We start from the raw sequence: 41,012 nt of genomic DNA, 5'->3' as shown, positions 1-41,012 counted from the left end.
CATGCTGGTGGCCGAGGCGCGTGAGGTCGCACTGCGCGGCCGGTCGGGCGTATACGACGTGACCGTCCGTCGCGACGACACGGTGATCGCTGAGTTCCGCGGCCGCAGCCGGTCGCTGGGCCTACCCGTCCTCAAGGAGGAGCAATGACAGAGCAGCCCGTGGTTGTCGAGCGTGACGGCGCGGTCGTCACCATCACGATGAACCGCCCTGAGCGGCGCAACGCCCTCACCGCCGACCTGAAGGCGGAACTGCTGAGGGCACTGATGGAGGCTGGGGACGACACCGGAGTCCGGGCCGTGGTCCTCGCCGCGGCAGGACCCGCCTTCTGTGTCGGCCAGGATCTCGGGGAGCACGCCCGCAGCCTCGCGGACGACGCGAAGAGCGCCTTCGACACCGTGCGGGAGCATTACTCGCCGATAATCCAAGCATTGATGACCATGTCGAAGCCGGTAGTCGCAGCAGTCTCTGGCACCTGTGTCGGCGCGGGGCTTGGCATCGCGCTCGCCTGCGACCTGCGCGTGTTCGCTTCCGGAGTCAAGCTGGCCACGGCGTTCACGGGCATCGGACTGACCTTCGACTCCGGCCTGTCCTACACGCTGCCGAGGGCGGTGGGGGAGTCAAGGGCGCGCGACCTGATGCTGCGCGGTCGGACGTTTGAGGTCGAGCAGGCAGTGGCTTGGGGGGTGAGCGGCGAGGTTGTCGATTCGGCCGACGTGCTGACCACCGCGCAGGCGATAGCGGCTGACTTGGCGCAAGGACCGACCGTCGCGTTCGCGGAGACCAAGCAGCTGCTGATCTCGAGCGCGTCGGGCACGCTCCGAGATGCGCTCGACGCGGAGGCGCAAGCGCAAACGCGGTGCGGCGTGACTCAAGACCACCAGTCGGCAGTATCAGCGTTCCTGGCGCGAGAGAAGCCGCACTTCGTCGGGGCATGACCCGCTCCCGACGGTGCACGACTGAACGTAGGGCATCGACGGGTCCGGGTTGGGGTGACCCGGCAAAACGGGCCCATCTGTGCTGATGTCACGTGCTCGCAGTGTGCCGAGTTCGCAATGGACAAGTAACCGTGCGCGCCACTACAAGTTTGCCGAGGCACTGCACGCCAGTATGGATGACGCGTGTCAGTTTCCGGAAAGCTCCGGCGACCAATACCCGCGATAGTTCTGCCGATGTGGTGCGTGGCGGCGAAGGTTGGCGCTGGCGCTCAACAAATGTGTCCCGATGGAAAGGATCGATTGATGCCCACCTCAACTCCTCGGGCTCTTCAGGAAACGTTCTTGGAGAAGTTCCGCGCTCAGGACATCGAAGGACTGATGGCTCTGTACGAGCCGAATGCGGTGTTTGTGACTCTGACCGGACAGAGTGCCGTCGGACTTGATGCGATTCGCGAGCAGCTCACCGGCTTGCTGGCCGCTGCGAGCAAGTCGTTCGTACTGACCCCGACGGCCGCCTTCGAAGTAGACGGTGTGGCGCTCATGCACTCGGACTGGGCGCTGGAAGGGACAGCACCGGACGGGTCTGATTTGTCGCTGTCGGGCACCACTGTCGAGGTGGCCCGCCGCGGGGTCGATGGCGAATGGCGATACGCGGTGGACAGCCCCATCGGAATTGTGGACGTGGGCCTATGACCGATGAGATCTGGAAATGGTCGGCATCGCACACAGCTCGCGCCATCCGGGACAAGGAGGTGTCCGCGGTCGAAGTAGTCACCGCGTCGCTCGACCGTCTACACACCACACAACCAGTCAGTAATGCGTTCGGGTTCGTAGCAGAAAACGCTCTTGAGCGTGCGCACGAGGCAGACGCGGTGATGGCAAAGGGAGAGCCCACCGGACTTCTCCATGGGGTACCTGTCGCCTTCAAACTCAACACTCACATGGAAGGCCAGCCGACCACCGACGGCGTAGCTGACTATGTCGACAGGATCGCCGACGAAACGTCGCCGGCCGTCCAGAATCTTCTTTCTGCCGGCGCGATCTCACTCGGCCGCACGAATGTCCCCCCATTCTCTCTGCGCTATTGCACCGAGAGCCGGGGTTGGGGCCGGACCTACAACCCTTGGGACCACACGGTGACACCGGGCGGGTCAAGCGGCGGTGCGGCTGTGGCTGTTGCGACAGGTGCCGTGGCGATTGCCCAGGGCAACGACATCGCGGGGTCGATCCGCTACCCCGCCAGTGTGTGCGGCGTCGTCGGGTTGCGCCCCACGTTCGGCCGCATTCCCACGTGGTACTCGAGCTCGACCGTCGGTGTCCCCATGTCCATCCAGCAGATGTGCGTGGACGGACCACTTGCGCGCACCGTAGATGATCTACGACTCGCACTTCGAGCCATGCAAGTGCCCGATCCACGCGATCCGAACGCCGTGCCGCTGGAGTCCTTCGGGCGCTACGACACTGAGTCGGCCAAGCGCGCGGCCGTCGTCGTCGACCCCGGTCCCGGACCGTTCGCGGGCCCGGGCCGTCCCGAGACGACCGAGGCTGCTCGAACGGCAGGCCGATGGCTTTCGGACGCCGGATACGAAGTCGAAGAAGTCACCCTGCCCGCTCTCGCCGACGCGGCAAGACTGTGGCACAAAATTGTCCTCACCGAGCTCGGCGTAGCCGGGTTCGTCGATGAGATGCATCGCGTCGGTGACGCAGAAATCCTCCAGTTCTTGGGTTTGTGGTCTGCGGTCGCAATAGATGAACTCGGAGAGACGGGGTTCGCTGAATTTGTCGCGGCACTGGCTGAGCGGCACCTGGTACGAAGGCGAATCTCAGAGTTCATGGCGGACTTCCCACTACTGGTACTGCCCAACTCTGGTGAACCTGCAATCCCTTACGGCACGGACCTCGAATCGCAGGAACGGGTGCGAGAATTTCTCGGCAACCAATGGCCCGGCCTCGCCGTACCTGTGCTGGGCCTCCCAGCTATCGGCATCGCCACGTCCCCGACAGAAGGCGCTCCCCTCGGGGTCCACGTCGTTGGACGGGCATTTGACGAGGAATCGGTCTTCAAAGCCGCCGAAGTCATCGAGGCGCGCTCGGGCATCGTCACGCCAATCGATCCGGACCCGCATAGCGCACCGTAGGGCCAGTGACGCCACCGGTGGCGAACTTGCTCAGCAACTATGGGCAGACTGAATATTCGTCCGGTATTGCAGACCCGCAGAGCCGGGTACTTGTGAAGAGGGCGGTCAGTCGGCGTTCGCTTGGGTGCGATGTAACCCTGTGAAGACAATCGCCGCGACGGCGTCGGCCAGCTCGTCGGCCGAGTTGCCACCGCGTGGGCGGTACCACTCCACGATGGAGTTGATCATGCCCCAGATCAGGCGGCTGACCAGCGCCGGATCAATATCCGGCCGGATGTCGCCCTCATCGACGGCGGCTTGCACCATGCCGCTGACGAAGGCGTCGAACTCGCGCCGGCGAGCAAGGGCCCGTTTCTCCACAGGTGTATTGCCGCGGAGTCGGAGTAGCAGCGTCACGTAAGGCAGTTCGGTGACCAGTACGCCGACGCTGCGGCGCACGAGGTATTCCAGCCGATCGATGGACCGTCCGCTGACCGCTGGTTTCTCGGTCGTGGCCGCGAACAAAGCGTTCAGGGCTCGGGACAACGCGAGCTCCAGCAACTCGGACTTGCCTGAGACATGGTGGTAGATACCGGATTTAGCGATGCCGAGGCGCTTGGCGAGAACGTCCATGCTGGTGGCGTCGTAGCCCTTTTCGTTGAACACCTTGACCGCTACCGACAGTAGGGAATCGAGGTCGTATCCGGGCCGGCCGGGGCGCCCCGTGCGGTTCACTACGCGCGCCGTTGTAATGGGTTCACCTTGAATGATTGCGCGCTGGACATTTCGAGCACTTTCCGACTGGGTTTTGATACTGGCCGAATGGTCGATAATAGTCTCGATATAGATCCGGCGACGAGCGAAGTCCTCCTCGTTGACCGGGCGCGAACGCCGCCCGGCCTTGAAGGTGTCGCGCTGGCGGGGCTTCGGCCCGAAGATATGGGCCGGTTTCGTCGTAGCCAAATGAGTGCTTGAGAAGTGACCTCTGCCAAGCATCGGATGCGTTTCAGCCAAGTTTCTGTGCGCGCCGAGACAACAAATCCGCACGACTCATCGACAAGATTTTGACCAGTCACTACAAGAGAAGCAGGCAATCTGCATCACGGTCAGCACCTGCTCGCGCAACGAACATCATAAGGGAGCATCATGACCGCGTCGCCCGAGTCGATGACCACCTCCGCACTGCCAGACGGAACAGTTACCTCGCTGTTTGTGGCGGGTCGGTGGCGCGACGCCGCCGATGGTGGAACGTTCACGGACATCAATCCGGCAACGGAGACCAGCCTCGCCGAAATCGCCTCGGCCTCCGCCCCAGACGTTGACGAAGCGGTCCGCGCTGCACGCGCTCAGCTCGATGGCGAGTGGGGCGCTATGCCCGGAGCCGCCCGCGGCCGGATCCTCGCCAGAGTCGCCGATCTGATCGAGCGGGACAGCGAGATCTTGGCCCGGCTCGAGGCCCTCGACGTCGGCAAGCCGATCGGTCAGCCGGCCATGCTCGACATCCCCAACGCCGCAGCGACTTTCCGCCACTTCGCTGGCTGGGCGGACAAGATCACGGGCAACGTGATCCATACCGCCGGCTACTTCGGACGGCCGACGCACTCCCACACCGTGCGCGAACCGATCGGCGTCATCGGCGCGATCATCCCGTGGAACACACCCCTGATGATCGCAGGCTGGAAGATTGCTCCCGCCCTCGCCGCTGGCAACACCATGGTCGTCAAGCCGCCTGAAGAGGCTCCGCTGTCGATCCTGCACTTGGCCAAGCTTCTCCACGAAGCCGGGCTCCCCGACGGCGTGCTGAGCGTGCTCCCCGGGCTGGGCGCGGTCGCTGGCGACGCCTTGGTCAGGCACGCGGATGTCGACAAGATCAGCTTCACCGGCAGTCCCCGCGTCGGCCGGCTGATCGGGCAACACGCCGCCGAGACCTTCAAACGAGTGACCCTCGAGCTGGGCGGCAAGACGCCGCAGATCATCATGGCCGATGCCGATGTCGACGCCGCCATCAATGGCACCGCGCTCGGCTTGTTCTTCAACCAGGGCGAGGTATGCGCCGCCGGCACCCGAGTGCTGGTCCACCGCTCGCTGTATTCACGGGTCGTCGATGAACTCGCCGCGGCGGCAACGGCACAGGTGCTCGGCGACCCGTTTGATCCGGCCACAACTATGGGTCCCCTGGTCAATGCGCGACAGCGTGACACCGTACTCGACTACATCGAGAAAGGCCGGCAAGATGGTGCGCGCCTCGTCGCTGGCGGCGGAAAACCCGACGGCGCAGGGTATTTCGTGCAGCCGACAATCTTCGCCGACGCTACCAATGACATGACGATCGCCCGTGAAGAGATCTTCGGGCCTGTCGGCACAGTGATCCCGTTCGACGATCCGGACGAGGCGATCCGCTTGGCCAATGATTCCGCTTATGGTCTCGCCGCGAGCATCTGGACCCGCGATGTCTCCCACGCCCACACTCTGGCCCGCAAGGTCCGCGCCGGCGCAGTGTGGGTCAACGGCTGGGCCGCCATCGATCCCGCTCTCCCTTGGGGCGGCATGAAAACCAGTGGCATCGGCCGGGAACTCGGCTGGGCTGGGATCGAAGCCAATACCGAAGAAAAGGTGATCACCATCGTCCTGTGACCGCCGACGAGCAGCACCGGCGAACCGACCGCGTTGTTCAGGCGTCCTTCCTCACCGCATGTCGAGTGACGAACAGCCTTTTCACGCCTAGGTTCGGTAGTTGGAAGCGCCGGGTTTCTGGAAGTTCGCCACGACGGTGTCGCGCGTTGCTTCTTTACGAAGCCGCAGGCCGTTTCGCCAGCAGGTCCAGCGCAATGTCGACGATCATGTCCTCCTGCCCGCCGACGAGCCCGCGTCGGCCGACCTCCAGCAGCAACGTCCGCGCGTCGACACCGTAACGGCGGGAGGCGCTTTCGGCGTGCCGCAGGAACGACGAGTAGACGCCCGCGTAGCCAAGGGTGAGTGTTTCGCGATCCACCTGAACCGGGCGGTCACGCAGCGGCCGCACCAGGTCATCGGCCGCGTCCTGAAGCGCCAGCAGGTCGCAGCCGTGCTGCCACTGCTGCAGGTCGGCGACTGCGATGAATGCCTCGATCGGAGTGTTCCCCGCACCGGCGCCTTGACCGGCCAGCGAAGCGTCGACTCGGGTCACGCCCTCCTCGACCGCCACGACGCTGTTGGCCACCGACAGCGACAGGTTCTCGTGCGCGTGCACCCCGATTTGCGTGTCGGGTTTCAGGACGTCACGGTAGGCGCGCACTCTGTCGCGCATGCCGTCCATGGTCAACCGGCCACCGGAGTCGGTGACGTAAACGCACTGGGCCCCAAAGCCTTCCATCAGCTTGGCCTGCGCGGCGAGCTGGGTGGCGGAGGCCAAGTGGCTCATCATCAAGAATCCGGACACGTCCATTCCGAGTTCTCTCGCGGTCGCGATGTGCTGGGCGGAGATGTCGGCCTCGGTGCAGTGGGTGGCGATGCGCACCGAACGCACGCCGTGGTCGTGGGCGCGCTGCAGCTCGGCGATGGTGCCGATGCCCGGCAGCAGCAGGGTAGTGAGCACAGCGTTGCTGATGTTGTCTGCGGCCGCTTCGATCCATTCCCAGTCGGTGTGGCTGCCGGGGCCGTAGTTCAGCGACCCGCCGGCCAGGCCGTCACCGTGTGCGACCTCGATCGCGTCGACACCGGCCGCATCGAGGGCCGCGGCAATGCGGCCGACATCGTCGGGACTGATGCGATGGCGGATTGCGTGCATCCCGTCGCGCAGTGTGACGTCCTGAATGTAGAGCCTGCGGTTCATCGGATCGCCTCCGTCCTCGCGATATCGGCGTGGCGGGCGATCGATTCGGCCACCCGGATCGCCGCCGAGGTCATGATGTCGAGATTGCCGGCGTAGGCGGGCAGGTAATGCGCGGCGCCCTCCACCTCCAGGAAGACCGACACCTTGGTGGTTACGGGGTCCGCGCCGTCGGGTACCAGCGTATGCACCGGTTCGTCCGGCTCGATCGGGGTGAACTGGACGTCCTGTTTGAGGCGGTATCCGGGCACGTAGCGCGCGACGCGCTCGGCCATGGCGGCGACCGATTCCCTGATGGCGTCGTGGTCCGCATCTCCGATCAGGCAGAACACGGTGTCGCGCATGATCAAGGGCGGGTCGGCGGGATTGAGGATGATGATCGCCTTGCCCTTGCTCGCCCCGCCAACGGATTCGATTGCGTGCGACGTGGTTTCGGTGAACTCGTCGATGTTGGCACGTGTGCCCGGTCCCGCCGACTTGGACGCGATGGAGGCGACGATCTCTGCGTAGGGGACCGGCGTCACTGCCGACACCGCCGCGACCATCGGGATGGTGGCCTGGCCACCGCAGGTCACCATGTTGACGTTGTCGGCGCCGGCGTCGAGGCACTCGTCGAGGTTGACCGTCGGGACGACGAGGGGACCGATCGCCGCCGGCGTCAGGTCGATGAGTTTCTTGCCGTGCGGTGCCAGCGCGGCGGCGTTGGCGACATGTGCCCGGGCCGAGGTGGCGTCGAGCACGATTTCGATATCGTCGAAGTGACGCATTGAGATGAGGCCGTCGACGCCGTCGTGGGTGACGGGGATGCCCAATCGCTTCGCCCGCGCGAGCCCGTCAGAGTCGGGGTCGATGCCCACCATGGCGGCGACCTCTAGGTCGTCAGACGTGCGCAAGATCTTGATCATCAGGTCGGTGCCGATATTGCCCGAGCCGATGATCGCGACTTTGGTCTTGGTCACAAGGTCTCCTTGGGGGAGAAGGTCGCCAACACCTCGCCCAGCGGCGCGATCTCGGCGCGGATGCGTGTTCCCGGCGGTGTGGCGGTCATCGGTCCCAGAGCTCCGGACAAGATGATTTGTCCTGCGCGCAACGGGTTTCCGAACGACGCCGCGGTGCGGGCCAGCCAGGCCAGGGCGTTCAACGGGTCGCCGAGGCAGGCGGTTCCTTCGCCTCCGGACACCAGCGCGTCGTCGGCGTACATCCGCATCGTGACGTCACGGGGCTCGAACTCTTCGAGGGTGAGCCTCCGGCTGCCGAGGAGAAACAGACCGCTAGAGGCGTTGTCGGCGACCGTATCTGCGATGGTGAGGTCCCAGTCGGCGATGCGGCTGTCAACGATTTCCAGCGCGGCAACGGCGTAGTCGACTGCGCCGCGCACGCGTTCACCGCCGAAGTCATCGCCGTCGAGATCATCGCCAAGCACGAACGCGATCTCCGCCTCGGCCTTGGGCTGGAGCAGGCGTTGGGAGGGCACCACCGGTTCCGAGGACACGTCCATGTCAGCGAACAGCACGCCGAAGTCGGGCTGGTCAACACCCAACTGCTGTTGCACGGCTGGCGATGTCAGACCGATCTTGCGGCCGACGACGACCGCCCCGCCGGCGATGCGGCGGCTGATCAGCTCCTGCTGAACCGCGTACGCGGTGTCAAGGTCGGTGTCGCCAATGAGCGTTCGGATCGGTGGCGTGGGGCGTCCGGTGCTGGCGGCACGCGCGATTCGATCGGCGGCTTCAGCGATGACGGGCGTCACTGGGCTGCCTGCTGTGCGGTGGCGACGGCGAACCCGGCAATCCATGCGGGAATCGGTTCGTAGAAGCGATAATTCATGTCATATGGGCCGTCGGCGGCAAGCGAGGCGAACGCGGCAATCCAGCTGCGTACTTCATGTGCCGACCCGCCACCCTCAGTGGCCATGCCCTCGACCGTCCAGGTGTCGAACTCGTCCAGCTCACCCTGCGCGAGCAGGTCCAGCAGCCGGTTGTCCCACGCCGGGTTGATCGGCATCATCGTCGTGGAGCCGGCCACGTAGTCGCGTCCGGCCGCAACCACCCGGCTCTCACCCTTGCTGCGCTGTTCCGGTGTTGGCGGATGCCCCTCGATCAGCGCGTCGGCGACGCGTGGCGGCGCGCCGTCGAGCACCGGCACCGGCGGGTCGTGTGAAAGACCGCCGGAAGCGAGGAACAGGACGCGCCGGTCCAGCTCGGCCGCGGCCTGGCCCGCCGCCGTGCCAAGCGCTCGGATGCGGCTGACCGGGCCCAGCGGCGTGGCCACCCCGTTGATGAAGATCGGAACCACCGGAACCCGGTCGATACCACCGAACAGGGTTTCCAGCGGCTGCGCGAAACCGTGATCGACGGTCATCCGGGCTGAGATCGTCAGATCTATGCCGCGCTCGAGGACGCCTTTTGCGAGGGCATTGGCGGCCTCGGTGTCGACCGACAGCGGCCCCGAGGCCGAGCCGAAATCGCCGACCGAATGCGCCTCGGTGCCAAGGCAAAACGGCGGCATCTCCTTGTAGAAGAAGCCGTTGTAGTGGTCGGGTGCATAGAGCACGACCAATTCAGGCTCGAAGTCGGCGATGAACGTCCTGGCGGTCTCGACGGCGGCCTCGACGCGGTCGAGCACCTCCGGCTCGGGGTCGTTCTTGCCGATGAGCGGTGAGTGCGACAGGCCGACAACTGCTGCGGTCATGGCTTACCTCAATTTTCCGCGGTGGGGTGGATCACGACCTTGCCGGTAACGGCGCCGTCGATCATGAGCTGAAAAGCCTTGTGAATATCGGAAAGTGGTAGCGTCCGGTCGATCACCGGCCGCACGCCGGTGGCTTCTAACATGCGTAGCATCGCCACCAACTCGCTGCGCGTGCATCCCGTTGATCCCAGAATCCGCTGCTGCAGATAGAAGATTCGGCCGAGGTCAGCGGGCGGGTTCATGCCGGTGGTCGCCCCGGCCACAACGACCGCACCCCCAGGCCGTAGTGATTTCAGCGAGTGTGCCCACGTCGCTTCGCCGACGGTCTCGATGACCACGTCGACCCGCTCCGGCAGCCGTTCACCTGTCGAGAACGCCGCGCGCGCTCCCCAGCTCACGGCGTCGGCGCGCTTGGTCTCGCTGCGGCTGGTCGCGTAGACGACCGCGCCGGCGGCGGCGGCCAGCTTGATCGCGGCGGACGCTACGCCTCCTCCCGCGCCTTGCACCAGTACTCGGTCGCCGGCCCTGATGTTGGCCTTGGTGAACAACATTCGGTACGCGGTGGTCCATGCCACCGGCAGGCAAGCTGCCTCGTCGAAAGACAACCAGTCAGGCTTGGGAATGAGATTTCGCCGCGGCACGGTGAGGTACTCGGCGAAACCGCCGTCGTGGTTTTCGGTCAGCAGCGCGCGGCCAGGGTCCAGCGTTTCATCGCCGCCACCGGCATCGTAGTCGGCGATCACCGGGTAGACGATGACCGCGTTGCCGTCCTCGTCATATCCGGCGACATCGCATCCCAGCACGATCGGCAGATTCTCTGGAGAATGTCCGACGCCTCGCAGTGTCCACAAGTCGTGCATGTTCAGCGACGAGGCAACCACGCGCACCAACGCCCATCCCGGCTGTGGCTCGGGTCTATTGAGCTCACGCAGCTCCAGACCCGAGAGCGGGTCGTCGGCACTTTGAGAGATGGCGGTCGCGGCTAGCACGCCCCCACAGTCGCGTCGATGACGATCAAAACCCAGGAGGTGTGCCGTTGTGCGAAACGCAAGGTGGAAATGGGCAAGGCCACGGCGTTGCGTATACGACATGACATCGACGGTCGAGCCGGAGACCGGCCAACAAGGGGTTGCGGCCCCCACGTGCGGTGCCCTGCGGCGGCCCGCCGAGCTGACCCGCAACATCGACGTGTCCGGATTGGTCGACAGCGAGGGCGGGCTCCTCGACCGCGCAATCTTCACCGATGAGCAGCTGTATCGGCAGGAGATGCGTCGTATCTTCGGCGCCAACTGGCTGTTCCTCGCCCACACCGACCAGTTCCACAAACCCGGCGACTTCTTCACCACTTATATGGGTGAGGACCCGGTGATCGTCACGATGGACAAGGACCGGCGCATCCGGGCTTTCCTCAACTCGTGCCGCCACCGCGGGGCGCGGGTGTGCCGCGCCGACAACGGCGCCACGCGCAGCTTCACCTGCACCTACCACGGCTGGGCCTATGACCTGCAGGGCAAGCTGGTCAGCATCCCCAACAAGGACGGCTACCCGGACAGCTTCCGTGCCGATGACTGGGGGCTGGTCGAGGTCCCACACGTGGATTCCTACCACGGACTGATCTTCGGCACCTGGGACCCCGACCCCGTCACACTGCGAGATTCGTTGGGCGGCATGGCCTGGTACATGGACGCGATGCTCGACCACGACCCGGAAGGCACCGTGGTTGTCGGCGGGGTGCACAAGTGGGTGCTGGAGGGCAACTGGAAACTGGCCGCTGAGCAGTTCGCCAGCGACTGGTACCACGTGAACATGAGCCACGGCTCAGCACTGACCGTCCTTTCACCGGCGGGTAAGCCCAAGGATGAGGTGATCCACCGCACCGGCCGCCAGTACGTCGACCCGAACGGACACGGCCACGGCTTCCCTGTGCATCCCAAGAACCGCTTCGACGCGCAGACGGTGCACGAGTGGATGGACTACGCCGCGCTGCGTGAGCGTCTCGGCGACGAGCGGGTGGAGGGTCCCCTGACCACCGGCCACGCCAATGTGTTTCCGAACTTTTCCTATCTGCCGGTGAACGGGTCGATCCGGATTTGGCACCCGAAAGGCCCTGACCGGATGGAGGTTTGGGCATGGACGATCGTGGACAAGTCGATGCCAGAGCATGTGCGCGAGGCGCAGCGGCTATACAACCTGCGCACTTTCGGTCCCAGCGGCATCTTCGAGCAGGACGACGGCGAAAACTGGAGTGAAGTGCAGACGATCTCGCACGGCTTCATCACCAACTCGGTGCCGCTGAACTATCAGATGGGCATGGGATCCGAGCGCCACGATGACCGCTACCCGGGCACCACCAGCGAGCTGTACAGCGATTCGGCCGCACGATCCTTTTATGCCCGGTGGCGTGAGCTGATGAACACACCCTCCTGGCACGAACGGAAAAGCTAGATGAACCAAGGTATTCGCGTCGCCGCACTCGACGACATTCCGGAGGGCGAGGGCATCTCCGTCGACCGGGCGCTCACCGGCACCGATGACGACATCGCGCTGTTGCGCGACGCCGACGGCAGTGTATGGGCGTTGAACAACACCTGCACGCACGCCGAGGCGTCGCTGGCCGAGGGCTGGGTAGAGGGCGGGTATGTCGAGTGTCCGCTGCACGCCAGCAAGTTCTGCCTCAAAACAGGTGCGGTGCAGGGTCTTCCGGCCACCCAAGACGCTGTTGCGCACCGCGTCGAGATACGCGACGGCGACGTGTACCTCTTCGCGCATCAGGCGATGTGATGATCACCAGTGTCGTTGTCGTCGGAGGCGGCATCGCCGGCATCAGCACCCTGGCCGCGCTCCGCGCCAATGGGTTCGATGGCGACCTGACATTGGTGGATGCCGGCGAATTCCCTTACGACCGGCCGCCGCTGTCCAAGGACTATCTTGCAGGCGCCACCGAAATCAAAGACATTGCGCTGCAACGGCCACAGTGGTACGACGACCACAAGGTGCGCTTGATCGCCGGAAGCACCGTCGCCGCGCTGCGCACGGACATCGGGGCCGTGGAACTGGGCGACGGAACCACCGTGCGCGCCGATCGGGTGGTGCTCGCCACCGGAGGCAGGCCCGCCCGGCCACCGATCCCCGGCGCCGGCAGCCCCCGCGTGCACGGATTGCGCACCGCCGAAGACGCCGACAAGCTGCGAGCCGCGTTGGCGCCGGGCGCCAGGCTGCTGATCGTGGGCGCCGGTTTGATCGGGGCCGAAGTGGCATCGACCGCCAGTGCACTCGGCTGCGAGGTGACGATCGCCGATCCGATGTCGCCCCCGCTGTCGGCCGCGTTAGGGCCCGACGTCGCCGCGTGGCTGCACGGTATGCACGCCGAACACGGTGTGACAGCGCTACGTTCGGTCGTGGACGCGTTCGAGGACATCGTCGACGGCGTGGCTGTCACGTTCGCCGGCGACGAGCAGCCACGAGTCTTCGACGCGGCGCTACTCGCGGTGGGAATGACCGCGGAGACGACGCTCGCCGAAGCGGCGGGACTGCGTGTCAGCCGTGGCGTCCTCGTCGACCACGGTCATGTGACATCCAACCCGGCGGTACTCGCCGTCGGCGATGCCGCCACAACCTACTCCAACGGTGTGCCGCTGCACCGAAGCGAGCATTGGGAGGCCGCCCAACACGACGGGCAGCGCGCCGCCGCCACGATCCTGGGCGCGGCCAGGCCCGCTGAAACGGCCCCGTGGTTCTGGACCGACCGCTATGGAGTGAACGTTCAAGTCGTTGGCGCGCTTGATGACGCGGAGCGGTTGACGCGACGCGGAGCGCTCGACCGTCCACCATTCTCGATATTTGGGCTGCGCGCCGGGCGCGTCGTCGGTGCCGTCGCCGTCGACGATCCGATGGTCGTGCGGGTCGCGCGCCGGATGATCGACCGTGCCGTCGCCGTCGATCCGGCCGAGCTGAGTGATTCCTCTACCGACCTACGCAAGTTGTTGAGGCAATGACATGGAATGCAATGAAATGGTAAATACCGCAACCGCAGCTGTGATCGACGATCCGATGGCAGGCCGTCGGGCAGACCGAGACATTCACTTCGAAGTGGAGCAGTTCTACTACGAGGAGGCCGAACTTCTCGACGACGGCCGATTCGTGGATTGGCTGGATCTGCTCGCGGACGATCTGGACTACTGGATGCCCACGCGTACCAACCGGCTGCGTCGGCAGCAGGCGCTGTCGATCGCTGCCCGCGGCGAGGCGGCGTTCTACGACGAAACCAAAGAAAGTCTGGCCTGGCGCATCCGGCGGTTCGATTCGGGAATGGCGTGGTCGGAGGATCCGCCGTCGCGGACCCGCCATCTTGTGACCAATGTTGTTGTCCACCACGTGGATCCAAGCCAGCACGCCGGCTTCAGCGCCCACGACCTTGAAGTACGGTCGGCCTTCCTGGTCTATCGAAACCGCCTCGAACGCGAGGAGAACATCTTCGCGGGCAGGCGCACCGACATCCTGCGGCGGACCGATGACCGGCTGCAGGTAGCCCGGCGGGTCATCCTGTTGGACCAGAGCGTCCTGCAAGCCAAGAACATCTCGACCTTCTTCTGATTCGACAATCGAAGGGCCACACCATGTCCACGACCGCACTTGACCACGCCCAGCACGATTCGCCCACTCCGCAGAGGCGCATCGTGGCGACCTCATTCGGTGACATCGCGGTTGCGGAGGCAGGCGAAGGTCCTGTTCTGGTGATGCTTCACGGTGGCGGCCCGGGCGCATCAGGGGTGAGCAACTATCAGCAGAATCTTCACGCGTTGGCGCAGAGGTTTCGCGTGGTGCTGCCCGACCAACCCGGCTTCGGCGGCAGCTACCGCCCGACCGAGGTCGATCTCGAGGAGCGGTCGATCACTGATATCGCGGTGGGTGCGCTCTATGAGGCGCTCGATTCGCTCGGCATCGAGCGATTCCACCTGCTCGGCAACAGCTTGGGCGGCGCGGCCGCGATCGCCATGGCACAGTCTCAGCCGCAGCGGGTCGCCGGGCTGGTGCTCATGGCGCCGGGCGGCGGTTGGCTGCCGTTTGGACCCACGCCGACCGAGGGCCAAAAGGAGATGTTCCGCTACTACAACGGAAGTGGGCCGTCGGAAAAGAAGATGGCCAACTTCATCCGCACGATGGTGTTCAACCACAAGCAGTTTGGCGAAGACGTCGTCAAGGCGCGCTACGAGGCGTCGCTCGACCCCAGCCACATCGAGTTCTACCACCGCTACAACGCGGCGTTCGCCAAACGCCATGGCATGGATCCGTTGTGGCGCGACCTGCACAAGATCACCGCACCGACGCTGCTGTTATGGGGTCGCGACGACCGCACCATCACCCTCGATGGATCGCAGATCATGCTCAAGCAAATTCGCAATGTGCAATTGCATGTCTTCGGCAACTGCGGACACTGGGTCCAGCTCGAACGGCAGCGCGACTTCGAACGCCTCGTGGCGGACTTTCTGGGTGAGTTAACGTGAGCGGCTGGCTCAGGGACGACGTCGCCCTCATCACCGGCGGGGGCTCAGGGATCGGCCGTGCGGTCGCCGAGCGGTTCATCGCCGAGGGCGCCTGCGTCACTATCGTCGGGCGCGATCCCGATCAACTCGCCGAAGTGGTCGATGCCTGCACCGATCCATCGAGGATGTACGCGCTGAGCGCGGACGTGCGCAGCTCCGAACAATTGCACCGCGCCGTCGACGAGACGGTGAAGCGATTCGGCAAGCTCGACACCCTGGTCGCCAACGCCGGCATCTGGGATTACCACCGTCAACTCACCAAGTTGACAGGCGCACAACTAGACCGGACGTTCGACGAGATCTTCACCGTCAATGTGAAGGGCTACCTGTTGGCCGCCGAGGCCGCGTGGCGTGAGCTGGTCAAGACACGCGGCAGCATCGTCATGACACTGTCCAACGCCTCGTTCTATGTCAACGGCGGTGGTCCGGTTTACACCGCCAGCAAGCACGCTTGCCTCGGATTGATGCGGGAACTCGCCTACGAGCTGGCGCCGAAGGTGCGAGTCAACGGCGTTGCGTGCGGGGCCATGAACACCCAACTGCGTGGCCCCGAGGCGCTGGGTCTGCAGGACCGCACATTGGCCGCGTCGTTTGCGAAGAAGAAGCCCACCGACGCGCCACCACCTATTCCGTTACACGACTCCAGCACCGATCCCCGCGATTTCACCGGCTCCTACGTGCTTTTAGCCTCGCGCGAGCAGAGCGGCCCGATCACCGGCCAGGCCATTTCCGTGGACGGCGGCATCGGAGTCCGCGGCTTCGCGACTGTGGCCGGTGGCAACCAACTGTGACCGCGGCGCGACTCGACGCACTTGCCTCGGCCCTCGGATCGGGGTGGACGGTCACGCCGCGTGGCAGGGGTGAAGTGCTGCTGCGGTTCAACGACGGCGAAGACTTTGAAGCAGCTGCTCGGCGGTGCACCGACGGGCGGCTGCGCGATGCCTACCCGGTCAGCGCCCACGATGTCGAGATCTACACGATCGCTGCGTCGGGGCAGTCCAGCCACCGCCTCGCCGAGCTCACCCACGCGATTCTGGCAGCCGATCCGTACTGCAGGAGAATCGTTTTCGGCGCACCTGCCGGTGATTCGACCACGCTTGCGGCGGTGCGGGAAGCCGGCTTCCGACACGTCGTCGACGTTGACGTGCCCGGTGCCGAGCTGAGCCTCCTCGTGGCCGAGCCGAGCTGGGTAACAGGACTCGATGCCGGTCTGGACCGGGTTCCGGGCACGTGAGGATGGCTGCGGGCTCCTGTTCCGTGCCATCAAGCGGCACGCCGATCATGCGTGGACTGGATCGCTGTACTTGGAAATGGGGCTATGCAGTGTGGAACTGTTCCCGGCCCAAGCCGAAACGCTAGCGAAAGGAGATTGGGATGGACGAGATCTGGCGTTGGTCTGCCGCTCGAATGGCAGAGGCGATACGAGCACGGGAGATCACTGCTCGTGAGGCGGTTGAGGCGGCGCTGCTTCGGCTGGAGCAGGTGGAACCGGTCAGCAACGCCTTCGGCGACCGCGCCGACGACGCACTGACGTGCGCAAAGGAGGCTGATGCAGCCCTTGCGCGCGGCGATGATGTCGGACCGCTGCATGGTGTGCCGATTGCGTTCAAGGACAACCACGACATTGCGGGACGCGCGACGACCCACGGAGTGCAGGCGTTCGCGCAGATGCCCCCGGCCACCGAGACCTGCCCGCCTGCCAGCAGGATGCTCGAGGCGGGCGCCATCGAAGTGGGTCGAACACGGATGCCGCCGTTCGGACTTCGTTGGACCACGGAAACCGAGTGGTTCGGGCCGACACGGAATCCCTGGGATCCGAACGTAACCGCGGGTGCGTCCAGCGGAGGCGCAGGTGTCGCCGTCGCAACTGGAGTCGTGCCGCTTGCGGTGGGCAATGACATCGGAGGCTCGATCCGCTATCCCGCAGCGGTGAACGGCGTTCTCGGCCTTCGGCCGACGTTGCGCCGAGTACCTAATTGGTGCTCGCCAACGGGCGATGGTATGCCACTGGCAACGAGGGAATTCTTCGTCGAAGGCCCCATCGCGCGGACCGTGGATGACCTCCGAATCGCGCTGCGGATCTTGCAGCGTCCGGACCCGCGCGATCCAGAAGCGGCCGCGCCGCCGGCCGAGATCATCTCGTCGGGCACCCGGCCACGCATTGCGGTGGTGCGGGACCCCGGTGACCATGCGTTCGCGATCCCCAATCTCGCCGAGGTCGACTCCGCCCTATCTGAGGCGGCGGAACGCCTTGCGGCACTGGGGTATGACGTCGTCGAACTACGAATTCCCGAGCTTGGCGAGGCCGCAACGTTATGGTGGCAACTGACAATCACGGAGTTCGACACAACAGGCTATGGCGCCGGGCTCGAGCAATTCGGCGATACAGGTATGCGTACCAAGTGGAACAACATGGTGAGCCTGGTCCGCGAAGCGTTCGGTGAGGTGGGAATTCGCGACCTGTTGGGGGGATATTACCGACGCACCTTCGTGCGGCGCAGGCTCTCAGAACTGATGGTCGATCATCCCGTGTTGCTCTTGCCGTCATCGGGTGAACCGCCGTTCCGCCTCGGCGACGATGTCTCGTCGCGAGAGCGAACTCGCGAACTCATGTGCCATCAATGGCCCAATCTTGCCGTGCCGCTCCTCGGGCTGCCCGCCGTCGGGATGGGTACGCACGTCCGGCCCGGCGCCGCACCGCTTGGTGTTCAGTTGGTGGGCCGTGGCTTCGCCGACGAGACGGTGCTGTCGGTCGCTGAGGACTTGCAGCGCGTCAGCGGCGTCGTCACACCCATTGACCCGCGTCCGCCAGCGTCTGCCACGTAGAACGCGCCGAATCATCGCCGGTGAAGCACTTGTTTTCACCGGTGATGATCATGCGCTCCTGGCAAGACCGGAGCGCGCGATCGCCTGTCCGGCGGCGGCGCGCACCCGGCGCAGGCTCGCGGCGAATGGACGCATATCGGAACCCCGGGGTGCCGACACCGACAGCGCGGCCAGAGGTCGGCCGTTGCGCCCCATAACCGGCGCGGCAATGCAATTCAGCCCGAGCTGGCTCTCCTCGAGATCGGTGGCTACCCCATCGCGACGGATGCGTGCCAGCTCTGCGGCAAGTGTGCCGGGATCACCGATCGAACCTGGCGTCAACTGTATGAGCGGTGCCGCCAGGGCGGTCTCGGATGCGTCGGGGTCGTAGGCCAGCAGCACCTTGCCGACCGCTGTGCAGTGCGCGGGCAACCGACCGCCGATCCGCGACGGCGTCGGCACGGTCCGGTGACCGTGCAGTTTCGCCAGATAGACCACGTCAGTGCCATGCAGTGTCGCCAAATGCACGGTCTGCCTGGTCAGTTCGAAGAGTTCGGTCAAGTACGGAAGTAGTAGGTCGCGAATTCGGTCCTGGCCGGGTGCATAGACGGCTCGACCCAGCTCGTGCAGTCGCGCCCCCAGCCGATAGTTCGTCCCAATTCGCTCCACCATTGCATTGCGCTCCAGCAAGCCGAGCACCCGAAATGCGGTGGACTTGCTCAATTTCGCTCGCCGAGCGAGCTCACTGACACCGAGTCCCGTGCTCGCTTCATCACCGAAGGCAACGAGTAAGCTGAACGCCTTATCGATTGCGGCCCGATCATCACGTATCAGCTCAGCGACGGCTGCAGTCATGTCCACACCTCCCTGCCCGAGCGGGCGTCATTTAAAATTGCCCGGTTCGTCACTCTTACCTGACAATGATGCAGAACCGACTGTCGTTCGTCAATAATGACGATATGGCAATTAAAAGTGACACCCATTCGGATGAGAATCAGCTGGTCGCGCGCAACGTCCAGCGGTTCCGTCGCGAGCGGGCCATGTCACTGGGCGAGCTGGCGCGTAGATCGGGCCTCTCGAAACAGACGCTCTCGAAGATCGAGCAAGGGGTGGGCAACCCGACCGTTGAGACACTGGCGCTATTGGGCGGCGCCCTCGAACTTCCGGCCCGGCGGCTGTTCACGGAATGGGGAACGCCCGTCTATGTGCAGCGTCATGACGAGGGTCGATGGGTGCCCCGGCACGAGTGGTCGGAACGGCTCCTCGACGAGATCTACGGCTCGGGCTATGTGCGCACATTGCTGCTCCGCCTCGAGCGCAATAGCCAGGAGCCCGAGACAATCGGTCCGCACCAGCCCGGCACGCTGCATCACCTCTATTTGATCACTGGGAAACTACGCACCGGACCGGTCAACGAACCCGTCGATCTCGTAGCCGGCGACTTTGTGCGATTTCCCGGCGACGTCGCGCACCGCTATGTATGTATGAGTGACCGCGTGACGGCCCACATCGTCACTACCCTCCCGCAGGTCCGCCAGTTCGGTCCGGAGACAAGAAACGACGATGCGTGATCATTGCGGGAAGCGGCTAACTGACAATGCGGCGGATGGCAATCTTGTCGAGCTTGCCGGATGCGTTGCGCGGTATGGCCTCCACCAGTTTGAGTTGGCGCGGAAGCTTGTAGCGGGCCAGCTTTGTGGCGCAGTGCTCGCGAACACGGTCGAGGGTGGGTTCGGCGCCGTCAGTGAAACATGCTACGGCCACGACGATTTCGCCCCACTGTTCGTCGGCCGCTCCGACGACGGCGATGTCGATCAGGCCGGGTAGGTCGGCGAGCGCCCGCTCTACCTCGGCGGGGTAGATGTTTTCGCCTCCACTGATGATCATGTCCTTGAGCCGGTCGACGATGTACAGGTAGCCATCGGCGTCGAGGTAGCCGATGTCGCCGGAGCGAAACCAGCCACTCGCGTCGAACGCGGCCGCAGTTGCGTCGGGATTGTTCCAGTAACCGGGTGTGACGTTCGGGCCGCGTACCAAGATCTCACCGCTCACGCCCGGCCCAACAGGAACGCCGGAAGCAGGATCGACGATCTGAATCTCGGTGTGAGGCATGGGAATTCCAGCCGACCCGAGTTTGGTGAGAGTGTGCTCGGCAGGTAGGTGAGTGGCGAACGGTGCGGTTTCGGTTAGACCCCACGCCTGTTGAAGCACAATGCCGTGTTTGGCGTATTGCTCGATGAGCGACGGCGGCACCGGTGCGCCGGCGACCACAACGCTGTGCAGAGAAGGCAGATCCGCGGTGAAGACACCCGGCACTCGGGACAGCCCCGCCAGCATGGCGGGCACCGCGAAGAACGAGTTCACTCGGTGGTCGACGAGATCTCGGAGGAAACGCTTGGGATCGAAGCTGCGGCGGATGATCATGGTGCCACCGCGAACGATGGCGCGCAGAGCGAGCGCGTTGAGCCCACCGATGTGGAACAGCGGGGCGATGGCGACGCTGGTGTCACCGCGGCGCGTGTCCAGTCGGGAGTCGACATTTACACCGTTCCACCAGAGATTGCCGTGGGTGAGGTTCACGCCTTTGGGTTGTCCGGTAGTCCCGGAGGTGAACATCAGGATCGCCGGGTCGTCGAATCGCCGCGGCACCAACATCGTGGAAGGTTCCGCCGCGGCGAGCACAGGGCTCCACGGCTGCCAGTCTGTAACCGGTTCGGGTGTGGCCGGGATTTCCGGGTCATCGTCGATGAGCAGAAAAAGCGTCAGCTCGGTTTGGTCTCGCACCGCGTCGAGGATTTCGCGATGCCCCTCCTCACATACGATCGCCGTGGCGCCGCTGACCTGCAAGACGTCCTGTAGTTCCGGTCCGGCAAGCCGAAAGTTGACCGGCACGAAGATCGCCCCGAGTCGGAAGGCGGCGAACATGGTTACCAGAAAAGCGGGGCTGTTGAGCCCGAGGTAGGCCACCCGATCCCCGCCGGCAACGCCGCCGTCCATGAGGACCGCGGCTAGGCGAGCGGCTCGGTCGTTCAGTTGTCCGTGCGTCAGGTCGCCACCCGCGTATCGGATTGCGACACTTTCTGGCTGATAGCGTGCATTTGCGGAGATTGCCGATGCCGGGTTGATATCAACGGCGGCGCCAGAATTCGCCGGATATGCTGCGACCGTCATGTCAGGCGTCGTGATGGGGTCCGTGCAGCGAGACATGAGCCGACTCTTCATCCCGTTCACCGCTAAGCCCAGAGATGGTGCCACTGTGCGGCACATGGTGGACGCGTTGACCGTGTCACTCGGCCGATGCGGTACTCATCGGATCTTTCGGCCTGGCCCGATTGGTGGTGAGTGAATCGCATCCTGACCAGAGATTCCCTGCTGGTGGGCGGCAAGACGGAAGGCAGACGCTTCGGTGAGTAGGCGGGCTGGTGATTGGTCGCAGCCGTGGACGTCCACATGTTGGACCCCTTGCCGCTAATCCGGAAGACCGAGCATCCGGCGGGTGATCTCCTTCAATTGCGCCCTCAGCGTCTCGTCATCGACATCGGCGACCAGCGGATGCATGACGGCGACACTGATCGCGCTCGACAACATCGCCGCGTGCAGGCGGGCCTCGACGCCGGCCTCGGTGCCGAGTAACGCGGCGTAGAGACGTTCGATGAAGCGCTGAAACGGCTCGTGTTCGGCCTGCAACCGAATGATCACGGGATCGAACTGCAGCACGCTGACCACACCGCGTCGCTCGATGGCCTGGTCGATCATCCGGTCGAGCAGAACCTCCCGCGCCCGCAGACCGTGCCCCTCGGCCTCGGCAGCCTCCACCGCGTCCTCGATTCGACCGAGTTCACGCTCGGTGATCGCGATGGCGATCTCTTCCTTGGTCTTGAACTGGCGGTACACGGCTGCCTTCGTCACACCCATGGCATCGGCGATCATCTGCAGGGATGTTCCGCTGACGCCGCGCTCGGCGATCAACTTCAAGGCTGCGTCAAGCACACGGGTCTGAGCGGCGGTACGCGTGATCGCGCTGAACCTGCGGTCCTCCTGTGTGGACGTCACAGCGACGAGGGTAACCGACTGTTGACCGTCTAGTTGCCGATCGGCTACCGTCCAAGTTGCCGATCGGCAACCAGGTTGCTCGTCGACCGAAGGAGCAAAGTTGTCCATTGAGCGACGCGACGACAGCGCCGATGCAAGCGGTGATCAGCGAGGGGCCGCGGCCATGAGACGAGTCGATGGTGAGCTGATCCTGTTATGGACGTTGCCCGCGCTCGGAATCCTTTGGATCTCTGCGTTTTTCCTGTTTCCGGGCTTCGTCCATCCCATGTCGCCGACGATGTCCGCGGAAGAAGTCGCCACGTTCTATCGCGATGACACATCGCGTATTCGCTACAGCATGATCGTGTTCAACTGGTTCGGCGTCGGTCTGATCCCCATCGTGATGCTCTTGGCGACGCAGATACGCAGGATGGCTCACCGCACGCCAATTCTGTCGTACAGCCTGATCGCCTGCGCCGGAGGCCCGCCCTCGCTTTTCCTCATCGCCAACATGTTCTGGCTCCTCGCCGCCTTTCGCCCGGAACGGGCCCCGGAGCTGACCCAGTTGTTCAACGATCTAGCGTGGGTCACCTTCACCATTCTGGTGCCCTACTTGATCGCCCAAAGCGTGTTGCTGGCCTTGGCGGTCTACTGGGATCGCCAGGCGCAACCGGTTTTCAGGCCGTGGGTGGCTCATTTCAACCTTCTGATCGCGGTCGCGTTGACACCGGCCGCCTTCACCGCGCTGGCGTTCACCGGGCCAGTCGCATGGGACGGGCTGTTGTCGTTCTGGGTCAAGAACATCGCGATCGCCATATGGATCATCGTCATGGGAATCGTTCTCGGCCAGACGATTCGGCGACAGCGAGCCGAGGACCGGGTCATAGCATGAGCCCGCCGGCGATGAAGACAACGGAGCCGGTGACGATGCCGGAGCCACCCGCTGGTGCTGCGGTGAGCCGGTTTGTCTGGAGTTTCCGTCACCATCCCAAGCGGGAGTTGTGGTTCGCGTGGTGGGTGATGGTCATCTTCTATCAGCTGTACGGTGTGCTGTTCTTCATCGTCACGCGCGTCCAGCCCCCGCCGAGCCCCGCATGGGATACCCCGACTGTCGTGCGGTGGTTCAATGACCACCACTTCGGCATTCTGGCCGGATTCGGAGTCGTCTTCCTCATCACAGGTATGTGTGCGCCGATGAACGCCCTCATTGCATACTCGATGCGGCGCATGTCAGTGAGTCCGATCTTCGGATATTCGTACCTGGTCATGTATGCGCTCAGCGCCATCCCCGGAATGATGGTGATGGCCATCGCGATGACCGTTGCAGCCCTTCGGCCGGACCGTGATCCCGAGCTGATCCAGTGGCTCTACGATTTCGCGTTCCTGTCGTTCAGCGGAACCATGGGAGTGTTCCTGATCGGTTCCTTGGTATGGATGGTTGCGATTCTGATCGACAAGAACCGAGTCTTCCCGAAATGGTTCGGATACCTCAATCTCTGCAACGCGCTGACCGAAGTGGTCGTTGCGCCGGCGTGGATGTTTCGACGTGGCGTCTTCGCATGGAACGGTGCCATTGCATGGTGGATCAATATGGTTGTGTTCGTTACCTACACCGGCGTCTTCATCGTGTTGCTGAGGAAGATGATTGAACGCGAGGATTTCGGCACCGGTCCGCTGCCCGACCTTCCGCCCAAAGCGCAACGGAAAGAATCGGATTCGGTGGGGGCGGTGCAATGACCAACCTCGAGGCAAGCTCCCCACCAGAACAGGCAGAGCGCCGGCCTGCCCGGTTCGTGCCCGGACAGCCGGATATGTGGGCGTTCGTTCTCTTCGAGACGCTCGTCTTCACGAGTTATTTCGTGGTCTACCTGATCTTCCGTACCCAGAACCGGGAGCTGTATCTGCAGTCTCAGGCGGACCTGGACCTCCGCTTCGGAGTCTTCAACACCATTGTCTTGCTGTTGAGTTCATGGGCCGCGGCGCGATGTGTCCAGGCGTCGCGCGAAGGCGCGTACAGGTCCGCATTGACGAACGCGTTCCTCACGATCTTCTTCGGCTTCATGTTCCTTGTGTCCAAGGTGCTCGAGTGGGTCGAGCAGATCCGATTGGGCAACACGTTCACCAGCAACGAGTTCTTTCAGCACTACTTCTTCCTGACTTCGATCCACTGTGTGCACCTGTTGATCGGCTTCGTGGTCTTGGGTGTCGCTGTCTATCAGCTCGCCAGCCCGGCGCGCCGGTCTCAGCAGCTCGTCGAAACGTGCGCCACCTATTGGCATACCGTCGACTTCCTGTGGGTCCTGATCTTCGCATTGCTCTACGTCGTGAGGTGATCCGTGAGCACGGTTTTCCATAAGCGGTTGATGGTCGTCTGGTTGGTGCTGTCCGCGATGACGCTGGCCTACGTCTGGTTGGACCACTCGGCCGATGACGACGGGATGCCAAGCGCGAGCACCGTCGTCACCGTGACCGCGATCGTCATCGCGCTGGTCAAGGTGCGCATCATCTTCCGCGAGTTCATGGAAGTCAGGCACGCTCCCGCCTTGCTACGTCGCCTCACCGACGCCTGGGTGGTGCTCGTCGCAGCGTGCCTGCTCGGCACTTACTTCATCGGCTCGGCGGTCTGGTAGCACCGCAATCGGCGAGCAGACGCAAAGTGCCCGCGACACGCCGTATTTAGGGTGCTTTTGCGTCTGCTCGCGCCGAGACCGAGACGGCCAGCCCTGCGCGATAGCCGAATACCAGCGCCGGGCCCAGCGTGCCGCCGGCACCGCCGTAGGCCTTACCCGTTGCGCCGGCCATCGCGTTGCCCGCGGCGAACAGGCCCGGGATCGCCGACCCGTTGACGTGAAGCACCCGGCCGTCGCGGTCCGTGCGCGGGCCGCCCTTGGTGCCCATTGCGCCGATCCACACCGGCACCGCGTAGTACGGCGCCGTGTCGATCGGTCCCAGCGTCTGGCCGGCAACAGTTGCTGCGTTGGTGTCGCCCCAATATCCGTCGTAAGCGCTTGAGCCACGGGCGAAGTCGTGATCGACCTCATGCGCGACGCCCTCGTTCCACGCCGCAAGCGTGCGCTTCAAACCGTCCTCGTCGATGCCGGTCCTGGCTGAAAGTCGGACCTGACCGTGACCGAGGGACTGCTTCGCATCTCGCCCAACGGTCTAACGCCCAATGCCGGCCACATGATTCCGATGGGCCGGCCAGGCGATGTCGACGAGATGGCAGGCGCCGCGGTCTTTCTCGCGTCAGAGATGTCGAGCTACATCACCGGGCAGACCATTCACGTCGACGGTGGTACACAATCCGCGAGCGGTTGGTATCACAACCCGCAGACCGGCGAATACCAACTGGGACCTGGCTAGGTCAGTGTGTCCAGCCTTCGGCGGCCTGTTCGTCGAAGGTGCGGTCGATGCGCTCGAACCGTCGGCGGATGGAATCTCGTGCCGCGCGGTGCGGTAGGACATAGAGACGGTTGGCCAGGATCGCGTCCGCCGTCAGGCGCGCCACGTCCTCGACGTTGAGCACGGAGTCGTCGGTAGGGTCAGACGCCAGCTGTTGAACCGTCTCGGCTGCCGACGGTGTGGCCGGGCCGTAGTCCGCGCTTCTGACGCGTTCGGTGTTCGCCAACAGGTTGGTTTCGACGATCATCGGGCACAGCACCGATACCCCGATGCCGTTCGGCCTCACCTCCCGCGCGAGTGTCTCAGCAAGCGCCACGACGCCGTACTTCGCAACGCAATACGGCCCGAGTCCGACGTTGGGGATCAGCCCCGCGAATGACGACGTGAACACCATGTGGCTGCCGGAACCCAGCCGCGGCAAGAACGCCTCGACACCGTGGATCGGCCCCCAGAGATCGACATCGATGACAAACCGCCAATCTTCGTGGCTCGCCTCCACAATCGGGCCGGCGTACGCGATGCCCGCGTTGTTGAAGACGACGTCCACAGTGCCGAGCACGGCGAATGCTTCGTCGGCGAGTGCCATGACGTCGTCGAGCTTGCGTACGTCACACACGACGCCGTGGGCGTCGAATCCTTCGCCGCTCAACGCCGCCACTGCTTCATCCAGTGCCGACTGATCGATGTCTGCCAGCACGACCCGGGCGCCGCGGCGCGCGAACTCCCGCGCTGTGGCTAAGCCGATGCCGTTGGCACCACCGGTGATGACTGTCGCGCGCCCTTCGAAACTGTCCACGGCGCGAACACTAGGCGCTTGCGGGCATCTCCGGGGTCGGGTCTCCAAGCTTGGCGCGGATCGCGCCCCATGGATCGGCGTGCCGGCCCGGCGCTTTCCAATACGCCCCGCGGCGCTTCAGGAATTCTCGTGCGATTGGAGCGATCAGCCGGCCGGGATAACGCTTCCATCCGGCCTGCGCCTTCAGTTCGGCGAGCATATCGGGCCACGAATGATGCTGAAACTTCAGCGCTTCCTGCGCGCGGGTGGTGTCCATCCAGTCGGTGACGAACCAGTCGGTGTGGCTGTCGGGATTGCCGGGCATGCCTTCGGGTAGTGCGCCAGGGATGCCCAGCGCGGCGCAGAGCGTGGGCCCAACCTCGCCCTGGCGCATGTGGTGCGACTCGTCACCGGCGATCAACAAGATCTCGCCGACAACGTCGGCCGTGGTCGCCGCCGCGCAGGCGAAGGCGACGTCGCGCACATCCACGCTGTGCAGCCTGCCGTCGGTCGGCAGCACGCTCTCGAAGAACAACGCGTCGGTGCTGAATGGCATTGCCGACAAGTCGGTGCTGAGCACACCGCCGAACCGCAGCACCACCCAGTCCAAGCTCGAGGACCGCACGATCTGCTCGGCTTCGGCCTTGGTTCCGCTGTACAGATCGCATGGCCGCATCGGGTCGTCGGCGGTCAGTATCTCGGTGTGCCGGTGGGGATTGCGGGCGCCGAAGACCGCATTGCTCGATGCCTGGACCCACCGCGGGGGAGTGCGTTGTGCTTCGGCGATGCGCACCAGCGTCGCCGTGGCGTCGACGTTGACCCGTCGTGCGAGCTTGGCGTTGCGATAGATCAGCGGCGGAATGATCGCGGCGAGGTGGATGATCGCGGCCGGTTCGGCGTCCGAGATAAGCTGCTGCACCTGGTCTGGATCCGTCAGGTCCGCCCAGCGCGCCTCGACTCCATTTGGCAGCTTGGCCAGTGCCTTGCGATTGGCCGGAGTGTCGAGGTCCGTTGCGACCACACGGCGCCCGTCGGCCGCCAACTGCCGAACGGTCGCCGAGCCGACCAGGCCGAAGCCGCCCGTGACGAGCACAGCGTCCCCCATAGCGCCTCCTACCTGTGGATATGACATTCTCTTTTTTCGAAAGTACCATACTCTGATTCGGGGGAGCGCAGCAGGGAACAGGCTAGGCATGGGCAGCAACGGGGTGGACAAGCCAGAAACCGCCAAGTGGGATCCGGGCTTCACGCGGCAGATCGCGAAATGGGTGGGCCCGATCATCAAGCGGTACTTCCGCGCCGAAGTGCGAGGCTTGGAGTCGATGCCGAAGGCCGGCGGCGCGCTGGTGGTGTCCAACCACTCCGGCGGTATGTTCACGCCCGACGTACTGATCTTCGCGCCCGCGTTCTATGACAAGTTCGGCTTCGACCGACCGGTTTACACATTGGCGCACTACGGCGTGTTCATCGCCAATGTCGGTGATTGGCTGCGGCGCGTGGGTGTGATCGAGGCCAGCCGCGAAAACGCAGCGAAGGCACTGCGATCGGGTGCGGTTGTGCTGGTGTTTCCCGGTGGAGACTACGACTCGTACCGTCCGACGTTGTCGGAGAACGTCATCGACTTGGGTGGCCGCATGGGCTACGTCAGAACTGCAGTTGAGACCGGCGTGCCGATCGTGCCTGTGGTGTCGATCGGCGGCCAGGAAACCCAATTTTTCCTCGCCCGCGGGGATTCCATCGCAAGACGGCTTGGCCTCAAGCGGGCGCGCGTCGAGATCCTGCCCCTCAGCATCGGATTCCCCTTCGGCCTTAGCGCAATCCTCCCGCCGAATCTGCCGCTGCCCTCCAAGATCGTCACCAGGGTGCTCGAGCCCATCGATGTCACCGCGGAGTTCGGCGAGGATCCCAACGTAGAAGAGGTCGACCTCCACGTCCGCGTTGTGATGCAATCGGCGCTCGATGAGCTGGCGCGCGAGCGCCGATTCCCCGTACTGGGCTAGGGCACCGGCCGCAGAGGCCATCGCAGTGTCGACGGTCGTGGGTTCGGCCAGACCGCAGACACGCCTGATCTCACTGAACGCGTGGATCATTGCGTCTGTCGCCTCATGGGTGTCCTTGAACGTCGCATTGTCGCAGAGCACCGCAATGTCGGGCTGATCGACACAACTCCAGACGGTCATATTGAAGGCGCTTCCCGCGGAAAGCACTCCGACGGAATAGATTTCGGTCACCGGCGCGCCGCCGAGATGACCGCGCTGGCGTGGTCCCGCCACGTTGGACACCGCGACGTTCGTCTGTGTGTTGTGGTCGGAATGTCGACGAGCTGGTGGTGAAGCGGGTCTAGCAGATGCAACCGCCGTGCGATGGTCCGCCGGACGTCGAAGGTGAACTCGCCTTCGCAATCGGCGGCGTTGACGATCGCGACCTTGAGTGTGTGCGTATGCAGGTTCGGCGTCTCGCTGTACAGAAGCATGGCGTTCATGCCGTTGAGTCGCTTCACGCCCCACCCTATTCGCGGCCGACGGTTCCATCGAACCACCGAACTGTGATCGGGCGCTTTCAGCCTCGACGCCCAGTCAGCACGCAGCTTCTACTTCAGGCAGCTGCCGCCGTCGATGGGCAGCGTGACACCGGTGACGTAGCGGGCCTCGTCCGAGGCGAGGAACAGTACGGCGTTCGCGATGTCCTCCGGCTCGACCCACCCGATCGGCAGCGTGTGCATCAACTGACCGACAACCTTCATATCCTCGGGGCCCGGATTCTCCAGATCCGGGCGGAACAGCTTCATCGTGTCCTCGTTCATGAACAGCGGGGTGTTCACGTTCGTCGGATGCACCGAGTTGACGCGGATGTTCTGCGCACCGAGCTCGACGGCGAAGGTCCGCATCAGCCCCACCACACCGTGTTTGGCGGCTACGTAGTGACCCGTGTGTGGGTAGGCCTTCAGGCCGCCGACCGAGCTGGTCAAGATGATCGAGCCGCCGCGGCCGCCCGCCAGGATGTGGGGGACACCGGCTTTGACGGTCTTCCACACGCCGCCCAGGTTGACGTCGATCATGTCGGTCCAGTCGCCCTCGCTGGTCTTGTCGAGCGTCGCGCCACCGTTACCGATGCCCGCGTTGGCGACGATGATGTCCAGGCGGCCCATCTGCTCGACACCGGCGTCGACGGCTGCTTTGAGTGCGTCGAAGTCGCGGACGTCGACCTCGGTGGTGTAGATGCGGCGGTTGTGGCCCTTGACCAGATCCGCGGTCTCGGCCAGGTCTTCCGGAGTGGACAGTGGGATTTGCACACTGTCGATCTGCTTGCAGATGTCGACGGCGATGATGTCGGCGCCTTCCTGCGCCAGCCGCACCGCGTGCGCACGGCCCTGGCCGCGCGCCGCACCGGTGATGAAAGCGACCTTGCCTTCAACACGTCCAGTCATTGGCTACCTCAATTCGTCGTTGTCGGAACGGGTTTCACGGAAGAGTCGCGGGCATCGACTCCCAGCCGCGCACAGTCGATGTCGGTGAGAGTGACGCTTTGGATATGTCGACGTCCCATTCGGGGAACCGCTTGAGAACCTCTTCTATGGCGATGCGTCCCTCTAGCCGAGCCAACGCGGATCCGAGGCAATAGTGTGTGCCGACGCTGAACGCCAGGTGCTGGCGTGCCTCGCGGTGGATGTTGAAGATGTCTCCGTCCGGTGGGTACTGGCGGTGGTCGCGCACGGCCGCGCCGATGAGCATGAGCATCACGCTGCCCTCGGGCACTGTCTGGTCGTAGAGCGTGACGTCGTGGGTGACAAAGCGCGCGACGTGCGGAGCCGGCGGTTCGAAGCGCAGCAGCTCCTCGATCGCTTGGGGTATCAGCGCCGGGTTCTCGACGAGTTCGCGGCGCTGGTCGGGATGTTCGGCCAAAACCTTGCCGGCCCAACCGATCAACCGCGTAGTGGTCTCATTGCCGGCTCCCGCTACGACGTTGATGTAGATGAGCAGCTCATCTCGGGTGAGCTGGCGGGTGACGCCGTGTTCGTCTTCGAATTCGACATTGAGTAGTTCGGTCATGATGTCGTCGGACGGGTTGTCCTTCCGCCAGTCGATATAGGCCGCGAAGATCTCTCCCGTGGCGAGCCCGTCGTTGGCAACTGCCATGGGCTTGCCCGCCTCGGTGCGCATCTGCGCGTTGGCGTGGTCGCGGATCTTCTCCTGGTCGCCCCCGGGGATACCAAGCAGGGCGCTGATCACCTTCATCGGCATGATCGCACCGAGGTCGCTGACGAAGTCGAACTTGCCCGTCCCGACAAGCGGGTCGAGTGCCTGTGCGCAGTACTCGCGGATCTTCGGCTCGAGCGCGTTGATTTTGCGCGGCGTGAACATCCGGGCCAGCAGCTTGCGGTGGATGTCGTGAATCGGCGGGTCTTCGAAGATCACGGTACCCGAAGGAATTTCGATGTTGGCCTTGATCAGTTCGATGATGGCGCCGCGAGCCGAGCTGTAGGTTTCGTGGTCCACCAAGGCCTTGTTGACGTCGGCGAACCGGCTGATCGCGTAGAAGTCGTGCTGCGTGTTGTAGTACAGCGGCTGATCGTCACGGAGCCGACGAAACATCGGGTATGGATCGGCGTTGAGTTCGACGTCGTACGGATCGAAGTAGACAGCCTCAATGGACGAGCTCTGCGCACTGACAGTCACGGTGCCGCCTCCTGCAGGGGCTTACTCTCGTAAGACAAATCACTCACATTTGTCTCACAACTCTGGCATCGGCCAAGTGCGGGTGTCAATGGGGAACTCGCTTCTGACTATTTAAGCTCTCCGCTTACAAGAACGGGCTTCTCAACCAGTGCCGCGCGCCTTGATGGCCTTGTTCGGACAGTTTGTCGACGCGATCCGCATGAACTGAGCGAGCAGCTGGCCACCGAACACGGGATGGTATTCCAGACGCTGATTGCGCCCTTCGAACTCCGATAACGGGCGCCCGATGCGCTCCTCGCCGGTGCCCCCGACGGCACCGGGCTGAGCTCAAGACACTCCAGTGGACCGGACCAGAGATCGGTCACTCACTGGGCGTAAGCTACGTTCTACAGTCGTGAGAATGTAATTCTCGTGCTAGCTGGCGGCGAATCCGTTGGAGCAGAAGTCCCAAACTTCGTCCGCTGTGATCGGGTGTACGGCAACCTCGTCGTCCTCGCCGCTGGACTGCGCGACGAACATCACGGTCTGCATCGTCATCGCGGCCATCCGCTTCGGGTTGATGCCGTCACGCAGTTCACCTGCGGCGCTGGCCTCTTCCATCAGCTCGGTGAGCAGCGCGAGTAGCGGCGCATGCGCCACCTTGACCTCGGAGGGATGTGAGACGAGCAGACGCGGCGCGAAGTCTGTGAAGAGTGGCCGCTGGGCGGTGGGATCGGGGCGCGAGGACTCGAACAGCAGCTGAATGGCGACCTTCAGGCGCTCGAGCGGATCCTTCTGGCTCGAGGTTGCGGCGCGGATCTGCTCTGCGGAACAGCTCAGCGCATCTTCAAACAGGGCCAGCAAGAGTTCGTGTTTGCCGTCGAACTGCAGGTAGAAGCTTCGGAGAGACTGGCGCGAACGGTCGACGACCTCCTGGACCGTGAAGTCGGTGCTGCCCTTCTCGATGATGATCGCCTGAGCCGCGTCCAGGAACCGCTGGACGCGTTGCGCCGCCCGGAGCTTCGCAGTCTTGATCGATCGCTCGACCGCGCGCTGCTTCCAGGCGGGTTCTTCGCTGGGACTGGTCACCGGCGGCTCAGATGCGGGTCGATTGGGGAAAACATGAACTGACTGTACCGGAGAACGCCTTGGCATTGCGGTCCTCGACCCCCTCGCGGCTGCCGTGTCAGAGATTGTAACTTTCTCATGACGAGAATAGTATTCTCATTTTGTTCATAACAACAGTTCTAGGAAATTTGTTCACTCCGGGAGCGCCGTGCAGCTGACCTTCGACGCGGACGTCGAGGATTTCCGTGCGGAGTTCGTCGCCTTCCTGGACCAATGTCTGCCTTCCGAGGCCGATGCCCTCGAGCGCTCACAATCGAGCAGTCACATACCGGAATGGGCTCGGTGCTGGCAGCGACTGATGTTCGACAGCGGCTGGCTGGTGCCCGGATACCCGCCCGAGTTTGGTGGCCGTAATGCGACCCTGCTGCAGCAATACGTGCATCAAGAAGAACTTGCCCGCCGACGCGTCTACCTGACGTTCAACCCGCAGGGTGTCGGCATCATCTCCGCATCGCTGATCTCTTACGGAACGCCGGAGCAACAGCGTCAATGGGCGGTGCCGATCCTGCGGGCCGAGGTGACAGCCTCGCTGGGAATGAGCGAACCCGGGGCCGGCTCCGACCTGGCCTCGTTGCGTACGCGGGCTGAGTTTGTCTCGGGCGCGGACGGTGACCACTTCGTCGTCAACGGCCAGAAGGTGTGGACGTCTGGAGCACATGACGCAGACGTTTTGCTGGTTTTTGTTCGCACCGATCCAAATGCGCCGAAGCACAAGGGCATCAGTGCGCTGATGATTCCCACCGACCTTGAAGGCGTGGTGCGACGACCGTTCGCCTCCGCCTGCGATCAAGACGACCTCGACTTCAACGAGGTCTTCTTCAACGACGTCCGGGTGCCTACCGAGAACCTCGTCGGTCCGCTCAACGAAGGCTGGCGGGTGGCCAACGGCTCGCTCGGCCACGAACGAAACATGCTGTGGCTCAGCTACGCCGACCGCTTGCAAGAACTCGTCGAGGACTTTTGTCCGCGCACCGCTTTAGACTGCGACCGGTATGCCACCTTGGTCATGGACAACCAGGCGCTGCGGCTGCTCGGCTCGGAGGCGTTGGCTCGCGCCGCGCGCGGTGACGAGGACGTGGCCGCGATGTCGGTGCTCAAGCTGTTCGGGTCGGAGGCCTCGCAGATGGCGTCCGAATATGCGCTGAGCGCAGCGGGAGTCGACGCCGTCGAGCATCCGAGCGTGTCCGGCCCGTACCGCGCGCATCACCGTGACCTGTATAGAGCGGGCTGGTTCGAGCGCTATATGCGCTCCTTTGGCGGCACCATCGCAGGCGGCACGTCCGAAATCCAACGCAACATCATCGCCCAGCGAGTGTTGGGCCTGCCCCGAAATTGAGGAACAACCATGTACATCGAATATGACGTCGCCGATCGCATCGCGACCATCACGCTGAATCGGCCCGAGGCCGCCAATGCCCAGAATCCGGAGCTGCTCGACGAACTCGACGCCGCATGGACCCGCGCTGGCGAGGACGCTGACGTCTCGGTGATCGTATTGCGCGCCAACGGAAAACACTTCTCTGCCGGCCATGATTTGCGCGGTGGTGGTCCGGTCCCGGACAAGATCACACTCGACTTCATCATCCAGCACGAAGCCAAGCGCTATCTCGAGTACACCCTGCGCTGGCGCAACGTGCCGAAGCCGTCGATCGCCGCGGTCCAGGGTCGGTGCATCTCTGGCGGGCTCCTCCTGTGCTGGCCGTGCGATCTGATCATCGCCGCCGATGATGCGCGGTTCTCCGACCCGGTCGTGCTCATGGGCATCGGCGGCGTCGAATACCACGGCCACACGTGGGAATTGGGCCCCCGTAAGGCCAAGGAGATTCTGTTCACAGGCCGATCGATGACCGCCGACGAGGTGCTGAGCACCGGGATGGTCAACCGCGTCGTCCCTCGGGAGAAGCTGGATTCGGAGACGAGGGCACTGGCCGAACAGATCGCCAAGATGCCGCCGTTCGCTCTGCGTCAGGCCAAGCGCGCCGTGAATCAGACACTGGATGTGCAGGGTTTCTACGCGGCCATCCAATCCGTGTTCGACATTCATCAGACCGGTCACGGCAACGCGCTGAGTGTCAGCGGTTGGCCGGTGCTGGTGAACCTCGACGAGATGAAGGCCAACATCAAGTAGCTCTCCATGTTCGGCGAGCGTGCGTGTCTGCGGCCGACACGCCGCAATTTGCGTACTGTTGCGCACCGCCGATGCGCCACGAGCGGACATTTCCGCTCGCGGCAGTTGAGGTTAGCGGTGGGCCAGTCTCGCGGTGCAGTCAGTCGACATCGCCGCGGCGAACGCCGACGTGGAACTGCTTTGGCCCCCAACCTGTCTGCAGCGCGAAGTGAACCCGCTTGGGCCGACCCAGCACGGTCGTGGCGACGACCGTGCCGACCGAGCCTGCTGGTACTTCGGGTACGTTCATGTCGGCGATCACGCGGCGAGCCGTCACCTTGTCGCCCTGTTGATACCGTCGCACAACTTCCTCCTCATGAAGCCGACGGGACAGACCTTCTCAAAGGGTGTCGCATTATGCATTTTCGTGTCGAGTCATGCTCAGGCGCAAGTCATTTCCTGCGAGCTCGAGAATCATTCGGACCAATGTGGCGTGTGAGCGAAAAAGTAGTCGTTTGCCCGTAACTGCACGTATTCGATCGCGACGCATGTGTTCTTGTAGTCAGGTCAGTCCGACGACCTGAATGCGCGCGTCGTCAGCCGCGGACAGACATTGTGGCAAGCCAACTCCAAGGGTTTTAGCAAATAGCGATTGCCGCCGCTTAGGCCTCAATAGCGAAGTCTCGCGCACTGTCGGCAGCCCGCGAGCGTGCGCAGAACGCCAGATTTCCGCGGCGTGTCGTGTGCAGACACGCACGTCCCCTACTCACGTGTGGGCCCACGCGGGGATGGGGGTTAGAGGTGGGCCAATCTCGGTGCAGAGCCGCGCGCCCGCAGTCCAGCTCCGGCCTTGCGCGTGAGTTCCCTTGAGCTGCCTAGCAATCCGTCGAGTACCAGGGCCCGCTTCACGTGGTGGTGCAGGTCGTGCTCGGCGGTGAAGCCGATGCCGCCCAGCACCTGCTGGCAGTGTCTGGCCGCGGTCAGCGCGGCCTTACCGGCTGCGGCCTTGGCCAGCAGTGCGGTCAGATCAGGGCTGTCCGTTCCAGGCAGGATCAGTGTCGCTTCTGCGCCTTCGATGGCCACCAGCGTCTCGGCCAGCCGGTGCCGGATGGCCTGGAAGGTCGCGATAGGCCGGCCGAACTGGACGCGGTCCAACGCATGCTGGCGGGCCAGGGTCAGCATCGCCCTGGCGGTACCGACGAGCCACCAGCCCAGTGCGCGACGGGCCTCGCCCAGCCGCATTGTCTCGCCGTCGGGCACCCGGCGCAGCGGTAGCCCGCCAAGAACGGGGTGCGTTGTGTCCGCAATATTTGCGCGTTCCCACACCACCCAGCCGCCGCCCGCGTACGGCATGGGCGGGGTCCCGCCCGGCAAGCCGCCGATGGTCTCGAGCACCACGTCGTTGAGAACCGAAGCGTGCGAACCTGTTTCGCCCAGCAGCCGGAACACCAGCGGTATCGCCAGATCGGGCATGTCGGAGAGCATGTCGGCCCAGCCCAGATCGGCGAGCGCCGCGTCCAGCTCGGCACCGGACGCCGACAGCATGGTCTTGCGCAGCCCGGCTTCGAGCAGCTCAAGTGACTCGGGGTCCACGATCACCCCTTCCCGAGGTCCAGCAGGCGGCGGGCGATGATGTTGCGCTGCACTTCGGCCGTGCCGCCGTAGATGGTGGCCGCCCGCGAATAGAGGAACTCGGTGCGCCAGGAGGTGTCGTCGAGTTCGATGGCTCCGGGCAACAGATCGCGCGCGGTGTCGTAGAGCCGCTGTTCGGCGCTGGCCAGCAACACCTTATCGATCGAGGTGTCCGGACCCAGCTTGTGGCCGTCGGCCAGCCTGTACTGGGTGGCTCGGGACCGGCATCGCAGTGTGTGCAGGGCCAAATACGCTTCGCCCAGATCCGAGTCCACGGCCGCGCCTTGTCCTCTGACGTCACCGATCAGCGCGTCGAAGCGCGAGTACAGGTAGGCGATGCGCTGCCAGAAGCACGTCGAGCGTTCGTAGGGGAGTAGATCCATCGCCAGCCGCCAGCCGTCGCCCGGCTTGCCGAGCATCCGGTTTGCGTCGACTGCCACGTCGTCGAAGTACACCTCGCAGAACTCATCGACGTCGTGCATGGTGCGCAACGGGCGCACGGTGATGCCCGGGGTATTCAAATCGATGAAGAACGCCGTGATCGCCTCGTGGTTGGGTGTATCCGCGGCGCCGGTGCGAGTGAGCAGGATGCACCGGTGCGAGTACTGGGCGAAACTGGTCCACACCTTCTGGCCGTTTATGATCCACTGATCGCCCCGCGGCACGGCACGTGTGCTCAGCGACGCCAGGTCGCTGCCTGAGCCCGGCTCGGAAAACCCTTGGCACCATTGCTCTTCGCCGCTGAGCAGTTTCGGCACCATTTCGGCGGCCAGCTCGGCCGGTGCGTAGTCGATCATGGTGGGCGCCAGCACTTCGAGCATCGAGTACGGCCCCGGCTCGGCCAGCCGGCGGCCCACCACCTCCTCGCCGACGATGGCCCGTAGCATCGCCGGACCGCCGAGCCCGCCCGCGTGCTCGGGCCAGCCATAGCGACTCCAGCCGGCGTCGTAGAGCGCCCGCTGCACCCTGGCGAACTGGCGCATGTGTCCCTGCAGCGATTCGTCACCGGGTGGCGGGGTCAGATCGTTGTCGTCGAGCCAGCCCTGAAGTGCCCTACGGAACGCAGCGGGCTCGAACAGGTCAGTCATCCCGCCTCGGGCCTTCCGACCGCGTGCGGCCGACCGGAGTCGTGATCGCCGCTGCGCCGGATGAACGTCATGGCACGGGTTTTCAAACGCCACCCGTCATCGGTGCGGACGTAGGTGTCGTTGTAGTACCCGATGCGCATGTCATGTTTCGAATGCTCGATGAAGCACAGCGGCTGTGTCCCGGTGGCATTGTCGGGATTGTCGGGGTCGAGGTTGACCAGCGACGTGCCGGTCATGAACAGCCCCTTGGGCGCCGCGGCGACGAGTTCCGGGAAGCGGTTGAGCGTATAGGTCGACCCGAACGCGCTGTAGGTGCCGTCGGGGGTGAAAACACTGGTCAGTCCGTCGATATCGCCCTGCGTGATGGTGACGGCGTACTTCGCGAGCAGCTGCTGGATCTCGACCAGATCTTCGGTCCGGTTCGGCCGGCCAATCGAATCAGTCATGTCGGAAGACCTTACCGCCCTTCATTACAAAATTGACTGCTTGTGTAACGGTAACATCGGTCAGCGGGTCACCCGGTACCGCGATGATGTCTGCGAGGTAGCCCTCGGCGATGCGGCCGAGATCGGGTTTGTTGATCAGGTCCGCCGCGACGACGGTTGCCGCGCGCAGTACCGCGGCGGGCGGCATTCCCCACTCGACAAGCGTCACGAGTTCGTCGGCGTTGCGGCCGTGGGGGATGGCCGGCGCATCGGTGCCGACGGCGATCTTCACACCCGCCTCGTACGCGGCCTTGATCGACGTGCGCGCCTTGGGGAACATCTCGGCGGCCTTGTCCTGCAACTCCTTCGGCGCTTTGGAGACGTCCATCGCCTCGGCGAGGCGCCTGGTGCTGACCAGGAATCGGTCGTTGTCGACGAGCATTTTGATGGCCTCGTCGTCGATCAGGAACCCGTGCTCGATGCAGTCGATACCGCATTCCACCGCGTGCTTGACCGCCTCGGCGCCATGCGTATGCGCGGCGACGCGCAAGCCGCGCCGGTGCGCCTCGTCGACGATCGCTCGCAGTTCCTCATCCGAATAGTGCTGTGCGCCAGCCTCTCCGGTCAGCGACATGACACCACCCGAACAACACACCTTTATCAACTGGGCGCCATGCTTGATCTGGTACCGCACGGCCTTGCGGATCTCGTCGACCCCGTTGGCGATTCCTTCCTCGACCGTCAACTCCAAGACGCCCGGCATGAACGCGGCGAACATCGTCGGGTCGAGGTGACCGCCGGTTGGGGTGATCGCGTGACCGGCGGGTATGACGCGCGGTCCCTCGATCCACCCCGCGTCGATCGCCTTGCCCAATGCGACGTCGAGCAGGTAACCGCCTGTCTTGACGAACAATCCGAGGTTGCGCACCGTGGTGAACCCCGCGCGCAGCGTGCGGCGGGCGTTGCCGACCGCGCGTAGCACCCTGGTGGCGGGATCGTCCTGCACCTGGGACAGCCCGGGGTTCTCGCCGCGCCCGCCCATCAGGAGGTTGACCTCCATGTCCATCAGGCCGGGAAGCAGGATCGAGTCCCCGAGATCGATGATCTCTCCCACGTCGGCCGAGCCGACAAGACCACCCGGTTCGCCTCCGACTGCGGCTGAATTGTCGGCACCGCCGACGGCGACTATCCGGTCGTCTTCGACACGAACGATTCCCGGCCGGACGATCTCGCCGGCTTCGACATCAACTAGACCCGCTGCCCGCAGCGTCAGCACTCTTAGACCACCGGCTCCTTGATGAGTTGGATATAGGAGGCGCCGCTGTCCAGCACGCGCGGTTGCTTCCACACCTCGATAGGGAAGCTCACCATGACGACCGACTGCATCAAGTGCATCAAGGCCTTTGCGTCGTCAGGCATCTCGTGCAGCGGGAAGCGCGCGTCCAGGTAGACCATCACGTCCTCCAGGCGAGTCGTCCCTGCATCGTAGAGCTCCTGCATCTCGGCCATCGTCGAGTTCAGGCGCTTGGAATAGCGCTCCTCTTCGGTCGGCAGGCACCAGTCGGTGAACCGCTCCAGGTCGGCGAACTCCTCGGGCAACTTAGACATTCACTGAATCCTTCTCGCTCGTCGTCTCCTGCGCCTTGCCATTCGCGGAACCGTTTCGGTTGTTTTCGTATTCGTTGACGAAGTCCCAGGCGGTCTTGTGCAGATGGCGCAGCAGGATCTCCTGATCGCACAGCGGGAAATCCGTGACGACCCTTGTGCCGATCTGCGTCTGAGTGGCTTCCAGGGTGTTGGCGTCCTGGAATGCGTACTCCTTGAACGTCACCGCAGCCAGTTCCTGGGAGAGGCGTTGGCGGGTGTTGTTCGGTGGCACAAAGTAGAGATCGGCCTCGAAGATGTGCTTGTCTACCGTGGTGGGCCAGTAGTGGTAGGTGAGGTACCAACCCGGCGCCCAGAACAGCAGTGTGAAGTTCGGGAAGAACTCGAAAGAGTCAGTGCCCCAAGTGGGTTGGCGCGACGGGTTGATGGCTGGCGGCAGCTCGTCGGGCAGGATGCCCTTGATGTCCGGACGGTCCCACGGTCCGAACAGACCGCTGTGCAGGATTCGCTCGATGGGCTTGACCATGTTCAGATCCTTCGGCGGCGACATTCCACCCCAGGACGACACCATTGAGTGGATGCCCTTGATGTCGTACGCCAGCGCTTCGAAGCCGAATTTGGCCAGCTTCTCGGCCTCCTCCTTCTCTGCCTGCTTCATGTGCAGGATCGGCGCATGGTAGAACTCGACGAACGCGTCGATGAACAACTTCCAGTTGGCGTTGATCTCCGCGCGGTAGCTGTAGTGCTCGGTCATCTCGTGGAACGGGTAACCCTTCAGGCCCTTGGCGAAGTCACCGAGATATTCCGTCAGCGGAATGGCGTCGTTGTCGAAGTTGATGAAGATAAAGCCTTCCCACACCTCGCAGCGCACGGGAACGAGCCCGTAGTTCGCCTTGTCGAGGTCGAAGAACTCGCCCTCCTGCTGGACGAACGTCAGGTCACCCTCGAGGCTGTAGCGCCACGCGTGGTACTTGCACGTGAACTGGCGGCAGGTGCCCGACACCTCCTCGCCCGGGTAGTCGCTCCACACCAGCTTGTTACCGCGGTGGCGGCACATGTTGTAGAAGGCGCGAACTTCTTCTTCGCCCGCTTTAACCTTGACGATGATCACCGACGTGCCGGGGCCGACCGACGGCATCTCGCGCGTGAAGTAGCTGCCCTTCTTGGGTAGCCGCTCCACCCGGCCGACGTTGAGCCAGGTCTTCTTGAAGATCGCCTGCTGCTCGAGCTTGAAGTGCTCCGGATCGATGGAGTCCTCGTAGTTCACCGGCGCAGTGCCGAGCTCCGGCCAGTTCGCTGTCCAGCTACCGGCGGCCGGTTTCGGGAAATGTGCCACTTCTATGTCTCCTCGTCGGGTTCTACGCCAAAGGTGTTGACTGCCATGGCAAGTGCGCCATAGCAGCCGATCGTGAAGACGAGGTCCATTCGCTGACGCTCGTCAAGAAGTTCGGACAGGACTGCCCATGTCTCGTCGGACACAACAGACCTGCGCTGCAGTTCGTCTACGGCATGAAGCACCGCGCGTTCCAGTTCATCGGTGGCCTCGCCGCGCTGGATGCCGTCGATGTCCGCGTCGGTCAGTCCAATCTCGCCGCCCATCCGGACGTGGTGACGCCACTCGTACTCGCAGTGGTGCAGGTGGGCTACCCGCAGCACCGCGACCTCGCGCAGTCGCGGCGGCAGGGTCGACGAGAACAACAGGTGGTTGTTGAAGCGCAGGAAGGCCCGCGTCAGTTTCGGATGACGGACGAGCGTCGCGAGCAAGTTTCCCGCGGCTTCGGGGTTGCGGCGCTCCGAGGGCAGCATGCCGGATAGCGCGTGGTCGACGGCGTCGTCCCACTGGTCCGCCGGCAGCGGGGGCACCCGCACAGCCCGTCTCCTCTCGCTCACGAGAATAAGGTTCTCATATTTCGCTAATAGGTTTCCACTCTTTTCGCGAATGGTCAACGTCAAGCGTCAGATGCGCCGGTCGCGGCGGTGCACGCGGAGATGCAATGGTGCTGCCAGATGGCCATGGAAAGGGTTTCGGACGTTGATTCTCGTACTATGAGAAGATAGTTTCCTCAGATGGAGAACATCACGGGTACGGGGACGCCGGAGCCTTCGACGAAAGGAACAGGCATGAACAAGGACGACATGATCTTGATCAGCGTGGACGATCACATTGTCGAGCCGCCGGACATGTTCAAGAATCATCTGTCCAAGAAGTATCTGGATGAGGCGCCGCGGTTGGTGCACAACCCGGACGGGTCGGATACCTGGC

At 64.0% G+C, this 41,012-nt stretch carries 43 protein-coding genes and 4 pseudogenes; 22 read left to right on the top strand and 25 right to left on the bottom strand.

The features are described 5' to 3' along the window. Positions 1-144: 144 nt before the first annotated feature. The 3 genes from VJV41_RS05905 to VJV41_RS05895 all read left to right on the top strand — a co-directional run bounded on the left by VJV41_RS05905 (position 145) and on the right by VJV41_RS05895 (position 3,074). Positions 145-936 (top strand): enoyl-CoA hydratase/isomerase family protein, encoded by a 792-nt coding sequence (locus VJV41_RS05905; RefSeq protein WP_325332070.1) that lies wholly within the window; start codon positions 145-147, stop codon positions 934-936. A 303-nt stretch (positions 937-1,239) separates the two neighbouring features. Next, positions 1,240-1,629, top strand: coding sequence for an SgcJ/EcaC family oxidoreductase (locus VJV41_RS05900; protein WP_325332068.1), 390 nt, complete (start codon positions 1,240-1,242; stop codon positions 1,627-1,629). Beyond that, a complete protein-coding gene (locus VJV41_RS05895; RefSeq protein ID WP_325332066.1) occupies positions 1,626-3,074 on the top strand; it encodes an amidase in 1,449 nt (482 codons plus the stop codon). The genes VJV41_RS05900 and VJV41_RS05895 overlap by 4 nt, the downstream gene beginning before the upstream one ends. A gap of 105 nt (positions 3,075-3,179) precedes the next feature. On the opposite strand, the gene VJV41_RS05890 is transcribed toward VJV41_RS05895, so the two are convergent. Continuing rightward, on the bottom strand, positions 3,180-3,806 hold the full coding sequence (locus tag VJV41_RS05890; protein WP_325332084.1) for a TetR/AcrR family transcriptional regulator: 627 nt from the start codon (positions 3,804-3,806) through the stop codon (positions 3,180-3,182). 393 nt (positions 3,807-4,199) lie between these two features. Here VJV41_RS05890 and styD point away from each other — a divergent pair, with 393 nt between their 5' ends. Further along, a complete protein-coding gene (styD, locus tag VJV41_RS05885; protein WP_325332064.1) occupies positions 4,200-5,687 on the top strand; it encodes a phenylacetaldehyde dehydrogenase StyD in 1,488 nt (495 codons plus the stop codon). A 154-nt stretch (positions 5,688-5,841) separates the two neighbouring features. Here the strand turns inward: styD and dmpG are convergent, their stop codons facing one another. The 5 genes from dmpG to VJV41_RS05860 are packed head-to-tail and all read right to left on the bottom strand — an operon-like array spanning position 5,842 to position 10,541. Beyond that, positions 5,842-6,864 (bottom strand): 4-hydroxy-2-oxovalerate aldolase, encoded by a 1,023-nt coding sequence (gene dmpG, locus VJV41_RS05880; protein WP_325332062.1) that lies wholly within the window; start codon positions 6,862-6,864, stop codon positions 5,842-5,844. Beyond that, positions 6,861-7,820: an acetaldehyde dehydrogenase (acetylating) gene (locus VJV41_RS05875; RefSeq protein ID WP_325332060.1), complete on the bottom strand. Its 960-nt coding sequence runs from the start codon at positions 7,818-7,820 to the stop codon at positions 6,861-6,863. The genes dmpG and VJV41_RS05875 overlap by 4 nt, the downstream gene beginning before the upstream one ends. Then, complete coding sequence (locus VJV41_RS05870; RefSeq protein ID WP_325332058.1) at positions 7,817-8,656, bottom strand: 2-keto-4-pentenoate hydratase; 840 nt, start codon at positions 8,654-8,656, stop codon at positions 7,817-7,819. Before VJV41_RS05870 ends, VJV41_RS05875 begins: the two co-directional genes overlap by 4 nt. Next, positions 8,608-9,552 carry a 3-carboxyethylcatechol 2,3-dioxygenase gene (locus VJV41_RS05865; RefSeq protein WP_325332056.1) on the bottom strand — a complete coding sequence of 315 codons (945 nt, stop codon included), beginning with the start codon at positions 9,550-9,552 and terminating at the stop codon, positions 8,608-8,610. The genes VJV41_RS05870 and VJV41_RS05865 overlap by 49 nt, the downstream gene beginning before the upstream one ends. Positions 9,553-9,560: 8 nt before the next feature. Next, positions 9,561-10,541, bottom strand: coding sequence for a zinc-binding dehydrogenase (locus VJV41_RS05860; RefSeq protein WP_325332054.1), 981 nt, complete (start codon positions 10,539-10,541; stop codon positions 9,561-9,563). A gap of 286 nt (positions 10,542-10,827) precedes the next feature. On the opposite strand from VJV41_RS05860, the gene VJV41_RS05855 reads away from it, so the two are divergent. The 8 genes from VJV41_RS05855 (at position 10,828) to VJV41_RS05820 (ending at position 17,921) form a co-directional block, all read left to right on the top strand. Beyond that, positions 10,828-11,997 (top strand): SRPBCC family protein, encoded by a 1,170-nt coding sequence (locus VJV41_RS05855; protein WP_325332082.1) that lies wholly within the window; start codon positions 10,828-10,830, stop codon positions 11,995-11,997. Next, on the top strand, positions 11,998-12,333 hold the full coding sequence (locus tag VJV41_RS05850) for a non-heme iron oxygenase ferredoxin subunit (protein WP_325332052.1): 336 nt from the start codon (positions 11,998-12,000) through the stop codon (positions 12,331-12,333). It begins immediately after the preceding gene. After that, a complete protein-coding gene (locus VJV41_RS05845) occupies positions 12,333-13,547 on the top strand; it encodes an NAD(P)/FAD-dependent oxidoreductase (RefSeq protein ID WP_325332050.1) in 1,215 nt (404 codons plus the stop codon). The genes VJV41_RS05850 and VJV41_RS05845 overlap by 1 nt, the downstream gene beginning before the upstream one ends. 16 nt (positions 13,548-13,563) lie before the next feature. Beyond that, positions 13,564-14,145 (top strand): 3-phenylpropionate/cinnamic acid dioxygenase subunit beta, encoded by a 582-nt coding sequence (locus tag VJV41_RS05840; RefSeq protein WP_414684890.1) that lies wholly within the window; start codon positions 13,564-13,566, stop codon positions 14,143-14,145. 23 nt (positions 14,146-14,168) lie between these two features. Beyond that, positions 14,169-15,056, top strand: coding sequence for an alpha/beta fold hydrolase (locus VJV41_RS05835; protein ID WP_325332048.1), 888 nt, complete (start codon positions 14,169-14,171; stop codon positions 15,054-15,056). Beyond that, positions 15,053-15,886, top strand: coding sequence for a 3-(cis-5,6-dihydroxycyclohexa-1,3-dien-1-yl)propanoate dehydrogenase (gene hcaB, locus VJV41_RS05830; RefSeq protein ID WP_325332046.1), 834 nt, complete (start codon positions 15,053-15,055; stop codon positions 15,884-15,886). Before VJV41_RS05835 ends, hcaB begins: the two co-directional genes overlap by 4 nt. Then, positions 15,883-16,329, top strand: coding sequence for a hypothetical protein (locus VJV41_RS05825; RefSeq protein ID WP_325332045.1), 447 nt, complete (start codon positions 15,883-15,885; stop codon positions 16,327-16,329). The genes hcaB and VJV41_RS05825 overlap by 4 nt, the downstream gene beginning before the upstream one ends. Positions 16,330-16,469: 140 nt before the next feature. Continuing rightward, positions 16,470-17,921: an amidase gene (locus tag VJV41_RS05820; RefSeq protein WP_325332043.1), complete on the top strand. Its 1,452-nt coding sequence runs from the start codon at positions 16,470-16,472 to the stop codon at positions 17,919-17,921. Between the two features lie 48 nt (positions 17,922-17,969). On the opposite strand, the gene VJV41_RS05815 is transcribed toward VJV41_RS05820, so the two are convergent. Next, positions 17,970-18,755, bottom strand: coding sequence for an IclR family transcriptional regulator (locus tag VJV41_RS05815; RefSeq protein WP_325332041.1), 786 nt, complete (start codon positions 18,753-18,755; stop codon positions 17,970-17,972). Positions 18,756-18,823: 68 nt separating this feature from the next. Between VJV41_RS05815 and VJV41_RS05810 the strand changes: the two genes are divergently transcribed. Next, a complete protein-coding gene (locus VJV41_RS05810) occupies positions 18,824-19,471 on the top strand; it encodes a helix-turn-helix domain-containing protein (RefSeq protein ID WP_414684889.1) in 648 nt (215 codons plus the stop codon). A 16-nt stretch (positions 19,472-19,487) separates the two neighbouring features. Here the strand turns inward: VJV41_RS05810 and VJV41_RS05805 are convergent, their stop codons facing one another. Beyond that, on the bottom strand, positions 19,488-21,071 hold the full coding sequence (locus VJV41_RS05805) for a long-chain fatty acid--CoA ligase (protein ID WP_325332039.1): 1,584 nt from the start codon (positions 21,069-21,071) through the stop codon (positions 19,488-19,490). Positions 21,072-21,368: 297 nt separating this feature from the next. Then, a complete protein-coding gene (locus VJV41_RS05800) occupies positions 21,369-21,953 on the bottom strand; it encodes a helix-turn-helix domain-containing protein (protein WP_325332037.1) in 585 nt (194 codons plus the stop codon). Positions 21,954-22,116: 163 nt separating this feature from the next. On the opposite strand from VJV41_RS05800, the gene VJV41_RS05795 reads away from it, so the two are divergent. Genes VJV41_RS05795 through VJV41_RS05780 form a run of 4 tightly spaced genes read left to right on the top strand, consistent with a single transcriptional unit; the run spans position 22,117 to position 24,562 of the window. Then, positions 22,117-22,824, top strand: a complete 708-nt coding sequence (locus VJV41_RS05795; RefSeq protein WP_325332035.1) for a hypothetical protein — start codon at positions 22,117-22,119, stop codon at positions 22,822-22,824. After that, positions 22,821-23,669, top strand: a complete 849-nt coding sequence (locus VJV41_RS05790; protein ID WP_414684888.1) for a hypothetical protein — start codon at positions 22,821-22,823, stop codon at positions 23,667-23,669. Before VJV41_RS05795 ends, VJV41_RS05790 begins: the two co-directional genes overlap by 4 nt. Continuing rightward, a complete protein-coding gene (locus tag VJV41_RS05785) occupies positions 23,666-24,265 on the top strand; it encodes a cytochrome c oxidase subunit 3 (protein ID WP_325332033.1) in 600 nt (199 codons plus the stop codon). Before VJV41_RS05790 ends, VJV41_RS05785 begins: the two co-directional genes overlap by 4 nt. A gap of 3 nt (positions 24,266-24,268) precedes the next feature. Then, positions 24,269-24,562, top strand: a complete 294-nt coding sequence (locus VJV41_RS05780; RefSeq protein WP_325332031.1) for a cytochrome C oxidase subunit IV family protein — start codon at positions 24,269-24,271, stop codon at positions 24,560-24,562. A gap of 46 nt (positions 24,563-24,608) precedes the next feature. On the opposite strand, the pseudogene VJV41_RS05775 reads toward VJV41_RS05780, so the two are convergent. Continuing rightward, positions 24,609-25,046, bottom strand: a pseudogene (locus tag VJV41_RS05775) (FAD-binding protein); the annotation flags it as partial. 3 nt (positions 25,047-25,049) lie between these two features. Between VJV41_RS05775 and VJV41_RS05770 the strand changes: the two are divergent. Then, positions 25,050-25,295: pseudogene (locus tag VJV41_RS05770) on the top strand (SDR family oxidoreductase); the annotation flags it as partial. A 1-nt stretch (position 25,296) separates the two neighbouring features. Here VJV41_RS05770 and VJV41_RS05765 read toward each other — a convergent pair. Together VJV41_RS05765 and VJV41_RS05760 are read right to left on the bottom strand one after the other, a co-directional pair. Further along, positions 25,297-26,130 carry an SDR family NAD(P)-dependent oxidoreductase gene (locus VJV41_RS05765; RefSeq protein ID WP_325332029.1) on the bottom strand — a complete coding sequence of 278 codons (834 nt, stop codon included), beginning with the start codon at positions 26,128-26,130 and terminating at the stop codon, positions 25,297-25,299. A 10-nt stretch (positions 26,131-26,140) separates the two neighbouring features. Continuing rightward, the gene (locus VJV41_RS05760; protein ID WP_325332027.1) at positions 26,141-27,214 is read right to left on the bottom strand and encodes an NAD(P)-dependent oxidoreductase; all 1,074 of its coding nucleotides are present in this window, start codon (positions 27,212-27,214) and stop codon (positions 26,141-26,143) included. 88 nt (positions 27,215-27,302) lie between these two features. Here VJV41_RS05760 and VJV41_RS05755 point away from each other — a divergent pair, with 88 nt between their 5' ends. Continuing rightward, on the top strand, positions 27,303-28,109 hold the full coding sequence (locus VJV41_RS05755) for a lysophospholipid acyltransferase family protein (protein WP_325332025.1): 807 nt from the start codon (positions 27,303-27,305) through the stop codon (positions 28,107-28,109). A gap of 9 nt (positions 28,110-28,118) precedes the next feature. On the opposite strand, the pseudogene VJV41_RS05750 reads toward VJV41_RS05755, so the two are convergent. The 5 genes and pseudogenes from VJV41_RS05750 to VJV41_RS05730 all read right to left on the bottom strand — a co-directional run. Then, positions 28,119-28,427, bottom strand: a pseudogene (locus VJV41_RS05750) (WS/DGAT domain-containing protein); the annotation flags it as partial. Beyond that, positions 28,337-28,609 carry a wax ester/triacylglycerol synthase domain-containing protein gene (locus VJV41_RS05745; RefSeq protein WP_325332024.1) on the bottom strand — a complete coding sequence of 91 codons (273 nt, stop codon included), beginning with the start codon at positions 28,607-28,609 and terminating at the stop codon, positions 28,337-28,339. The pseudogene VJV41_RS05750 and the gene VJV41_RS05745, both read right to left, overlap by 91 nt. 90 nt (positions 28,610-28,699) lie before the next feature. Beyond that, the gene (locus tag VJV41_RS05740) at positions 28,700-29,536 is read right to left on the bottom strand and encodes a mycofactocin-coupled SDR family oxidoreductase (RefSeq protein WP_325332022.1); all 837 of its coding nucleotides are present in this window, start codon (positions 29,534-29,536) and stop codon (positions 28,700-28,702) included. Positions 29,537-29,570: 34 nt separating this feature from the next. Then, a complete protein-coding gene (locus tag VJV41_RS05735) occupies positions 29,571-30,785 on the bottom strand; it encodes a cytochrome P450 (protein ID WP_325332020.1) in 1,215 nt (404 codons plus the stop codon). Positions 30,786-31,199: 414 nt separating this feature from the next. Continuing rightward, a complete protein-coding gene (locus tag VJV41_RS05730; protein ID WP_325332018.1) occupies positions 31,200-31,919 on the bottom strand; it encodes a TetR/AcrR family transcriptional regulator in 720 nt (239 codons plus the stop codon). A 121-nt stretch (positions 31,920-32,040) separates the two neighbouring features. On the opposite strand from VJV41_RS05730, the gene VJV41_RS05725 reads away from it, so the two are divergent. Both VJV41_RS05725 and VJV41_RS05720 read left to right on the top strand, forming a co-directional pair. Then, on the top strand, positions 32,041-33,228 hold the full coding sequence (locus VJV41_RS05725) for an acyl-CoA dehydrogenase family protein (RefSeq protein WP_325332016.1): 1,188 nt from the start codon (positions 32,041-32,043) through the stop codon (positions 33,226-33,228). A 9-nt stretch (positions 33,229-33,237) separates the two neighbouring features. After that, positions 33,238-34,020 carry an enoyl-CoA hydratase gene (locus VJV41_RS05720; protein ID WP_325332014.1) on the top strand — a complete coding sequence of 261 codons (783 nt, stop codon included), beginning with the start codon at positions 33,238-33,240 and terminating at the stop codon, positions 34,018-34,020. A gap of 139 nt (positions 34,021-34,159) precedes the next feature. On the opposite strand, the gene VJV41_RS05715 is transcribed toward VJV41_RS05720, so the two are convergent. The 8 genes from VJV41_RS05715 to VJV41_RS05680 form a co-directional block, all read right to left on the bottom strand. Continuing rightward, positions 34,160-34,363: a hypothetical protein gene (locus VJV41_RS05715; protein WP_325332012.1), complete on the bottom strand. Its 204-nt coding sequence runs from the start codon at positions 34,361-34,363 to the stop codon at positions 34,160-34,162. A gap of 431 nt (positions 34,364-34,794) precedes the next feature. Beyond that, the gene (locus VJV41_RS05710) at positions 34,795-35,544 is read right to left on the bottom strand and encodes an acyl-CoA dehydrogenase family protein (RefSeq protein ID WP_325332074.1); all 750 of its coding nucleotides are present in this window, start codon (positions 35,542-35,544) and stop codon (positions 34,795-34,797) included. Positions 35,545-35,594: 50 nt separating this feature from the next. Next, positions 35,595-36,719, bottom strand: coding sequence for an acyl-CoA dehydrogenase family protein (locus VJV41_RS05705; RefSeq protein ID WP_325332010.1), 1,125 nt, complete (start codon positions 36,717-36,719; stop codon positions 35,595-35,597). Next, complete coding sequence (locus VJV41_RS05700; RefSeq protein WP_325332008.1) at positions 36,716-37,165, bottom strand: nuclear transport factor 2 family protein; 450 nt, start codon at positions 37,163-37,165, stop codon at positions 36,716-36,718. Before VJV41_RS05700 ends, VJV41_RS05705 begins: the two co-directional genes overlap by 4 nt. Beyond that, on the bottom strand, positions 37,158-38,420 hold the full coding sequence (locus VJV41_RS05695) for an amidohydrolase family protein (RefSeq protein WP_325332006.1): 1,263 nt from the start codon (positions 38,418-38,420) through the stop codon (positions 37,158-37,160). Before VJV41_RS05695 ends, VJV41_RS05700 begins: the two co-directional genes overlap by 8 nt. A gap of 2 nt (positions 38,421-38,422) precedes the next feature. After that, positions 38,423-38,752, bottom strand: coding sequence for a hypothetical protein (locus tag VJV41_RS05690; RefSeq protein WP_325332004.1), 330 nt, complete (start codon positions 38,750-38,752; stop codon positions 38,423-38,425). Next, positions 38,745-40,085 (bottom strand): aromatic ring-hydroxylating dioxygenase subunit alpha, encoded by a 1,341-nt coding sequence (locus VJV41_RS05685; RefSeq protein WP_325332002.1) that lies wholly within the window; start codon positions 40,083-40,085, stop codon positions 38,745-38,747. Before VJV41_RS05685 ends, VJV41_RS05690 begins: the two co-directional genes overlap by 8 nt. Before the next feature lie 2 nt (positions 40,086-40,087). Continuing rightward, positions 40,088-40,618 (bottom strand): carboxymuconolactone decarboxylase family protein, encoded by a 531-nt coding sequence (locus VJV41_RS05680; protein ID WP_325332072.1) that lies wholly within the window; start codon positions 40,616-40,618, stop codon positions 40,088-40,090. 252 nt (positions 40,619-40,870) lie between these two features. Between VJV41_RS05680 and VJV41_RS05675 the strand changes: the two are divergent. Next, positions 40,871-41,012 (top strand): annotated as a pseudogene (locus tag VJV41_RS05675) (amidohydrolase); the annotation flags it as partial.

This window comes from Mycobacterium sp. (assembly GCF_035274705.1).
Taxonomy (GTDB): domain Bacteria; phylum Actinomycetota; class Actinomycetes; order Mycobacteriales; family Mycobacteriaceae; genus Mycobacterium.
Note: the sequence above shows the minus strand (reverse complement) of the source record. Positions and strands in the feature narration are given on the sequence as shown.

Bases quoted from the DNA above. Each gene is read 5' to 3' on its own strand.
- VJV41_RS05905 (WP_325332070.1), top strand. From the start codon at position 145: ATGACAGAGCAGCCCGTGGTTGTCGAGCGTGACGGCGCGGTCGTCACC.
- VJV41_RS05900 (WP_325332068.1), top strand. From the start codon at position 1,240: ATGCCCACCTCAACTCCTCGGGCTCTTCAGGAAACGTTCTTGGAGAAG.
- VJV41_RS05895 (WP_325332066.1), top strand. From the start codon at position 1,626: ATGACCGATGAGATCTGGAAATGGTCGGCATCGCACACAGCTCGCGCC.
- styD (WP_325332064.1), top strand. From the start codon at position 4,200: ATGACCGCGTCGCCCGAGTCGATGACCACCTCCGCACTGCCAGACGGA.
- dmpG (WP_325332062.1), bottom strand. From the start codon at position 6,864: ATGAACCGCAGGCTCTACATTCAGGACGTCACACTGCGCGACGGGATG.
- VJV41_RS05870 (WP_325332058.1), bottom strand. From the start codon at position 8,656: ATGGATTGCCGGGTTCGCCGTCGCCACCGCACAGCAGGCAGCCCAGTG.
- VJV41_RS05865 (WP_325332056.1), bottom strand. From the start codon at position 9,552: ATGACCGCAGCAGTTGTCGGCCTGTCGCACTCACCGCTCATCGGCAAG.
- VJV41_RS05850 (WP_325332052.1), top strand. From the start codon at position 11,998: ATGAACCAAGGTATTCGCGTCGCCGCACTCGACGACATTCCGGAGGGC.
- VJV41_RS05845 (WP_325332050.1), top strand. From the start codon at position 12,333: ATGATCACCAGTGTCGTTGTCGTCGGAGGCGGCATCGCCGGCATCAGC.
- VJV41_RS05840 (WP_414684890.1), top strand. From the start codon at position 13,564: ATGGTAAATACCGCAACCGCAGCTGTGATCGACGATCCGATGGCAGGC.
- VJV41_RS05835 (WP_325332048.1), top strand. From the start codon at position 14,169: ATGTCCACGACCGCACTTGACCACGCCCAGCACGATTCGCCCACTCCG.
- VJV41_RS05820 (WP_325332043.1), top strand. From the start codon at position 16,470: ATGGACGAGATCTGGCGTTGGTCTGCCGCTCGAATGGCAGAGGCGATA.
- VJV41_RS05815 (WP_325332041.1), bottom strand. From the start codon at position 18,755: ATGACTGCAGCCGTCGCTGAGCTGATACGTGATGATCGGGCCGCAATC.
- VJV41_RS05810 (WP_414684889.1), top strand. From the start codon at position 18,824: ATGCAGAACCGACTGTCGTTCGTCAATAATGACGATATGGCAATTAAA.
- VJV41_RS05805 (WP_325332039.1), bottom strand. From the start codon at position 21,071: ATGACGGTCGCAGCATATCCGGCGAATTCTGGCGCCGCCGTTGATATC.
- VJV41_RS05795 (WP_325332035.1), top strand. From the start codon at position 22,117: ATGAGACGAGTCGATGGTGAGCTGATCCTGTTATGGACGTTGCCCGCG.
- VJV41_RS05790 (WP_414684888.1), top strand. From the start codon at position 22,821: ATGAGCCCGCCGGCGATGAAGACAACGGAGCCGGTGACGATGCCGGAG.
- VJV41_RS05785 (WP_325332033.1), top strand. From the start codon at position 23,666: ATGACCAACCTCGAGGCAAGCTCCCCACCAGAACAGGCAGAGCGCCGG.
- VJV41_RS05760 (WP_325332027.1), bottom strand. From the start codon at position 27,214: ATGGGGGACGCTGTGCTCGTCACGGGCGGCTTCGGCCTGGTCGGCTCG.
- VJV41_RS05755 (WP_325332025.1), top strand. From the start codon at position 27,303: ATGGGCAGCAACGGGGTGGACAAGCCAGAAACCGCCAAGTGGGATCCG.
- VJV41_RS05740 (WP_325332022.1), bottom strand. From the start codon at position 29,536: ATGACTGGACGTGTTGAAGGCAAGGTCGCTTTCATCACCGGTGCGGCG.
- VJV41_RS05730 (WP_325332018.1), bottom strand. From the start codon at position 31,919: ATGCCAAGGCGTTCTCCGGTACAGTCAGTTCATGTTTTCCCCAATCGA.
- VJV41_RS05720 (WP_325332014.1), top strand. From the start codon at position 33,238: ATGTACATCGAATATGACGTCGCCGATCGCATCGCGACCATCACGCTG.
- VJV41_RS05710 (WP_325332074.1), bottom strand. From the start codon at position 35,544: ATGCTGTCGGCGTCCGGTGCCGAGCTGGACGCGGCGCTCGCCGATCTG.
- VJV41_RS05705 (WP_325332010.1), bottom strand. From the start codon at position 36,719: ATGACTGACCTGTTCGAGCCCGCTGCGTTCCGTAGGGCACTTCAGGGC.
- VJV41_RS05700 (WP_325332008.1), bottom strand. From the start codon at position 37,165: ATGACTGATTCGATTGGCCGGCCGAACCGGACCGAAGATCTGGTCGAG.
- VJV41_RS05690 (WP_325332004.1), bottom strand. From the start codon at position 38,752: ATGTCTAAGTTGCCCGAGGAGTTCGCCGACCTGGAGCGGTTCACCGAC.